General features: G+C 46.9%; 46 protein-coding genes, 5 tRNA genes and 3 other RNA genes (1 of these 54 running past the window's edge). 15 read left to right on the forward strand and 39 right to left on the reverse strand.

Annotated elements, in window-relative coordinates; genetic code table 11:
- Positions 1-112 precede the first annotated feature (112 nt).
- Complete coding sequence (locus tag SP90_RS06340; protein WP_066853743.1) at positions 113-838, forward strand: TIGR04283 family arsenosugar biosynthesis glycosyltransferase; 726 nt, start codon at positions 113-115, stop codon at positions 836-838.
- A 5-nt stretch (positions 839-843) separates the two neighbouring features.
- The gene (locus tag SP90_RS06345; RefSeq protein ID WP_066853745.1) at positions 844-1,572 is read left to right on the forward strand and encodes a TIGR04282 family arsenosugar biosynthesis glycosyltransferase; all 729 of its coding nucleotides are present in this window, start codon (positions 844-846) and stop codon (positions 1,570-1,572) included.
- 122 nt (positions 1,573-1,694) lie between these two features.
- On the opposite strand, the gene SP90_RS06350 is transcribed toward SP90_RS06345, so the two are convergent.
- Positions 1,695-1,868, reverse strand: a complete 174-nt coding sequence (locus SP90_RS06350; protein ID WP_066853747.1) for a MarR family transcriptional regulator — start codon at positions 1,866-1,868, stop codon at positions 1,695-1,697.
- 265 nt (positions 1,869-2,133) lie between these two features.
- Between SP90_RS06350 and SP90_RS06355 the strand changes: the two genes are divergently transcribed.
- The 3 genes from SP90_RS06355 (at position 2,134) to purT (ending at position 5,673) form a co-directional block, all read left to right on the forward strand.
- Positions 2,134-2,400 (forward strand): hypothetical protein, encoded by a 267-nt coding sequence (locus tag SP90_RS06355; protein WP_066853749.1) that lies wholly within the window; start codon positions 2,134-2,136, stop codon positions 2,398-2,400.
- Between the two features lie 256 nt (positions 2,401-2,656).
- Positions 2,657-4,270 (forward strand): diguanylate cyclase domain-containing protein, encoded by a 1,614-nt coding sequence (locus tag SP90_RS06360; RefSeq protein WP_066853751.1) that lies wholly within the window; start codon positions 2,657-2,659, stop codon positions 4,268-4,270.
- A 221-nt stretch (positions 4,271-4,491) separates the two neighbouring features.
- Positions 4,492-5,673 carry a formate-dependent phosphoribosylglycinamide formyltransferase gene (gene purT, locus SP90_RS06365; protein ID WP_066853753.1) on the forward strand — a complete coding sequence of 394 codons (1,182 nt, stop codon included), beginning with the start codon at positions 4,492-4,494 and terminating at the stop codon, positions 5,671-5,673.
- 128 nt (positions 5,674-5,801) lie between these two features.
- Here purT and SP90_RS06370 read toward each other — a convergent pair whose 3' ends face one another.
- The 6 genes from SP90_RS06370 to SP90_RS06395 form a co-directional block, all read right to left on the reverse strand.
- A complete protein-coding gene (locus SP90_RS06370; RefSeq protein WP_066853755.1) occupies positions 5,802-6,302 on the reverse strand; it encodes a universal stress protein in 501 nt (166 codons plus the stop codon).
- The gene (locus SP90_RS06375) at positions 6,299-7,294 is read right to left on the reverse strand and encodes a serine/threonine protein kinase (RefSeq protein WP_066853757.1); all 996 of its coding nucleotides are present in this window, start codon (positions 7,292-7,294) and stop codon (positions 6,299-6,301) included. Before SP90_RS06375 ends, SP90_RS06370 begins: the two co-directional genes overlap by 4 nt.
- Positions 7,295-7,326: 32 nt before the next feature.
- Entirely contained in the window at positions 7,327-7,776 is a 450-nt protein-coding gene (locus SP90_RS06380; protein ID WP_082936325.1) for a DUF1499 domain-containing protein, read from the reverse strand.
- 219 nt (positions 7,777-7,995) lie between these two features.
- On the reverse strand, positions 7,996-9,780 hold the full coding sequence (locus tag SP90_RS06385; RefSeq protein WP_066853761.1) for an amino acid ABC transporter permease: 1,785 nt from the start codon (positions 9,778-9,780) through the stop codon (positions 7,996-7,998).
- 121 nt (positions 9,781-9,901) lie between these two features.
- Positions 9,902-10,726, reverse strand: coding sequence for a transporter substrate-binding domain-containing protein (locus SP90_RS06390; RefSeq protein ID WP_066853763.1), 825 nt, complete (start codon positions 10,724-10,726; stop codon positions 9,902-9,904).
- Positions 10,727-10,819: 93 nt separating this feature from the next.
- Entirely contained in the window at positions 10,820-11,551 is a 732-nt protein-coding gene (locus SP90_RS06395) for an amino acid ABC transporter ATP-binding protein (RefSeq protein WP_066853766.1), read from the reverse strand.
- A gap of 413 nt (positions 11,552-11,964) precedes the next feature.
- Between SP90_RS06395 and SP90_RS06400 the strand changes: the two genes are divergently transcribed.
- Positions 11,965-12,705, forward strand: a complete 741-nt coding sequence (locus tag SP90_RS06400; protein ID WP_157471206.1) for a hypothetical protein — start codon at positions 11,965-11,967, stop codon at positions 12,703-12,705.
- A 58-nt stretch (positions 12,706-12,763) separates the two neighbouring features.
- Here the strand turns inward: SP90_RS06400 and SP90_RS06405 are convergent, their stop codons facing one another.
- The 14 genes from SP90_RS06405 to SP90_RS06470 form a co-directional block, all read right to left on the reverse strand.
- Positions 12,764-13,387: a TetR/AcrR family transcriptional regulator gene (locus SP90_RS06405; RefSeq protein WP_066853770.1), complete on the reverse strand. Its 624-nt coding sequence runs from the start codon at positions 13,385-13,387 to the stop codon at positions 12,764-12,766.
- A gap of 225 nt (positions 13,388-13,612) precedes the next feature.
- Positions 13,613-13,707 (reverse strand) — tRNA-Ser (locus SP90_RS06410).
- Between the two features lie 124 nt (positions 13,708-13,831).
- A complete protein-coding gene (locus SP90_RS06415) occupies positions 13,832-14,260 on the reverse strand; it encodes a cupin domain-containing protein (protein WP_066853772.1) in 429 nt (142 codons plus the stop codon).
- 182 nt (positions 14,261-14,442) lie between these two features.
- A tRNA-Ser gene (locus tag SP90_RS06420) sits at positions 14,443-14,537 on the reverse strand.
- Between the two features lie 36 nt (positions 14,538-14,573).
- An RNA gene (gene ffs, locus SP90_RS06425) (signal recognition particle sRNA small type) lies at positions 14,574-14,669 on the reverse strand.
- Between the two features lie 22 nt (positions 14,670-14,691).
- Positions 14,692-14,786: transfer RNA gene (locus SP90_RS06430), tRNA-Ser, on the reverse strand.
- A gap of 36 nt (positions 14,787-14,822) precedes the next feature.
- Positions 14,823-14,918: signal recognition particle sRNA small type (gene ffs, locus SP90_RS06435), an RNA gene on the reverse strand.
- Positions 14,919-14,940: 22 nt separating this feature from the next.
- Positions 14,941-15,035: transfer RNA gene (locus SP90_RS06440), tRNA-Ser, on the reverse strand.
- Positions 15,036-15,071: 36 nt separating this feature from the next.
- Positions 15,072-15,167, reverse strand: an RNA gene (ffs, locus tag SP90_RS06445) — signal recognition particle sRNA small type.
- Positions 15,168-15,189: 22 nt separating this feature from the next.
- A tRNA-Ser gene (locus SP90_RS06450) sits at positions 15,190-15,284 on the reverse strand.
- 625 nt (positions 15,285-15,909) lie between these two features.
- Positions 15,910-16,683, reverse strand: coding sequence for an enoyl-ACP reductase FabI (locus tag SP90_RS06455; RefSeq protein ID WP_066853774.1), 774 nt, complete (start codon positions 16,681-16,683; stop codon positions 15,910-15,912).
- 65 nt (positions 16,684-16,748) lie between these two features.
- Complete coding sequence (locus tag SP90_RS06460; protein ID WP_066853776.1) at positions 16,749-17,645, reverse strand: phosphoribosylaminoimidazolesuccinocarboxamide synthase; 897 nt, start codon at positions 17,643-17,645, stop codon at positions 16,749-16,751.
- A gap of 20 nt (positions 17,646-17,665) precedes the next feature.
- Positions 17,666-18,973 (reverse strand): histidinol dehydrogenase, encoded by a 1,308-nt coding sequence (gene hisD / locus SP90_RS06465; protein ID WP_066853778.1) that lies wholly within the window; start codon positions 18,971-18,973, stop codon positions 17,666-17,668.
- Positions 18,974-19,090: 117 nt separating this feature from the next.
- Complete coding sequence (locus tag SP90_RS06470) at positions 19,091-20,512, reverse strand: outer membrane homotrimeric porin (protein WP_157471207.1); 1,422 nt, start codon at positions 20,510-20,512, stop codon at positions 19,091-19,093.
- Between the two features lie 143 nt (positions 20,513-20,655).
- Here SP90_RS06470 and uvrC point away from each other — a divergent pair, with 143 nt between their 5' ends.
- Both uvrC and SP90_RS06480 read left to right on the forward strand, forming a co-directional pair.
- Entirely contained in the window at positions 20,656-22,506 is a 1,851-nt protein-coding gene (gene uvrC, locus SP90_RS06475) for an excinuclease ABC subunit UvrC (protein WP_066853782.1), read from the forward strand.
- Between the two features lie 526 nt (positions 22,507-23,032).
- Positions 23,033-23,320 (forward strand): phage regulatory CII family protein, encoded by a 288-nt coding sequence (locus tag SP90_RS06480; RefSeq protein ID WP_066853784.1) that lies wholly within the window; start codon positions 23,033-23,035, stop codon positions 23,318-23,320.
- Between the two features lie 277 nt (positions 23,321-23,597).
- On the opposite strand, the gene mnmA is transcribed toward SP90_RS06480, so the two are convergent.
- The 7 genes from mnmA to SP90_RS06515 form a co-directional block, all read right to left on the reverse strand.
- Entirely contained in the window at positions 23,598-24,632 is a 1,035-nt protein-coding gene (gene mnmA / locus SP90_RS06485) for a tRNA 2-thiouridine(34) synthase MnmA (protein ID WP_066853785.1), read from the reverse strand.
- A 447-nt stretch (positions 24,633-25,079) separates the two neighbouring features.
- Positions 25,080-26,543 (reverse strand): Asp-tRNA(Asn)/Glu-tRNA(Gln) amidotransferase subunit GatA, encoded by a 1,464-nt coding sequence (gatA, locus tag SP90_RS06490; RefSeq protein ID WP_066853787.1) that lies wholly within the window; start codon positions 26,541-26,543, stop codon positions 25,080-25,082.
- Between the two features lie 18 nt (positions 26,544-26,561).
- Positions 26,562-26,846, reverse strand: a complete 285-nt coding sequence (gatC, locus tag SP90_RS06495; protein ID WP_066853789.1) for an Asp-tRNA(Asn)/Glu-tRNA(Gln) amidotransferase subunit GatC — start codon at positions 26,844-26,846, stop codon at positions 26,562-26,564.
- Between the two features lie 15 nt (positions 26,847-26,861).
- Positions 26,862-29,069, reverse strand: coding sequence for a type 1 periplasmic-binding domain-containing protein (locus SP90_RS06500; protein WP_066853791.1), 2,208 nt, complete (start codon positions 29,067-29,069; stop codon positions 26,862-26,864).
- A 132-nt stretch (positions 29,070-29,201) separates the two neighbouring features.
- A complete protein-coding gene (gene dnaK, locus SP90_RS06505; protein WP_066853793.1) occupies positions 29,202-31,136 on the reverse strand; it encodes a molecular chaperone DnaK in 1,935 nt (644 codons plus the stop codon).
- Between the two features lie 556 nt (positions 31,137-31,692).
- Positions 31,693-32,250 carry a nucleotide exchange factor GrpE gene (locus tag SP90_RS06510; protein WP_066853795.1) on the reverse strand — a complete coding sequence of 186 codons (558 nt, stop codon included), beginning with the start codon at positions 32,248-32,250 and terminating at the stop codon, positions 31,693-31,695.
- A gap of 439 nt (positions 32,251-32,689) precedes the next feature.
- Complete coding sequence (locus tag SP90_RS06515) at positions 32,690-34,840, reverse strand: AsmA family protein (protein ID WP_066853797.1); 2,151 nt, start codon at positions 34,838-34,840, stop codon at positions 32,690-32,692.
- 204 nt (positions 34,841-35,044) lie between these two features.
- Between SP90_RS06515 and SP90_RS06520 the strand changes: the two genes are divergently transcribed.
- Positions 35,045-36,604 (forward strand): cobyric acid synthase, encoded by a 1,560-nt coding sequence (locus tag SP90_RS06520; RefSeq protein WP_066853799.1) that lies wholly within the window; start codon positions 35,045-35,047, stop codon positions 36,602-36,604.
- A 538-nt stretch (positions 36,605-37,142) separates the two neighbouring features.
- Entirely contained in the window at positions 37,143-38,204 is a 1,062-nt protein-coding gene (locus tag SP90_RS06525; RefSeq protein WP_066853800.1) for a hypothetical protein, read from the forward strand.
- 58 nt (positions 38,205-38,262) lie between these two features.
- Here the strand turns inward: SP90_RS06525 and SP90_RS06530 are convergent, their stop codons facing one another.
- Genes SP90_RS06530 through SP90_RS06540 form a run of 3 tightly spaced genes read right to left on the reverse strand, consistent with a single transcriptional unit; the run spans position 38,263 to position 40,497 of the window.
- A complete protein-coding gene (locus SP90_RS06530) occupies positions 38,263-39,207 on the reverse strand; it encodes a hypothetical protein (RefSeq protein ID WP_066853801.1) in 945 nt (314 codons plus the stop codon).
- The gene (locus tag SP90_RS06535; RefSeq protein WP_197498770.1) at positions 39,207-39,608 is read right to left on the reverse strand and encodes a PqqD family protein; all 402 of its coding nucleotides are present in this window, start codon (positions 39,606-39,608) and stop codon (positions 39,207-39,209) included. The genes SP90_RS06530 and SP90_RS06535 overlap by 1 nt, the downstream gene beginning before the upstream one ends.
- Positions 39,592-40,497: a hypothetical protein gene (locus SP90_RS06540; protein ID WP_066853804.1), complete on the reverse strand. Its 906-nt coding sequence runs from the start codon at positions 40,495-40,497 to the stop codon at positions 39,592-39,594. Before SP90_RS06540 ends, SP90_RS06535 begins: the two co-directional genes overlap by 17 nt.
- 594 nt (positions 40,498-41,091) lie before the next feature.
- Between SP90_RS06540 and SP90_RS06545 the strand changes: the two genes are divergently transcribed.
- Positions 41,092-42,645, forward strand: a complete 1,554-nt coding sequence (locus SP90_RS06545; RefSeq protein ID WP_082936327.1) for a SpoIIE family protein phosphatase — start codon at positions 41,092-41,094, stop codon at positions 42,643-42,645.
- An 85-nt stretch (positions 42,646-42,730) separates the two neighbouring features.
- On the opposite strand, the gene SP90_RS06550 is transcribed toward SP90_RS06545, so the two are convergent.
- Positions 42,731-43,582: a hypothetical protein gene (locus tag SP90_RS06550; protein ID WP_066853806.1), complete on the reverse strand. Its 852-nt coding sequence runs from the start codon at positions 43,580-43,582 to the stop codon at positions 42,731-42,733.
- A 327-nt stretch (positions 43,583-43,909) separates the two neighbouring features.
- Between SP90_RS06550 and lepA the strand changes: the two genes are divergently transcribed.
- Together lepA and lepB are read left to right on the forward strand one after the other, a co-directional pair.
- On the forward strand, positions 43,910-45,715 hold the full coding sequence (lepA, locus tag SP90_RS06555; protein ID WP_066853808.1) for a translation elongation factor 4: 1,806 nt from the start codon (positions 43,910-43,912) through the stop codon (positions 45,713-45,715).
- Positions 45,716-45,761: 46 nt separating this feature from the next.
- Positions 45,762-46,421 carry a signal peptidase I gene (gene lepB / locus SP90_RS06560; protein ID WP_066853810.1) on the forward strand — a complete coding sequence of 220 codons (660 nt, stop codon included), beginning with the start codon at positions 45,762-45,764 and terminating at the stop codon, positions 46,419-46,421.
- A 187-nt stretch (positions 46,422-46,608) separates the two neighbouring features.
- Here the strand turns inward: lepB and SP90_RS06565 are convergent, their stop codons facing one another.
- Complete coding sequence (locus tag SP90_RS06565) at positions 46,609-48,768, reverse strand: methyl-accepting chemotaxis protein (protein WP_066853812.1); 2,160 nt, start codon at positions 48,766-48,768, stop codon at positions 46,609-46,611.
- 165 nt (positions 48,769-48,933) lie between these two features.
- A complete protein-coding gene (locus SP90_RS06570; protein ID WP_066853814.1) occupies positions 48,934-50,667 on the reverse strand; it encodes a bacteriohemerythrin in 1,734 nt (577 codons plus the stop codon).
- 297 nt (positions 50,668-50,964) lie between these two features.
- Here SP90_RS06570 and SP90_RS06575 point away from each other — a divergent pair, with 297 nt between their 5' ends.
- A complete protein-coding gene (locus SP90_RS06575) occupies positions 50,965-52,485 on the forward strand; it encodes a YifB family Mg chelatase-like AAA ATPase (RefSeq protein WP_066853816.1) in 1,521 nt (506 codons plus the stop codon).
- 147 nt (positions 52,486-52,632) lie between these two features.
- On the opposite strand, the gene SP90_RS06580 is transcribed toward SP90_RS06575, so the two are convergent.
- From SP90_RS06580 to SP90_RS06600, 5 genes are all read right to left on the reverse strand, one after another.
- Entirely contained in the window at positions 52,633-53,271 is a 639-nt protein-coding gene (locus SP90_RS06580; RefSeq protein ID WP_066853818.1) for a LysE family translocator, read from the reverse strand.
- A gap of 161 nt (positions 53,272-53,432) precedes the next feature.
- Complete coding sequence (gene rsgA, locus SP90_RS06585; protein ID WP_157471208.1) at positions 53,433-54,542, reverse strand: ribosome small subunit-dependent GTPase A; 1,110 nt, start codon at positions 54,540-54,542, stop codon at positions 53,433-53,435.
- Between the two features lie 181 nt (positions 54,543-54,723).
- Positions 54,724-55,668, reverse strand: a complete 945-nt coding sequence (gene hemC, locus SP90_RS06590; RefSeq protein ID WP_066853822.1) for a hydroxymethylbilane synthase — start codon at positions 55,666-55,668, stop codon at positions 54,724-54,726.
- Positions 55,669-55,711: 43 nt separating this feature from the next.
- Positions 55,712-55,939, reverse strand: a complete 228-nt coding sequence (locus SP90_RS06595; RefSeq protein WP_066853823.1) for an FmdB family zinc ribbon protein — start codon at positions 55,937-55,939, stop codon at positions 55,712-55,714.
- 79 nt (positions 55,940-56,018) lie between these two features.
- Positions 56,019-56,639, reverse strand: coding sequence for a D-sedoheptulose 7-phosphate isomerase (locus SP90_RS06600; protein WP_066853825.1), 621 nt, complete (start codon positions 56,637-56,639; stop codon positions 56,019-56,021).
- Positions 56,640-56,939: 300 nt separating this feature from the next.
- Here SP90_RS06600 and SP90_RS06605 point away from each other — a divergent pair, with 300 nt between their 5' ends.
- Positions 56,940-57,671, forward strand: the 5' portion of a protein-coding gene (locus tag SP90_RS06605; protein WP_066853827.1) for an NAD(+)/NADH kinase. Its footprint extends 120 nt past the window's final position; only the first 732 of its 852 coding nucleotides appear in the window; it begins with the start codon at positions 56,940-56,942; its stop codon lies off the right edge, out of view.

A 57,671-nucleotide genomic window follows, 5' to 3' on the forward strand; every position in this document is an offset into this window, starting at 1 on the left:
CCTACAAGCAGAATAAAAAATAACGGCTGGTATAGTAGTATTACAGGGCACGGCTTGCGGGCATGATGCAGTCTATGTAGTATGTTGATACGCCTAGTTTTTTTGAGGGACTATGGAATCATTTTCTGTGAGCGTGATAATTCCGGTATGGTATGAAGCCGAAGGGATTAATGAACGAATCGAGCATGTTTTTCAGCGCGCTGCAGAAGCTGTCTGTTCACCGGCTGTTGAGATTATCGTGGCAGACGGTGAGCCCGATGCAAGCACTCTTTCTGCCATAAGTCGCACAGATGTTGTTCAGCTTGCTTGTCCTCAAGGTCGTGCTGCACAGATGAATGCCGGAGCTGCACAGGCAACAGGCGATGTTTTGCTTTTTTTGCATGCAGACACGTACCTTCCTGTCGGTGCATTTGATTTACTGCACCATGCATTGCAGCAAGAGGCTGGTCGTGATGGTGCCAAGGCAGGGGCATTTACCTTGTCCATTGCCAGTAACAACCGCTTTCTATACCTTGTAAGCGTGCTGGCAAACTGGCGCAACAGGCTGACCCGTACACCCTACGGAGATCAGGCTCAATTTTTTATTCGTTCATACTTTGAAGAGCTTTCAGGGTATGCGCCTATTCCGTTAATGGAAGACGTAGAAATTATGCGACGGATCCGGCAACGGAATGAATCCATCGTTATGATAGATTCTCCGGTTTCCACTTCTGCCAGAAGGTGGGAGGTGGAAGGCATGTATCGATGTACGTTACGCAACGTGCTGTTGCGTTTATTATACGGAGCAGGAGTTCCTGCCCAAACACTTTCGCACTGGTATCGCGCCATGAAGGGGTAGCTCTAATGACCGACACATGTATTCTTTTTTTCATTAAGTATCCGACTCCGGGCAATGTGAAAACACGGCTTGGTAAAGTTATTGGCGAAGAAGTTGCTACCTCACTGTACCGACATTTTGTACAGGATATGCTCAAGGGGTTTGAAAAAGTCGAATCGCAGTTGCGTATCTGTTACGCACCGTGCGGTACTGAGAATCCTGAAAAGGATTTTCGTGACTGGCTCGGACCACAGTATACATATCGTGAGCAGGTAGGAGATGATCTTGGCGAACGTATGAAACATGCCATGCAGGCTGCGTTTGATGAAGGTTTCCAGCGTGTGATCATTATCGGAAGCGATGTGCCTGACTTCCCGCCTGAGCTGTTAACAAAAGCATTTCTTGATCTTGATATGCAGGAAGCTGCTGTTGGCCCGTCTTATGATGGTGGCTACTACTTAATCGGTTTCAGAAAGGATACGTTCATTCCTGAAGTGTTTGATAACATTCCATGGTCAACCCGCGATGTATATCAGGCAACTTTAAAAAAGATTCACGCGGCTGACCTTGAACTTATTCGTCTTCCAGACTGGAATGATGTTGATACCATCTGGGATTTGAATTTGCTGTTCAGAACCAACCGTAACAGTTCTTTCAGGAAGTCATCCACGTATGCAATTCTTCGCGAGCATTCCAAGCTTATCCGTGAATACGATGTGGACTTACCATCCCATTGTCGACTCGATGAAGATTAACATTTGGTTCTAATATAAAAAAACAGCCTGTATCACAGAAGTGATACAGGCTGTTTTTTTGCTGTGCTACGCGCAGGAAGGAGACGAAGGAGGTTGGCTATACACGTAGCTTGGCAGATATATTATTCTGCAGGAGCGTAGTAGCAACGCTTAGGAGAATGAATCTCACCTGCTTCTTTAAGCTTTTTGATTGCCTTGGAGACTTCTTTGCTGTCTACACCAAGGACTTCTGCGATTTCACCGGGACGAACAGGCTTACCTGCGTTTTTCATTGCTTCAAGAACTTTAGCTTCCATTGGGAACTCCTGTTGGTTTTTCTTATCAAGATAGATTCCTATTATCGATAGGCTCGACTCCTGTCAACACTTTTCAAAATAAAATTCTGCAGTACAGAGTTCGCTTTGACAAAATGACCTTGTATACTGTGTATAACTATCTTTATTGCAAGGACGAACAACTTATTTTTGTTGCCCGAAAGATAGCCTGAGGGGTAGTATTGTAGCATTATCCTGTAATCAAGCTACTATCCTGTATGAATCAGCAGAAAGAAGGGAGCGGAATATGTTTGCAAACAGATGGCGGACAATAAGCGCGTTAGTATTTGCATTGCTCTGTATTATTTTCAACTGGCAGTGGGGCGTCGGGGTTATGTTTTTATTCTGGGCAATTCGAGATATCGCAGACGGGGAATCCCATTTTGTCGAAACTATTAAACGTTCAGAAGAGCTTATTCTGTATTGTCTCGTAATTGCAATGCAACTGTTCTTTGCACTGTTCTTCCTTGTTGCCGATTTCTCAAAAAATGATTTCCTACTTTGGTTTTTATAAGAAAAAATATCTATCACTCATAAAAGGCTGGGTTGCATTGCAACTCAGCCTTTTTGTCTTTTTTAGTTACAATTTTACTTTGATATTAATTTATGATTACCTGTAAGGGAATCTAATGGTACGCAAAAATTAGTAAAGTTTGTGACGATAATAAGTGACGAACAGCTTTGAATTGATTAACGACGAGTCACATTTTCTTATTACAAGTTGAATAGTAGTTATGACTGATTGGTAATCAGAGGGGGAAGTCTGCTGAATGTTAAGTGCTCGTTTCCTTAAACCGTATTTGGTAGTTGTTTGTACGTGTTGTTATGTTATCTTTTTAGCAATTACACTTGTTTATCAGGATAAAGTAGCCAGTAAAGAAGAACTGCTGATGGTAGATCAAAAACGGGCTGTAAGTATCAGAAAAAACAGCCTGATGGGGGACTTTGATATACCGTTTGCTGATGTACGCTTGTTGGCAGAAATTTTAACTAACAGATCGCAACAAACTGCTTTTGATGAAGATGAAGCAAGGAGTTTGTTATACTCCTTTGCGGATAATAAAAGGGATTATGGGCAAGTCCGTTTTCTGGATATCCATGGTAAGGAGATTATCCGCATCAATCGTGGTCAGGGTACGATGTATCAGGTTGCTCAAGATAAATTACAGGAGAAAGCGCACAGGGGATATATACAATCATCATCAAAGCTTGAACGGGGTGAGGTGTATGTTTCCCCATTGGATTTGAATATTGAAAACAAACAGGTAGAAGTTCCCTATGAGCCAGTTATTCGTTTTACCAGTCCTGTCTATGGAGTAGGTAATACTCGCATCGGGCTTGTTGCGCTCAATTTTTATGCTGCCAACATGCTGGATAATTTTCAAAGTGTTGTTTCTGAAAGCCTGAGCAACGTTATGTTGCTGAATGATCAGGGCTACTGGCTTGTGTCCGATGATCAGAAGCTCTGCTGGAGCTTTATGTTCCTGCAGGAAGAGCAGAGTCTGTACAAGACGTCATTCGCCTTCCATTATCCTGAAGTATGGAAACTTACGCAGGAGAATCCTTCCGGGCAAACCAGAAATGAAAAAGGATTGTTTACGTGGACAACGGTAAACCCCATTTTTTCAATTATCTTGAAAAATGTTCAGGGACAGCGGGCATATCCTGCGGTTTCTGTTAATCCGTACCATTGGGTTGTTGTCCAGCATGTGAGCGAGCAACAACTGGTAGCAATGGAAAATGAAATTTACAGAATATGTGCATGGGCATGGGGGATTTTGTGTATTGTCACTGCTGTTGCCTTGTGGTTTACCTTTCTTTCAGCCCAGCAAAGTCAGGAGCATAGAGAAGAGCTTGAGGTTCTCGCACATAATGACTGGCTGACCGGACTTTCAAACTTACCCCATGTTTTCAGTAAGCTGGAAGCGGCATGTATGCGTGCTGCACAAAGTGCCGTGCCGTTTTCTCTGATGTATATTGACCTTGATGATTTTAAATTTGTGAATGACAGGTTCGGGCATGAAGCCGGTAATATTGTGTTGCGTCATGTTGCCACTGTGTTGCGTAAACATGTCCGCATGACTGATACCGTGGCACGTATCGGTGGGGACGAGTATGTTATTTTACTCGAAAACTTGGCTGATACTAGTAAAGCTGAGGAAATAGCAGCGCAGTTACTAGTGGCTTTTGAAGAACCTGTTGCGCTTGAGTATGGCAACAGGGTGTATGTGAAGGCGAGTATTGGTATTGCAGCATGGAGTCAGGATGTCGTCAGTGCAGATGACTTGATGAAGCGTGCTGATGTTGCCATGTATAACGCCAAGCATGGCGGGAAGAATAGAATAGCTGTGTTTTCCCATGAAAAGGAACCCGTTGCTGTGTAAAAAAAGATCATGACTGGGTAAGGGGTAATGAGTGGCTCAGACCATCATTACTCCTTTTTTTTGTTCAAGTTGATGCCGCAGTGTGCGTAGGAGAGTATGTGAGACAAGTTCAGACACCCGCTTGCAGCAAGGGAAAAAGTATGACAAATCCCCGCAAAAAAGACGCGTTGTGTGTCTGATTTATAGTCACAGGTATCCTAAATAGTAACAGGAGCAACATCATGGCATCTATTGGAACCCCCTTAACTCATTCTGCAACTAAGATTTTGTTACTCGGCTCGGGCGAGCTTGGTAAAGAGGTAGCCATTGAGGCAATGCGACTCGGTGCGGAAGTTGTTGCAGTTGATCGTTACGAGAACGCTCCCGCCATGCAAATTGCTCATCGTTCATATGCTATTAATATGCTTGATGGCAGTGCCTTGCGGGAAATTGTTGCGAAAGAGCAGCCGGATTTGATTGTTCCGGAAATTGAAGCCATTGCAACAGATACGTTGCTTGAGCTTGAAAAAGAAGGTTGTACCGTAGTGCCGACAGCTAAGGCAACATGGTTGACCATGAACCGCGAAGGCATTCGCAGATTGGCTGCAGAAGAGCTTGGGGTACCAACTTCCCCTTACCGTTTTGCAGACACGGAAGAAGAGTATCGGGCTGCTGTGGAAGCCGTGGGAATGCCGTGTGTAGTGAAGCCGGTAATGAGCTCTTCCGGTAAAGGACAGAGCACGGTAAAAACAGAAGCCGACATCGCAGGTGCATGGAAATATTCTCAGGAAGGCGGACGCACAGGCGGAGGACGTATTATCGTTGAAGGCTTTGTGGAATTTGATTATGAAATCACGCTTCTTACAGTCCGCCATGCAGCAGGAACAAGCTTCTGTGATCCGATAGGACACTATCAGGAAGACGGTGACTACCGGATGTCCTGGCAGCCGCAACCTATGTCCGCCATTGCGCTGGAACGTGCACGGGATATTGCCCGCACTGTGACAGATGCATTAGGCGGATTTGGTATTTTTGGAGTGGAGCTGTTTATTAAAGGTGATGAGGTCATCTTCAGCGAAGTATCTCCACGTCCTCACGATACTGGTTTGGTGACAGTTATCTCCCAGAACCTCAGCGAGTTTGCGTTACATGCACGTGCTATTTTGGGGCTTCCGATTCCAGAGATTGCTCAGCGTGGTGCCGCTGCTTCCAGTGTTGTGCTGGTGGAAGGAAACGGAGTAGGGGCAACCTTCTCAGGATTGGATACAGCTTTGAGCGAGCCGGAAACACAGCTTCTCCTTTTTGGTAAGGCAGAAGTGCAGGGACGTCGTCGTTTAGGTGTGGCATTGGCTCTTGATGAAGATATTGAGAAGGCTAAGGAAAAAGCTAAGCGTGCTTCTTCCGCTGTGACTGTGACGTTTTAATTCCATAATTGCGAGAGTGCATTAGCGAAGTAGAGCCTGCAGCTTGAAAGCTTCCAGATTCGCATATTAAGAAATAACAGCCCCTGATACATGTGATGAGCACTGTGTCAGGGGCTTGTATTATTCGGTTACTGTTCTGCTGAATTAACTATCCATAGAGCGCAGCCAGTACACTGACGCAACAGGTCAACAGAAACACTTCCGAAGAGGAATTCCTCCTCTTTGCTTATGCCGCGGCGGCCGATAACAATTGTGCCGTGGTTTCCTTCTTTTTGTATGGTGATAATATCTTTTGCAATGGATTCACCGGTGGCGCAAACTTTTGCTCCTTCGAACGGTGAGCTGCAACTGACTATGTATTCCTGATTGACCGAATTTTCATGAATTTCGTTACGGGCAAACAGTTCGTGTGCTTTGTTCAAAGTACGTTTGTACTCTGTGGTCAAGTCCAGACATTCTGTGCGCCACAGTGCCTCAGTTTCGAAAAGGTCTTTATCCGGAAGACGTTCAATAAACAGCAGGGTAACAAGTACATCCGGAATGGAACGGATCATTCTGGCTGTATATTCCACGGCCTCAAAAGAAGGCTTGGAAGAATCAAAAGCCACAAGAATATTGTAGATGTTCATACTTCAGGATACCTCCCGCGGGCTGCCTTAAATACGGGGAGTTCGTTAAAACATGTAACCAATGCGCTTACAAACTCCGCAACAGATGAATAAAATACACTATTTTTTGCTGAAAAATGCATGCAGATGTTGTTTAGAGCGTCCGGTATGTACGGATATTTTTTTTGTATGTTGGCAAGCCGATAGGGCATAGCCAGCGCCATATCCTCTTTGGTAATTGCAGGTGAACCGACTGGGCTGTTTTTTACGACTGCAAGCTGCTGTGCTGTTATTTCGCGTTGTCCCACAAGCAGAAGCAGAATGCTGCCAAGCCCGAATAAATCCAGTGCAAACGGGTTTTCCCGTAGTCCGAACGTGTAGTCGAAATCAATCCAGCGCCAGTCCCGTGTGCTGGATTCAATAAGCAGGTGATCGCGCCGTATGTCACCATGCTGTTCGTGGTTATGATGCAGGTGCTCAATTGCGCGTACTGCACCGATAAATTGAGCAAAGTAATCTGGAAAAACGGTGTTGAAATACTCCTCATGCGACATGGTTAATCGATCGAGGACGATGTCGAGTTCAGTTCCATATATGATATCGAGTATCCTCACACAGTTTCCCATTTCATCCATAACTGTCCGTCCCTGCATGAATCGCTTGTCGCCTTCAGTCATTGCAAGAATTCTGGATTCTTTGCGAGGACTCCTGTAGCAGGTGGAGTTAAGTTTCCCGATGCTTACTTCAAAGCTTTCGTAAAACTCAAGTTTGATGATTCGCTGGATGCCGGTTTCAAGCTCCTTGCATCGTTTTACCCAGTATTTGGGATCCTCCAGTCCGAATCTGCGTTCTGACAGGTTCTTGGTAACCAGATAGTGTATGCCGTCCAGAAAGATAACGTCGCCGTAATCAATGGACATGAAATCGGTTGTGTCAGTTACAATGCGCCCCGCATGTCTGCGTGGAAAATCAGGAAGATACTCTGCAAGAATGTCATAGGCACGTGTGTCCATAGAGTGTCCTGTGGGTAAAAGGAGTGGAAGTGCTATCTGTCTAGTTCGTTTTCCATGTAGCGTCGTATTGATTCTACACGTCGCCTGTTGACGCCAAAGTCATACCAACCGGTTCGTGATGCTGAGCGTACGTGAATTTTATCTCCGGCAAAAAACAGTTCCAGATCATCAGTAAATCCAAGAAACATGGAGCGGATGCTCACTCTGACATAATGACTGGCTTTTTCTTCCAGTTCGGCCTTGGGCAGTTGTTGGACGTATTCTACAAGCTTGGGGAACACAGCAAGCGTGCTTGCTTTGGGTACTAATGGCTCAACATAATGACTGTCTTCTTGCGGCAATTTGCTGCATACGCAATTGGGGGAAACAGGGCAGGGAGAAAGAACACTGTCTGATGTGTCGACTTCCATAGTTTTATCCAGCGTTGTCGCGGTATAGTTGCTGTCCTTGCTGGTGATTCCGAAAAAAGAAAGAAATTTCATGAGTTACCTGCCTGTAAGAGACTGCGTTCTGAATGCGTATTGTGCCATGTGTACAGCGTAGGGCAAATGAAAGAAGAGGAAAAAGAGCATACTACGCAAACTAATCATCTGAAGTACGCAACTAAATATGGAAGGGTGGTTTTAGCGAGATGAAACAGCATAGAAAACGCCCCGCAATAGATATTGCGGGGCGTAGTATATTCAGCGGAGTTGATGTGATTACATCTTTAAGTTGATTTGCTCTGGAGAAAGCTTCCGTTCAAGTCGCTTGGCATACTTGGACATGAGCAGACATGGCAGGAAGTACAAGACAGCAGCTGTTGTCCATAGTTCCATTGAAGCAATCATGAGACGGTTATCCAGCGCTTTGGTTACGGAGGTAAGCTCCATAACGCCAAGGACGGTTACCAGTGAGGTATCTTTAAAGATTGCAATAAAGAGTCCCACGATTGGCGGAATCATCTGTTTGAGTGCCTGCGGAAGAATAATTTTGCGCATAGTCTGCCAGTATGAAAGACCGGAAGAGTACGCTGCTTCCACCTGTCCCGGAGGAATGTTCTGAATACCACCGCGTACAATCTCTGCAAGATAGGCAGCTGTAAAGAGTGTCAGCGCAATGGATGCAGACCATACGGTGTTGATAAAGCTGTCGAACAATACCGGAATAAGGAAGTATACCCAATAGATGACGATGATCAGCGGGTTTCCTCGGATGAGTTCGATGTAAAGCAAGCTCGGGATACGGAAAATACGGTTATCGGAACTTCTCCCGAGTCCGACTACGAGACCGATAAAGAAACTTGCAACAATGGCGACAATGGCGATGATAAATGAGAGAGAAAAGCCTCCCAGTCCCCAGAATAAGTCATCTCCGGTTGCATTCGGGAACTGCCAGACCAGCATTGTCGGAAATTCAGTAATGATGACAGACCAATCAAAGTTGTAGAGGCCTCGTACGAGTGAAAAAAGGAGTCCTGCAAGGATGGCAAGGAAAGCACCTTTACTGATGAGTACAAGAGTTACATACAGTTTTTTCAAAATAAGCTGGCTGGTGCTTACCTGTACACCTGAGTGCATGTTGGCTCTGCGGCGATGGCGCAGATAGCGGGCAGCAGGGTTAACCAGCACTTTATTAAATACGGAGATCGGGATTAACAACAGGTTGATGAACATAACCGGCAGACTGTTGTTTCCTTTACTGGAGGAACGGATGCGTCCGTCTACCCCGTTAATGATAAAGGCGATAACAAGAGAGAAGGAAAGGTACAGTACAGATGCAGCCGTGGTTGCTTCAAACCCTTTAAACGTTAGAGCTTCAACCTGTTGCGCCTGCCATGTAAGGTCGGCAACACCGACAATCATGGCAAGGGATGTGTTTTTCATGTTGTTGAGAAATTCACTGCCAAGGGGCGGAATAATTTCTCTGAATGCCAGCGGAAGAATGATTTTACGCAGAACCTGTACATAGGTCAGGCCGGATGAATACGCAGCTTCGAGCAGACCTTTAGGAATGGACTGGAGTCCTGCGCGGATTACTTCTGCCATAAAGGCGCTTGTATAGATACCTACGGCAACTGTTGCGGTCCAGAACTCAAACTGGGTTTCAAATAAAAATTCTCTTCCAGCTTCCGGCAATGCCTGCGGGAAAGCAAAATAGAAAAAGAACAGGATAACAAGCAGCGGAGTATTTCGGAAAAACTCTACAATACATGTGGCTGTCCAGTTCAGAGGTTTGAAGTCGGACAGGCGCGCAAGGCCGAGTGCAGTACCCAGCGAGATACCGATGAGGGAACTGATGATTGTGATTTTAACAGTCAGCCAGAGTCCCTTCAGGATTTCTACCCCGAAGTTCAGCTGATAGGTATCGTTAACAGTGAAGAGAATCGGCCACTGAAAGTCGTACCCGAAATCAAAGACCCAGCCCCAGTAATAAAGACTGAGAAGACCGAGTACAGCAAGAACAGTGTTCTGAACCCAAACTTTTTCCAACCAGTAGCGTAACATGAAATAACAAACCCTTTAGCAAATAAGTGCAGTGTGTTGTGGCACTGCTGCCGGATGGCAGTAATAAAACGTACGTCCGGCATACACCGGACGTACGAAAAGTGATCAATAGATCAGACGGTTACGGCCAAAGCTCGATGGAGCCGGTCATTGGCATAGCAAAAGGAGTGTCAGGACCGTACCATTTGTTGTAGATGTTCATGTAGGTACCGTCGCGCCACATATCCTGAAGTGCTGCGTTTACACCGTTGCGAAGTGCGGAGTCGTTCTGAGGAAGGCCGATACCGTATGGCTCGTCAGAGAGGAACTCGCCAACAAGTTCAAATTTACCCGGAGTTTTGGATGCATAGCCGAGGAGAATTGTAGCATCAGTAGACCAGCCTGCTACACGACCCATCTGGAGAGCCTGGAAGCACTCAGATTCTTTCTGGAAGGAAATAACGTGTGCGTCAGGGTTTGCAACGCCGAGAGCTTTAAGAGCACGCTTTACGTTGATTTCGGAAGTAGTACCCTGCATTGTAGCAATTTTTTTGTCTTTCATGTCAGCAAGAGATTTGTACTTGCCGGTTTTTGCGAGAATTTTCTGACCATCAAAGAAATATGTGATGGAGAAATCGATGGACTTTTCACGCTCGCGGGTGTGAGTCATGTTAGCTACAGACGCATCAATACGACCCTGCTGAATGAAAGCAATACGGGTTTTGTTGTTAACCTTAACTCGTTCGATATCAACACCGAGACGTTTTGCAAGCTCTGTGGCGACATCGTAGTCAAAACCTACCCACTCGCCCTTGCTGTTAAAGAACGCACCAGGAATGGAGTCAGTCATGATACCGATACGGATTTTCTTATCTTTCATGATACGGTCGTAAGAAGGACCCGCAAAAGCAACGGACGCCATCATCACGAGAGCCAAAGTTAAGGCAAGAACTCTACTAAGACGCATGTTTAAACTCCCAGTTTCATTAAGTTACATCTTACCGCAAAAGCGGTACACCTCAAGAATAACAAAAAAGCAAAATTACGAGCAGCACCTCATTTAGTGAGACAGAATTTTGCTTAAAAATTCTTTACTTCGTTCATGCTGCGGGTTGTTGAAGAATTCATGCGGTGTGTTTTCCTCAACTAATACACCATGATCCATAAAGATAACTCTGTCCGCAACTTCACGGGCAAAGCCCATTTCGTGTGTTACACACGCCATGGTCATACCTTCACGGGCAAGTGCTTTCATTACATCCAGAACCTCATTGATCATTTCAGGATCAAGCGCAGAGGTAGGTTCATCAAAAAGCATGATCTTCGGCTTCATTGCAAGCCCGCGTGCAATGGCAACACGCTGCTGCTGACCACCGGAAAGTTGTGTCGGATATGCTCCTGCCTTGTCTGGAATGTTAACTTTTTCAAGAAGTTCCATCCCAAGCTTGTCAGCTTCTGCGCGTGGCATATTACGCACCATTGTTGGTGCAAGAGTGATGTTTTCCAAAACTGTCATATGCGGATACAGATTGAACTGCTGGAAGACAAAACCGATCTCTGCACGGAGCGTTGTAAGATCAAGGCGAGGATTGTGCAGATCCATCTCATCAACAATTATTTTACCCTGCTGAATGGGTTCAAGTCTGTTTATGCAGCGAATGAGTGTTGACTTGCCGGAACCGGAAGGTCCACAGATTACAACAACTTCGCCCTGTTTTATTTCAAGATTAATATCTTTAAGCACATGGTGGTCACTGCCGTACCACTTATTCACTTGTTCAAAACGAATCACTGAGTACTCCACTTAATAGCACAATAAATATTCACATCCCGTCTTCGCTGCTATCAGAAAAAACCTTTCAAATGCAAACAAAAAGTAAATATTTACAAAATTGTAAAAAATATTTTGAAAGTTGGTTATTTGCTCAAACTCTTGAATAGCAACGTTTTTTGCGAGAACAAAAATGAAAGTTTTTTAGAAGAGAGCAATGTGAGTTGCAGTTACTTTCAATTTTCTTTGATTATTATTATTCTATATTGCATTTTTTACACTCTTGTAAAGCTTGAGACTATCGACACGTGTTTCTTGCAGATATTTTGCGCATGTCACTTGCGTGGCATAAAAGAGAAGGTGGCAGGTAGTAGTCTTCTGTGGTAGTTCCTCTCGGAATAAGGGAAATAAGAGGATTACGAATGAAACAGTCGATGCGAAAGAGGTGGAGCGACCTGTGCAGTGTTTTTACTGCACAATGCCGGTCGTTCTGGGTTATGTGGAGTGTCTGTCTGTTACTGCTCGTGAGTGCATTTTATGCTGCAGGCAGTGTGTTTGCTGCAATCGCATTTGGAGGGATTCTGGGATGCGTTTGTGCGATGCTGCTGGGGGAGATGGGTGCATTTGTCAGGAATGGGGAGTTTGACGCGGTAAGCGCGGCGATCGCTATTCTGGCGGCAGTTATGGCCAGTGCGGGATTTTTTGTACCGGTAAAATGGACTGTGGTAGCCGGCTGCCTGATCAGTTCCGGTCTCCTGCTTTGCTTTTTGCTGAAGCGGCTGGACAACGAGACAGGAATGAATATTCAGTCCGGCTTATGGCTCGGGTCCGTGCTCACAGCTATGTTATGTGTATTTTTGTATGCAGGGCCATATGCGTACCTCGTACACATTGCAGCCTACCTGCTTGCTGTGGGACTTTACGGCTTGTTTTTGCTCAATCTTGCAAACGGTGCTGAACACGGCTTGCAGGCTGCATGGTACGTAGCGTTGGTTATCGGTATCGCCTGTCTTGGTGGAACTGCCTTTAACCTGCTTGGGATTGAGCCTGATCCGTCAATTACCTTCAGCGGGCTTGCCACAGGTCTTGGTTGCACTATGCTGTATTCCCCGATCAAACAGTTACTTGCGACCATGGCTAAACGTCATGAAGAAGACTGGCGAGATTTTCTGTAATTGAAAAGTTTTTTGCCCATGAAAAAACCCGTTATGCATATAGCGGGTTTTTTTGTGCCTAGCCGGCAGGATGTTGGCGCATGTACTCACTGACTGTTGCAGTGATAGTGGCGACTGCTTGTTGTGTGAGGTACTCTTTATTCTCTTCCGGTTCCATGCTCACCATAAGAGCCAGATGCATGCCCAGTGCAAGCCAGAATCGAATTTGTCTGCGGTCTACTGCAAGGCCAAACCGTTCTTCTATTGTTTCGTACAGCACTGAGCGGATTCGCGAGTCATGTGTTTCGCTTAATTCCTTAATGTGCTGATTCATGACACCTGCTTTAGTCAGTTCAACCGCAAGAACATGGTCTTCGGGAGAATGGTCCGTAATAAAGTTTTTAAGCAGGCAGCCTATAAACTCGACAATATTACCCCAGGCAGCTTCGTATGAAATCTGGTCTATAAGAAAAGTGTGGGATTCATCCAGTCTGTCTGCATAAAGGCGAATAATAATATTTTCTTTGTCAGGGAAGTAGCGATAGATGGTTCCGATATTTAACCCTGATTCAGCGGCAACTTTGTTGGTAGTGAATTTCTCATACCCTTCTGTAAGAAGTACGCGTTTAGAGGCCGTGAGAATCTTGTTTATGGTTGCTATCGCACGTTCCTGTTGCGGTTTTGTGCGTAACGAGTTGTTCATGTAGTGCTCCTTAATGCTACTCTCATATCCCGACAATTGCGTTGGCTCAAGAGGGATTGGAAAACAAGCAAAAGGTTAACTCTGATTAATCTGTTGTAGCAAATTTGTGGGCAGCTGAGGAGTCCTTATATACGGGAGTATCGGAAGGATGGTGTGTTTTGGTGGGGTTCAAAAGGGCATAAAAAAACTCCGAAGCATAAAAATGCTTCGGAGTATGTTTGCATGTGGCGGAGAGGGAGAGATTCGAACTCTCGGTACCAGTTTTGCTAGTACACACGATTTCCAATCGTGCTCCTTCGGCCGGGCTCGGACACCTCTCCGCGTTGCGAATTGAGTAGCTATCAAAGGAGAGGGCGTCATGCAAGAAAAAAATATAAAAAGTCGTACACAGATAGTGTGTGCTGCATGTTTTAACGGCAGCATAGGATGTTCATCGTAATTTTATTACAGGATGTGGATTTTATATTTTTCAGCAAAGCGTTTTTTGTCTGCTTCTGAAATTGTTTTCAATGTGAGCACGTCGCGCAGGAAGTTTTCAGAAGGACCGCCCGGAGCATTGATAACGAGTATATGGCTTTGGACTAGTGCCTTGAAACTTCGGGGTACAAGCGTGCCTGCAATGACCATGTCTCTAGCATGGGCTACGAGTTTTTCTCCATTTACAACAAACTCTACCTTGCCGGAGATGACATAGAATATTTCGTCATCAATTTCATGATAGTGATACGGAGCGCCGTTGCCTGCAGAAAGAATGCTGTCAAAGATTGAAACTTTTCCTTCTGTGTCTTCTCCTGTTGCAAGAAAAGCAAGTTGTTCCCCGCCTGCAGGGCTGTATGTCTCAGCTTCGCCTTTGCGAATGAACTTATAGCGCATGGTTGGGTAACCTCCGTATGCCTTTGGGCAATCATGTGTTATTGCGGAAGGGGTATGGAAGTATAGCGCGGTGGAGAAAAAAATCCAATATTCTTAGAGGTTCTTTTGGGAATGGAGAGATGGTTGAGAGGTAATAAAAAAAGCCCTTTGATTCATTGAATCAAAGGGCTTTTGCGTACATGTGGCGGAGAGGGAGAGATTCGAACTCTCGGTACCAGTTTTGCTAGTACACACGATTTCCAATCGTGCTCCTTCGGCCGGGCTCGGACACCTCTCCGCGATGGAAAAAGAAGGCACAAACATTACTGCTTGCGCCTTCTGGGAGTCGGACACCCACCTACAACTGCTACGGCTGCTTTCTCTCGAACCTGACCGGGTTGACAGCGTAAATGCCATCCGACTCCCTACTCAATTAGGGTAAATTTGTTGACTGGCGGAGAGGGAGAGATTCGAACTCTCGGTACCAGTTTTGCTAGTACACACGATTTCCAATCGTGCTCCTTCGGCCGGGCTCGGACACCTCTCCGCGATGGAAAAAGAAGGCACAAACATTACTGCTTGCGCCTTCTGGGAGTCGGACACCCACCTACAACTGCTACGGCTGCTTTCTCTCGAACCTGACCGGGTTGACAGCGTAAATGCCATCCGACTCCCTACTCAATTAGGGTAAATTTGTTGACTGGCGGAGAGGGAGAGATTCGAACTCTCGGTACCAGTTTTGCTAGTACACACGATTTCCAATCGTGCTCCTTCGGCCGGGCTCGGACACCTCTCCGCGATGGAAAAAGAAGGCACAAACATTACTGCTTGCGCCTTCTGGGAGTCGGACACCCACCTACAACTGCTACGGCTGCTTTCTCTCGAACCTGACCGGGTTGACAGCGTAAATGCCATCCGACTCCCTACTCAATTAGGGTAAATTTGTTGACTGGCGGAGAGGGAGAGATTCGAACTCTCGGTACCAGTTTTGCTAGTACACACGATTTCCAATCGTGCTCCTTCGGCCGGGCTCGGACACCTCTCCGCGTCGAGGTGGATAACTAGCAAACAGGATAGTACTTGGCAAGTGAAAAAGCAAAAAAAATAAAAAAAGGGCGGCGAATATGCAGCCCTCTCATGGTTTATTCTTTATCTGTTTTTTTAGTATCGTCCAGAGAAACTCCCTGGTCAGAATCCGGGAATCAGTTTCCCCAGTTTCGAATAAATCGCACGATAAAAAACACAGCAACAATTGCTGCGAGATACGATGAAAAGTCTTTCATTAAAAAAGCTCCAGACCTGCATAGATGATAATAACCATGCGTAAGAATTATTGTGCAGTCAATTTTACAATAGCGAGTTCAGTTGTGCGGAAAAATCTGTGTATATTTTCCCTGAGGATCAAAAATATAACAGGCAGTTTCATATGGCAAATGAAAAGGGCGGCTTAATTGCCGCCCTTTTACAAGCTATTTGCAGTTGTACTTTTTCTTTTTAGCAGAACCGCATGAGCATCCTGACGAGGAGCCTCCCCGTCCGTCAAAGCTGATGCCTCAACCCGAAGGTTTATGGCCTTTAGGAACAACTTTGATGCAGACGAGTGCTATGATCACTAACCCTATAATGGGTATGAGGTACTCAAGCATACAAGCCTCCTTTCGGATTCTCCGCTACTTAACGCCAATGCCTACCACATGGTATCCGCAGTCAACGTGCAGGACTTCACCGGTAACGCCGGATGAAAGGTCAGAGGCAAGGTACAGTGCAGAACGTCCCACATCCTGTGTGGTAACGTTGCGCTGTTGCGGAGCATTTTCTTCAATGTAGTTAAGAATTTTACGGAAACCGGAAATGCCGGATGCAGCAAGAGTTTTAATCGGGCCTGCGCTGATGGCATTAATGCGGACATTTTTCTCGCCGAGATCAACGGCAAGGTAACGTACGCTGGCTTCAAGAGCTGCTTTGGCAACACCCATTACGTTGTAGTTAGTAATAACCTTTTCAGCGCCGTAATAGGAGAGGGTGATAACTGATGCGTTATCAGTGAGCAGATGCTCAAAAGCACCACAGACAGCTGTCAGCGAGTAAGCAGAAATGTCCATGGCAAGTTTGAAACCGTCACGGGAAGTTTCAATGAAACGACCCTGAAGGTCTTTACGGTCAGCAAATCCGATGGAGTGAACAATAATATCCACGCCACCCCATTTTTCTTCAACCAGTTTTGCAGCGGCAGCAATTTCTTCATCACTGCTGACATCACACTGGAAGATAAAATCACCCTCGAGTTCTTCACAGATAGGCTCAACGCGTTTTTTTAACGCATCGCCGAGGAAGTTGAACGCAAGTTGTGCGCCTTGTTCTTTGAATTCTTTGGCAATGCCGTATGCAATACTTTTATTGTTGGCAACACCCAGAATCAGGGCTCGTTTCCCTTCAAGAAGCATAGGAACTCCATTTCAGTTTGTCTGCATGTAAGCAGACTTCTACGGTATTATTGTGGTTGCACTCATTAGAATAGCAGTGTTTGCCCTGTAAGTATAGTGTAGGCCTCAGCGTACTTTTTGCCAGTTTCGGCAACAACTTCTTCAGGTAATGCAGGTGCAGGAGGAGTTTTATCCCAGTCCTGTGTGCTGAGCCAGTCACGCAGGTATTGCTTGTCAAAGCTAGGCTGTCCTTTACCCGGTGTGTAGCTGGACTTAGGCCAGAAGCGGGAAGAGTCCGGTGTGAGAACTTCATCAATAAGAGTCAGTTCACCGTCAACCATACCGAATTCAAACTTGGTATCAGCGATGATGATACCTTTATCTTCTGCGAAATCACGACCTTCAGAGAAAATGCGCAAACTTACATCTGCTACTTTTTCGGCAAGTTCTTTGCCAATCATTTCTGTAGCACGTTCAACAGAAATGTTTTCGTCATGGTCACCGAGTTCTGCTTTAGTGGAAGGAGTAAAGAGCGGAGTCGGGAATTTTTCAGACTCAACCATACCTTCCGGCAGTTCGTAACCGCATACGGAACCGGTTTTCTGGTAATCTTTCCAGCCGGAACCTGAAATGTGACCACGCACAATGCATTCGATAGGAAGCGGCTTTGCTTTTTTAACAAGCACAGAGCGACCTTCTAATTCATCTGCATACTTGTGCAGCGGCTCTGGAAAATCTTTTACGTCAGATGCGATGAGGTGGTTGGCAATGATGTGCTCAAACTTTTTCATCCAGAACAAGGTGATCTGGTTAAGGATAACACCTTTGTATGGAATCGGTTCTGCCATAATTACATCGAATGCTGACATGCGGTCGGTTGTAACAATAAGTAGACTGGAATCGTCAATTTCGTAGATATCGCGAACTTTACCGCGGGAAAGAAGCGGGTAATCAGTAATTGTTGTCTGCGTAACGACTTTCATGTGAGAACTCCTGCAAGGGGTTAATTTTTTAAGCGGGTTTCTGCGGAACGGGCGTGTGCTTCTAGTCCTTCAAGACGTGCAAGACGCGCAATTTTTGGCGCATTCTTTTGCGTAAAGGAAGCCGACGCAGCAATAATGCTGGATTTTTTTGTGAAGGTTTCAACGGACAGAGCCGATGAAAAACGTGCAGTTCCGTTTGTCGGCAGCACGTGGTTAGGGCCTGCAAAGTAATCACCGACAGGTTCCGGAGAGTTGGCGCCCATAAAAATGGCACCAGCGTTGCGGATTGTCGGTAACAACGCCCAAGGATCTTCAACAATAACTTCCAGATGCTCAGGTGCAACATTGTTGGAAAGCTCCACAGCAGTTGCCATGTCTGGAGTAACAACAATAGCACTCCAGTCTTTCAGGGCGGTTGCGGCAATTTCATTGCGCGGGAGCAGTGCGGTCTGCGTGCCAAGCTCTTCGCGAACAGCGCTTGCGAGCTGCTCGTCGTCTGTCACAAGAATGGCTGACGCAAGCGGATCGTGCTCTGCTTGTGAGAGCATGTCTGCGGCAATTTGCACAGGGTTTCCGGTTTTGTCTGCAAGGATAAGAATCTCGCTTGGACCGGCGACCATGTCGATGCCGACCGTACCGATAAACATACGTTTAGCGGTAGTCACAAAGATATTTCCCGGACCGGCAATAACATCTACAGCAGGAATGGTTTCTGTGCCGTAGGCAAGGGCGGCAATAGCCCATGCACTGCCACAGGCAAACACATCGGTGATGCCAAGATGATGCGCGGCTGCGAGAATATACTGATTGGGAACGCCGTCAGCACGTGGCGGTGAGACAACGCAGATGTTTTCTACGCCGGCAACCTGTGCTGGGATAACGTTCATAAGCATACTGGAGATAAGCGGGGTGTCACCGCCTTGTCCGCCCGGTACATAGAGCCCGGCACGGTCAACAGGGCGCACCACCTGTCCCAAAATGGTTCCGTCTTCGCTTGTGGTGAACCAGGATTTCTCTTTCTGGTTTTCGTGGAACGTACGGATATTGTGTGCAGCTTCTTTGATGATATCAAAGTCTTCTGCAGGAATGTCCTGAGCAGCTTTAGCCAGAGTTGCTTCAGAAACGCGCACCATATCCTCAGTAAACGAAGGGCAGTCAAACTTTTGCGTGTAATGAACAAGAGCCTTATCCCCTTCTGTATGCACATGATGCAGGATTTCACGCACCACAGGTTCAACAGAATTGTCAGGGTTATCCCGTCCAGCGAGAAGTTCCCTGATTCCCTTCCAGTCATCGTTGGACTGGTAGCTGATCATACGACAGGGCATACTGGCTCCTAATCAAATAAGGTTCATAAAACTAAATCCGACGCACCATCCTTATAAGAGGGCGTCGGAAAAGTCGAGTCGATCATGTTGAGACACTGGATACAATTAACATGTTCGTCAAAATTCATAATCTAAAAGAAATATAGCACGATACGCGTCGCGTGTGTCAGATGTTCCCCATACTTCCGGATCAACTTCTATGTGAATGTAGCCCAGCCTGATAATCAGGTTGAGGCGTTCATCCAGTTTCAGGGTAGATTCTGTATCGAGTTCAATAAGCCAGTCTTTTGTGGTGAGGTAGGTGCCCCAGTTATTTCGGTACCCGCCTTGAAGCAGTTCCGTGGAAAACCGATTGTTTTTAACTATGGAAGGGCTGTTTGTGCCGCGCATGTAGAGTAGTTTTATGGATGAAGTGAAAAAGTTGATGAGGCTTAAATCATCTACAAGCAAGCCCAGAGTCCAGCGCCCTGTGGCGTCCTGCAGGATAAGGGTGCTTTCTGTAGTAATTGCTGTGCGATAGTAACCGAAATCGGTAAGTCCCCATTGGTTGGAGACAAACGGCATTCTGCCTGCTCCATTTTCATAGGAGTTTGCATTATCTCCGCTACCCCACCAACCAAGAATACCTAACGTGTAATGGCGGAATCGCCAGTCGAGTTCGCCGAGTAATACAGCGCCTTCTCTGCTGGCAGGATCGTTACCACCATAGAGTGTTCCCCACATGAGATCACTCTTGAATACAAAGTCGCAGGGGAGATGGTATTTGCCGGAGAATCCTGTCCAGAATGCCCACGGGTCACCGGAAAAATCTGAAAAGCCGTTCCAGATGCCTATGTTACTACCATCAATCCAGGCAGAACCAAGCGGGTCACCTGAAACATTTTTTCCAAAATTAGAATATAAGACATATGGGGTTGAAATTTGGGAGCCAGCTGCGCATTTGACAGCCAGAGAGTATATATCCATTGTACGGTTCGATACAGTTTCATTTGGCCTGTCGTACGGTCTGCCCCATACGATGCTTCCGCTGAAAACATCTGTAAATTTATATGCCAAGGCAATAGCTGCGACAGTATCGTCTAAAATGATCGAGCCGCCAATCTGGTTGGGCATATGGACAGAAATGAGTCCGGCTCTTCCCCGAAATTCGCTGTCTTCCGGTTGGACATGTACGAAGAGTTGTGAGGTCTGTACGTTAACGCCCTGCGAGCCGATCTGCCCACCGGTAAACTCACCATAGCCGTACTCGTCACCATCATCGACTCCCCAATAGGTATCCACTTCAAAGAGTCCTGTGGCAGAAACTGCATCATCAGGGTTTACATCAAACTGGAGCTGGAAGTACTGAGCTCCGCGGAAGTTATTATTAACCTCTTGTTCAGAGTAGGGTGATTCAAACCCCAGAGTAGAGCCGGTTGACCATTGAGTAAAGACTTGCAATGTGCCGGAAGGGCGAACTTCGAAGGCTGCACATGGAATAGAGAAACTAAGAAAAGCAAGAATAAAAGCCATTGTCAGTGCATAGTACGTCTCTCTCATTCTCTATTTAAACCTCTGATAGTAAAGTGTATTTTTACGCTATGAAGTGTGGGTATAGATGGGGATGATATTTTAGACTGTGTATTTTTTCGACCAGATTGCAGCGGTATGAGAGATTGTAGAAAAATGGTATATGGATACGTATGGAACCGATTGATTTGAAAACGATTCCCGTTTCTCCGGGAGTCTATCTATATAAAGATGTACACGGGCGTGTGGTCTATGTGGGGAAAGCCAAACATCTCCGCAAACGTGTGGCGTCGTATTTTCGTCCGCCGGAGACACAGACACCTAAGACACGGGCAATGCTCCGGCAGGCTCAGTCCATTACAACGCTGATCACTACAACTGAAAAGGAAGCGTTGCTTCTTGAAGCAAGTCTCATCAAGAAGCACAAACCGCGGTATAATATTCTGCTGCGGGATGATAAGCAGTATGTTCTTTTCAAATTGAATAAAAAGCATCGCTGGCCTCGCCTTACGCTTACCCGAAAAGTTCTTAAGGATGGTTCAAAGTATTTTGGACCCTTTACCTCTTCCCATTCTGCTTGGCAGACGCTCAAGGCAGTCCACAAGGTATTCAAGCTTCGCAGGTGTTCAGACAGGGCTTTTTCCAACAGGGTTCGACCTTGTTTGTATCATCATATGGGCCAGTGCATGGCACCATGTTGTCTTGAGATTTCTCATGAAGAATACTCAGAACAGGTACAGCGCGTGGAATTGCTTCTTTCGGGTAAATCCAATGAACTAGTGGAAGTGCTGACTGCGAAAATGTACGCGGCTTCAGAAGCTATGGAGTTTGAAACAGCAGCGCAATTGCGGGATCAGATTAAAGCCGTAGAAGTGACAGTAGAAGCGCAAGCTGCCGTTATTCCAACAGCACATGATATGGATGTGATCGGACTGGGCGAAACTGACGCAGGGCTGGCGCTCGGCATTCTGTTTATCCGCGGTGGCATTCTTATCGACAAGAAGTACTACTTCTGGGCAGGGCTTGATCTCGAAGAAGCCCCTGAATTGCTGCTGACCTTCCTTTCTCAGTACTACAATGCGAACAGCTTTGTTCCTTCGCGTGTGGTTGTTCCGTGGGGCAACGATGTGCTGGGTGATGAAACTGAAGCTGAGCCGCTTGCGGCTCATGCAGAAGCATTAACAGAGCTCAGAGGCATGCAGGTGCGTGTTGCTCCGCCTCGAAATGATACTGAAAGCAAACTGGTCACCATGGCGACAGCCAACGCGATTGATGATTCTAAAAATAAACGGATTGTCAGCCCGCTTGCCATTCTCCAAAAACGTCTTGGTATGTCAGTAGAGGCATATCGCACTGAGATTGTGGATGTTTCACACACGTCTGGTAAGGATACGAGAGTTGGTATGGTCGTGTTTGAAGGGGAGCAGCCTGCAAAAGATCAGTACAGAACCTACGCCTTTACAGACGAAGAAGGCGGCGGGGATGATTACGGTGTCCTCGCATTATGGATGGAGCGCCGGTTGAATTCCGGTCCGCCGTGGCCAGATTTATTACTGATTGATGGTGGCCGCGGGCAATTGAATGCTGTGACAAGCGTTTTGGAAGCACACGGGAAGAGTGGGTTGTTCACCGTAATATCCATTGCCAAAGCAAGAAAAGATGAGACCGGTAGGGCAGACAGGCGCAAAGGGAATATTGAAGACCGGATTTTCCTTCCGGGGCGTTCAAATCCGCTCCAGTTAAAAGCCGGAGCACCGGAGTTGCTGTTGTTGCAGCATATGCGTGATCTTTGCCATGACTATTCCATTGGAAGGCACCGTAAAGCTCGTGCGGGCAGGGCATTATCTGGTGAGCTTCAGCGTATTTCAGGAATTGGTCCAACCATGGCGAAAAAGCTGTGGGCACAATATTCATCTGTTAAAGAGATGGCCGAGGCATCTGTTAAGGATTTAATGCAGATAGACGGAGTAGGTAAAAAAAAGGCAGAAGCCATTTATAAGGGGTTGTCAGTTTTTCGTGGGTAACAGAATGAGGTTGTGAGGTTGTACTCACACAATAGTATGTGCCACTCTTGCTTATCACTGCTTTGGTGTAGCTATACCATAAAAATATTTAAATTTGTTGCATAAATATACAAAAAGTGACTACAACTAGAATCGTTAAGTTTGCAGCAGTTAATAGACTAATAAATATTGATTGAAAGCAGAATAACGAAGGATAGTTAGAAAAGTGGTTGAGTACGTCGCGAAATGGCGTTATGTTAGCGTGTACTTACAATGTGAAAAAAAACACTACTTTTTCAGAAAATTACATCAAGGTCGTAGACGTAAGTATTTTATTGGTGTATCTGGGAAATATAGATATATATTTGGGAGTTTGTATAGGGTGTTGCTTTAACGAAAAACATGAGGGGGATATCTTCTACATTAGGCGTAGTGTGGAGATATATGAAGCATACTAGTGATCTACACAATAAAGTCCCATAATGGCGTATTGGGGTGTGATAGAGTCCGGTGTGTCTCCTCGTAGCAATGTGTAGGGAGAGTAATGATGCGTTCTGAGTTGACTAAAATTGTTCATGAACTGGTGTTAAACAGTCCAATTCCAGCTAAAGCACTCGCGAAAGAAATCGGTAAACCGTATTCTACCTTGCTCCGCGAAGTGAACCCGTATGATGCAGGAGCTAAGTTGGGTGTTGAAACATTGATGGACATTATGAAGAAAACTGGAAACATTGAACCATTAGAGTACATTGCTCAAGAAATGGGATTTGCAATTGTAGATCCAAAACTTATGACAGAGCCAAGTGACACTGCAAGTCTTGCTGAAATTGCGTAGCAAGTAGTTACTCATTAGTACGTTGAGACTTACAGTCTCTGTCGATTTTTAAGAGACCTGTTTTTACAGGTCTCTTTTTATTTGGCATAGATGGTGCGAAGCTGGCGAATAACTCTGGAGCCAGTAATTTCTTTTACCATCTCGTTCCATACAAAAAAAACAGCGTCTTACATGCGGTTTGCATGCAAGACGCTGGAGCTATTAAATGACTGGTCGGGCGGAGCAACTGTGCAGAGTAAACACTAGGTTCGTTTCTGCCGAGTCAGGCGCTGCGCGACTAGATTGATTTTTCGATGATTCCGCCGCCGAGAACTGTGAGCGACTCGTCGTAGACACAGCAAACCTGTCCGCTTGCAGGCGGTGATTGCGGGTCGTCATAGGTTACAAGCAGTATGTCGTCCTGTTCGGTAATGGTTACAGGGATAGGCTGCTGTCTATAACGGGTGCGTACCAGAAGTTTTTGTGCCCAATGGTCTTTGGCAACAAGATAATTCATGTTGCTGACAACACAGCCGGTGGAAAGCAGTTCAGCTTTAGGTCCGACAACAAGGACATTTTTTTCCATATCTTTGCGGATAACATATAAAGGCTCTTTCCACGCGATACCAAGTCCTTTGCGTTGCCCCTCTGTGTATTGCCACAACCCGTTGTGTTGTCCCACTACTGTGCCGTCCGCAAGTTCCATGTTGCCACCGGAACCAAGTTCTGTCCCTCGACTGAGTAAAAACGCACGGTAGTCATCATCAGGAACAAAACAGATTTCCTGACTTTCGCTCGGGTACGCAGGGGCGATACCGCGTTCAGCCAGTTCTGCCTTAATATCTTCCTTCTTCATTTTCCCCAGAGGAAAAATAGCTTTCTCCAGTTGCTTCTTGGGAACAAGTGAAAGGAAGTAGCTCTGGTCTTTTTTAGGATCATGCCCGCGAGACAATGTGCGTCCGTAAACAGGGTGGTCTTCCAAAACAGCATAGTGTCCGGTTGCAATGGTGTCCGCCCCAAGTTTTTCCGCCTCGCGAAGCAGGGCTCCGAATTTCATTGTGGCATTACATAATGCGCACGGATTCGGTGTACGCCCATGCACGTATTCGCTCATGAACGGCGAAACAACGCATTCTTCAAATTCATCGTGCAAATCCACAGCATGGAACGGAATATCCAGTGCCGCGCACATGGCACCAATAGCCTCCTCCCGTTCTTTACTCGGGGCGAGAAAATGTGCGTGGAGTGCAAAAATATTGTGGCCTTGCTCCTTCAAGGTGAGCAACGCATAGAGTGAATCTGTTCCGCCGCTTACTGCAACAGCAATAGTCATAGTTAGTCCTGAGCGTTATTTTTTAGATTGCCTTTGATGTGTTTCTGACGAGCAGGTGGCTTGCTCCTGCATTTATGTCTCCGACGGGCAGGCGGGCTCTGCCCCCTGCACCCCCGCAAGGGGACATTGTCCACTTAACCCTAAGTATACGCGAATCTGTCCGTTATCTACAACGCTGGAAGCCGCGTAGGAGCTACCTTTCTGTAACTGAGGTGGTGTTTTGTTTAATTCTTTCGACAGTACTTCTAGAGTGTGAATACCGTATAAGTAAAAAATACCCTTCCCCCCTAATCGGGGTCAAGGGGACAGTGTCCCCTTGCGGATGCAAGGCGGAGCCTGCCCGCCGGAGGCATCAGCTATTTCAGCTTATTACATAAACAAAGGGAAGTCTGCATGCAGACTTCCCTTCAGTTGTATCATACTTACAGGTCTGGTTCAGGCGGTTGCTTACAGCCCTGCCGGAGTACCAAGCTGTTCAGTTTTTTCTTCGAGCAGAGAGGCAACGCTGTAGAGGGTTGCTTCGTCAAACTCTTTACCGAGAAGCTGAAGACCTACTGGCATGTTGCTGTCTGCTCCTAATCCTACAGGCAGGGACAAGCCCGGAAGTCCTGCAAGGTTGAGGGAGATTGTGTAGATATCCATAAGGTACATTTTCAGCGGATCGCTGGTAAGCTCGCCAACATTCCATGCGGTTACAGGAGATGCAGGGCCTACGAGTACGTCACACTGTTCAAGCGCTTTCAGGTAGTCTTCGCGGATAAGGCGTCGAACCTGTGCTGCTTTTTTGTAGTATGCATCGTAGTAGCCTGAGGAGAGTACGTATGTGCCAAGCATAATACGGCGCTGTACTTCGTCTCCGAACCCTTTGGAACGAGATTTTACGTAGATATCGAGCAGGTTTTCTGCTTCATCGCTGCGGTAGCCGTAACGCACGCCGTCAAATCGGGCGAGGTTGGAACTGGCTTCAGCCATGGCGATGATGTAGTAGGTCGCGATTGCGTATGAAGAATGCGGGAGCTCGACTTCAACAAGTTCTGCACCGAGTTCTTCAAGTTTTGCAACTGCTGCGCGACATGCTGATTCCACTTCTCCGTCGAGGCCTTCTGCCCAGAATTCCTTAGGCAAACCGACGTTGAGACCTTTAAGGTCTGTACGGTTCAGTGCTGCAAGGTAGTCTGCTGCAGGAGCGTCTACGCTGGTAGAATCTTTTTCATCGTGCCCTGCGATAACCTGAAGCAGGCGTGCGTTGTCTTCTACGGAGCGGGTCATAGGCCCGATCTGATCCAGAGAAGAACCGTACGCAACCATGCCGCGACGGGAAACAAGGCCATATGTAGGCTTGAGGCCTACGCAGCCGCAGAGGCTCGCTGGCTGGCGGATGGAACCACCGGTATCGGTACCAAGGGAACCGAATGCCTGAGATGCAGTTACGCAAGCTGCGGAGCCACCGGAAGAACCGCCCGGAACTTTGTTAAGATCCCAAGGGTTTTTGGTTGCTTTGTATGCAGAGTTTTCAGTGGAAGAGCCCATGGCGAATTCGTCCATGTTTGCTTTACCAATGATGACTGCACCGGCTTCTTTAAGTTTTGCAACTGCAAAAGCATCATAGAACGGCTCGAAGTTTTCAAGAATCTTGGAACCGCAGGTTGTTTTAGTGCCTTTGGTACAAAGAAGGTCTTTAACGGTAAGCGGGATACCCCAGAGAGGTTTGCTTTCGTTTGGACCTGCTTCGTCCATTGCACGAGCCTGTTCAAGAGCTTCTTCAGCCTGAACAGAGATGAGTGCCTGTACGGAAGGTTCTGTTTCTTCAATGCGTTTAAGACATGCTTCAACTACTTCGGTAACGGTGAGCTCTTTAGCTAGCAGCAGTGAGCGGATTTCACTCAGGGATTTATCGTACAGAAATGACATGTGGAATAAACTCCGCCGTTAAACAATCTTAGGAACAATGAAGAACTGGCCGTCAGTTTCCGGTGCGTTGGAAACAATGTCGTCACGCTCGAAGCGTTTTTCCGCTTTGTCTTCACGCAAAGGAGTCGGCTGTTCAACAGGGCTGTACAGAGGTTCTGTACCTGCGGTGTCGAGTCCGTTCAGTGTATCCATGTATTTGAGAATATCTTCAAACTGGCCTGCAAAGAGGCGCTGTTTTTCATCGTCAAGTTCGAGTCGGGCCAGCTTGGCAATTTGTGCTACCCGTTCAGGAGTAATGCTCATCGAGGTTGTCTCCGGTTATTGAGAAGTGCCTGGCGTAGTTTCAAAAGAGAACAGGCCGGAATTGTCAGCATCTGCGGTTTCTACGTTCTGAGTACCGTTTGCAGCTTCGTTACGCTGCATGCGGTACTCTTCAATGGTAAGACCGAGTTCTTCTGCTTTTTTGGTGTCTACCTCGTCCTTCATCATCTGGATACGTTCGTCATGGCGTGCGCGCACGGTAGCAAGACGTTTTCCAAATGTTTCAGGATTTACCGGTACAAAGCCGTTTCTGGAAGGACGGAACAGGAACAGGTTTTCAGAAGCATTACCGTCTGCATCCCATGCGATAGGAGCAATACTCCAATCCATGTGCTGTGCGGAGGCAAGTTCTGCGTTGACTGTGTCGTCATCCCAATCTGACGGTATGGATCCCATACCGGCTGCGAGGCGGATAAAGTCGTATCCAAGTCCAACCCATGCATCCGGCTTGCCGAGCCCTGCATCGTCCATAGCCTGTACCAGTTGCTTGGAAGCATTGGTCGGTGTGAACGGATTCCAGATACCCGGGAATACAGCTAACTTGTAGTAGCGTGATTCCAGCTTTTTGCCAGCAGAGAGTCCCTGTTCCCATAATGTAGGGCCGAGGAATACTGCACGGTCTTCCTGATGGAAGAAGAAATGCGGAATGATGGATTCCATGTTCTTCCAGCTGTCAGGAAGGAATACAGCCTGAAATGCCGGATTGTAAGGCATGTCTTCATACTGCTCATTGAGTCGGGCTTGAGCGGAGGCGTTTTCTATTTCTCCGTTCATAGCTTGGATTTCTTTATTCTCCTGATCGCTTTGCGCGAGGAGATTTTTGACATCTTTTGACCAACCTTGCGGGTTGTTCGGTGTGTAGCTTGCAGTCAGCACAGGGTAGTCTGACTGGCTTTCAGCTTTTTCCACGAACAACTGCGCCATGTGCTGCCCGTAATTTTCATTCGGGTACAGGGCTGCAAAGTTGTTAATACCCAGATCGAACTGGGCAAAGTTCAGCAAGGTTTGAATCTGGTCTTTAGGACTGGAGAAGAATCTCCATGCGTCTTTACCTTCTGTTCCAACCGGAAGTGAAGAAAGGAAGGTGAAGAATGCATGTTTTTCTGTAAGGTCGCGGTCGTAAATTTTACGGAAAACGTCCTTACGTAACGGGCCACCGACAATGGTGAACCCTGCAGGCAGTGCTGCGAGTTCTTCCTGCCATGTTGCAGATTCTGTATTGATTACTTTAAGAGCGAAATTGTAGCCGTTGTTTGTCAGCTGCCAGTGGGCAATACCTGCCCCGCGCACAATCTTCCAACCGATGGAACCGTACGGGCCTGTGAGCGGTAATGCCAGAGCAATACCTTGAGTAGGTTCGCCGAATTCTTTTTGCAGCGGTGCCAGCACGGCATCGATAAGAGTCGGGTCTGCCAGTTTGCCAAGGGAACGAAGGCGCTCAATTGCTGCCCATGCGGATGGCCAGTTTTGTTCGTCTCCTGCGGCACGACGTGCCTTTTCGAGCAGGACAATTGAGTAAGGATAAGTGACTTCGTTCTCCGGTGTCAGGTATCCGGAAATTGTAGCGAGCAGCTGTTCATCAATGCTATTGAGTTCTGTAAACAGACGACGTTCCAAGGCAGCTTTGTACTTGGTGTTCGGGGCTCTTGAATACAGATCTTCCAATGAAGTAAGGGCAGCACCTGTGTTGCCTTTTTTCCATTCTACACCTGCAAGGAGAAGGGCAGCATTTGCACGTAATCCCCACGGGTTTGTTTTTTTGGAGTATGTTGCCTCCAAAATGGAAAGAGCTTTTGATGGAGGCAGCTGTTTAATGGCAAGAACCCATGCGTCCTGCCATTCGGGAGTACTGATGGCACCCGGCTGGGTGGACTCCCATTTATCCAGAGCCTGCAAACCAAGGAAGGCTCGTCCACTTTTAATTGTGCTAAGCGCAAAATAGCGCCATGCGCTGCGTTTTTCAGCTTTAGACAGGTTCGGCTGTTGCAGAATTCTGTCGTAAAGAGTGCTGGCTGCTGTGTAATCACCGCTGTCGTAGGCAGCACGGGCTTTGTAACTAAGAGTCTGCTCGGCGCCTCTGGAAGAAGATGCTTGCGGAGTTACGATGACTTTTTTCCCACAACCAGTAAGAGAAGCCACAGTAAGTGCCATAACCAGGAGTGTAAAAGTTACACCGCGAATTGATAAATAAGATGTATATTTCATAGCATAATACCGTATAAAAAATGGCCTGATCCGCATAAGCGCGAATCAGGCCAAGGTAATCATATCAACCGGCAATTGCAAGAGCATGATGCGGGTAAGCGGTGTTATTACCCAATGCCGGAAAATCTATGTTTATTTTACTTCTGTGTAGTCAGCGTCAACAACGTCTTCGTCGTCTTTCTGCTGCTGTGCGCCTGCTCCAGCGCTTGCACCAGCGCCGCAGTCGCCGCCTGCACAGCCACCCTCTGCACCCTGTGCCTGCTGAGCGTAAAGCTGTTCAGCGAGCTTGTGGGAAGCCTGAGAAAGCTCTTCGCTAGCTGCTTTTACAGCTTCAACGTCGATTTCTTCAGCTTCGAGAAGTTTTTTAAGTGCTTCGGTTTTAGTTTCAAGTTCAGTTTTCAGGCCAGCATCAAGTTTATCACCAAGCTCACCGATTGATTTCTCAGTGGTGTAGATAAGTGTATCTGCCTGGTTACGAACTTCGATAGCTTCCTGCTTTTTCTTATCTTCATCAGCATGTGCTTCAGCTTCTTTAACGAGCTTGTCGATTTCATCGTCAGAGAGACCGGAAGAAGCGGTGATGCGGATAGACTGTTCTTTACCGGTGCCAAGGTCTTTAGCGGATACGCTTACGATACCGTTAGCATCGATGTCGAAGGTAACTTCGATCTGTGGAACACCGCGTGGAGCTGCAGGAATACCTGTCAGTTCGAAACGGCCGAGAGTCATGTTATCGCTTGCCATTGGACGCTCACCCTGCAGTACGTGGATAGATACTGAAGGCTGGTTGTCAGCAGCGGTGGTAAATGTCTGAGACTTCTTGGTCGGGATAGTGGTGTTACGCTCGATGAGCTTAGTTGCCACGCCGCCAAGGGTTTCAATACCAAGGGAAAGCGGGGAAACGTCGAGGAGAAGAACGTCCTTAACGTCACCTGCAAGGATACCACCCTGAATTGCTGCACCCATGGATACAACTTCGTCCGGGTTCACGGAGCGGTTAGGCTCTTTACCGAAGAAGTCAGATACAACTTTCTGTACGAGAGGCATACGGGTCATACCACCAACGAGGATAACTTCGTCAATGTCGCCCGGCTTGAGACCTGCGTCAGAAAGAGCTTTCTGGCAAGGGCCTTCAGTGCGTTTTACGAGATCGCCAACGAGGCTTTCAAGTTTAGCACGGGAAAGCTTAAGCATAAGGTGCTTAGGACCAGTCTGGTCTGCTGTGATGAACGGCAGGTTGATTTCAGATTCCATGGATGTGGAAAGGTCTTTCTTTGCTTTCTCTGCAGCTTCTTTGAGACGCTGGAGAGCCATGCGGTCACCGGAAAGGTCAATGCCGCCGTTTTCGCTTTTAAATTCTTCAACAAGGTAGTTGATGATAGCGAGGTCAAAGTCTTCACCACCGAGGAATGTGTCACCGTTGGTTGCAAGAACTTCAACTACGTTGTCGCCAACTTCGAGGATAGAGATATCGAAAGTACCGCCACCGAGGTCGAATACAGCGATTTTTTCGTTTGCTTTTTTATCGAGACCGTATGCAAGGGAAGCTGCAGTTGGCTCGTTGATGATACGTTTTACTTCAAGACCGGCAATTTTACCTGCGTCTTTAGTAGCCTGACGCTGGGAGTCGTTGAAGTATGCAGGAACAGTAATAACTGCTTCTGTTACTTCTTCGCCGAGGTATGCTTCAGCATCAGATTTAAGTTTGCCAAGTACCATAGCGGATACTTCAGCAGGGGAGTAGCTGCGGCCTTCTACTTCAACGTAAGCTTCGCCGTTTTTACCCTCTACGATTTTGTAAGGAGAGTGGTCAGCCCAACGCTGTACTTCAGGGGAGTTAAACTGACGCCCAACAAGGCGTTTAACTGCGAAGATAGTGCGTTCCGGGTTGGTTACAGCCTGACGTTTAGCAATGTCGCCAACGAGACGTTCTTTATCGGTGAAACCTACGATAGAAGGAGTTGTGCGGCCACCTTCAGGGTTGGTTACGCACTTAGGGTCTTTACCTTCCATGATGTAGACACAAGAGTTAGTTGTGCCAAGGTCGATACCAATAATTTTACCCATGTTTAAACCTCCTCATGAGAAAACTCTCACGATATTATCTTAAATTATAAAGAACCAGAATGGTCTGGCTTTTAGTCTTTGATGTTCCAAAATTTAAGCACGTTTTTTTTACGGGCAAGGGGCACTTGTTATTTTTTTTGTTTCATTGTGGTGTAAGTGCTCATTTTTAGTGGCGTAATACGATAAAAAACTCTTTGTAATCAGTACGTTCTGCGTATGTGCACTTTTGGTAAAAAAAACTGAAAAAGTTCCCTAACCATTGCGGTGTCGGGGCTGAACAGTCTGGTTATAGCATGTTTTGCCCTTATAAAAAATGGCTCTCAAAGCAAATGAGCAATCAACGTTACAAAACACGATGTTGTTTGCTGTGCTGTCACATAAAAAAGCCAGATGCCTGCATAGCTATATCTATGCCGTGCATCTGACTTTTTTTAATGCATTCTTGTGCGCTGGGAATGGGTACTCCCGCACTCTTGAGCGTTGCAGACAATTGCAGCCTGCAGAATGTTATCATTACGATATCATCACCCGTGCAAATGGATGATGTGCGGTTCAATTACTTGCCGCCGGAAACAATAACTTTGGCAGGTCGAATCAGGCGGTCCTTAAGCTTGTAGCCGCGCTGCATTACGTGCTTAACATGCCCTTCAGGCACTTCGTCACAGTTTTCCTGACCTACAGCTTCGTGTACTTCAGGGTTGAACTCGTCATGCTTTTCACCAAGCTGGCAAAGGCCGTGGCGCTCGATAGCTTCGATAAGGAGCTTCTGTGTCATTTCGACACCGATGAGCATGTTCTCACAACCTTCGAGGTTGCGGCCGTAATCGATTGCGAGCTGGAGGTTGTCGAGAGTAGGGAGCAGATCACCCAGAACAGATTCTGTTGCGTATTTGAACTGCTCTTCGCGTTCACGCTGCAGGCGTTTTTTGAAGTTTTCCATCTCCGCAAGACAGCGGATGCGAACTTCTTCTGCATCCTGCATGGTGTTGCAGTCAGGACAAACACGTTCTTTTGCGAGTTTCTGTACTTCTTCATCAGAAAGTACAATCTCAGTGGTCTGTTCCTGTTCTGCAGCTTCTGCAGTTTCTTCTGGCTTTACTGTGTCTTCACCCATTCTGCTAGCTCCTTATATCCTTATGCTGCTTTATCCTATTAAGTAAAAGCAGCAGCGAATGTTTAGTGCAAATATATTTTTTCTGAATATCCGTTATTCAGGGTTCTGTACGACTGTATGTGTTTCCATTGAAAATTGTACAACCTGCATGTTGTTACAACTCCTGACACATCGTGTACAGACGGGTAACAACGCGGTACCCACCTGTCAAGATGCAGGGGGAGAATTGTAAGGGTGCCGTTGTGGTAACATGCTGAAAAAGTAGTGGTTCTTTAGTTTTGAATAATGACTAATATTTTCAGGTTGTAAGAGGCAACATACTAGGCAGTGATACTCTGGATGTGTGTAAAAATAAAAAAGGGTACCCCGCAATACGGGATACCCTGACTTTTGTGTACTGAATGGAAATTGCGGATAGAATTTTTTCCAGCAGGCTTATTTACTTGAAGAGGTCACGGATTCCTTTTTCAAGCCGTTTGAGCGGGTTCTTTTCTTCACTGTCTTTACCAAGCAGTGATTTCGTGACGTCTTCTATAGAGGAGCCAAGAAAGCGCTTCATATCCACAGCGTACTTTGGCTTGGAAAGCTTGCCGCTGACAACAACAGGGATTGGCGGAACATTGTCGAACTTGAATTCAGCTTTGTAGTGAACAGAGTCTGACGCAAGGTTGGCAAAGCCGCTGCCTTTGGCATTCATTTCTGCTGCCTGCATGATGAAATCGTTGTTGGAGATTCTGCCGTTTTTCGCGAGCAGGGTTCCACGGATAACATCATACGGCTGTGCTGTAAGGGAGCTTTCAATTGTTTTGCGTGCACCACCTGTAAAGAGCTCAAGTGAACCTTTTGGCAGGAGGTTAAGTCCCTGTAAGGTTCCTTTGGTCGCATTGAATGTGGCTTTACCATTAAGGGTTCTGCTTACCGTCTCTTTGGACATACCATAGGCAGAAAAGGAGCCGTCAATAAACAGTGTGCCTGTTGCATATTCGGTTCCGGTAAGTGTGGTGGTGATGTTTGCCAGATTCATCTTATCGGTGGTGAGCTTCAAAGATGAAATCGGAAGTGTACCACGCAAGTCTGTTTTAAGGGTGCTGTTTACATCACCTTCAAAGACACGGAAGCGCAGAGGAGAAACAGTCACAACGCCACTTTTTCCTTCGCCGACCATTTTAATGTCTGTAATCGGAATATTTTTCACGATCATTTTTTTGATGGCAATATCAACCGTTGCGTTCAGCTTGGACAGTGTCTCCGGCGCAAACGCTTTAGCAAGGTTCTGCTCTGCATTACGTTCAACATTTGTGGTTCGCCCCTTAATAGGGGAAGATGCAGGCTGCTTTTGTTTTTTCTTTTTGGATGGCTTTTTCTTGCCTGTTTGCTTGTCGTTCTTGGTCACCAGTTCTGCAAGGGCAAGGTATGGATCAAGGTTTATGTGTTCGGCTGCAAGGCGCAGGCGCAGTTGCGGTGTGTTCCCAAAGTTGTAGAGGAAGTCACCATCAAGAGGGTGTCCACTGAGGCTGCCTTGGATATCACTAAGGGCAATTGTGTCAGGAACGAGCTTGAGTTGCATGGAAAGCTGTAACTCAGAGTTGTCATTCTCAGGCTGTGGTGCGGAAAAGCCCAGCGCTTTGGCGACTTCGCGGTAGTCGGTGCGTAGCTTCATGTTCCCTTTTACATCCAGCTCGGATGCGTAGGCAACTTCACCTGTGAGATTCAGCGTTGTGTTGTATGTTGCAAGCTCGCTGCCATGCACAACAACGAAGCGGTCATTGAGGTGCGCTGTCAGAGCAGAGCGCAGGTGAATGCTGGCCTGTTTCCCGGGGATTTCTTCACCCTTCGGCTCCAGAACTACATGGAGATTGGTAACATCGATAACTTGCAGGTCTTCGGACGGTGTGGCTTCGATGGTAATCTGGAACGGGGATTCCACTGCAGGCTTTTGCGATGTAGCCAGTCCGCTTACATTTAATGAAAATGGCTTTCCTGCGCGGAATGCAGAGGTATTAAGTGTAAGGTCTGCTACGGAATATTTTTTCCCTTCGCGCAGGTTTTCATACGTAATGTTTGTGTCACTGATGGAAAGTGATTCAACAAGCAAGGCTGCCAATGCAATAGATTCAGTCTGTGTGGCTTTAGGCTCTGGAGATTCGATAATGGAGCCGCGACGTTTTGGCTTATGCTCAGCCTCTTTTGGTGGCTTGAATGTCCAGTTGTTCTTTCCTGCTTTGTTTTCAATAAGGTTGAGGGTTACTCCTTTTAGGATAACGTCGGAAAATTCAAGCTTGCGATAAAACAGAGGCAGTACCTTCACGCTTGCTTTTGCTTGTGCCACAGACGCAAAGGGTTCTGTCGGAAACCCTTCCGGGTTTGTCATGCTGACTTCGCCAAGACTGATGCCGAACCACGGGAAGAAGGTGAGAGAAATGTCTCCCTTGAAGGAAATATCTCTTCCGGTGGCTTCATATACTGCGGATGTGATTTCTTGCTTATAGTCGTTAGGGTCGACGAGTGTGGTAAGGGAAACAGCTGCGATAACCAGTAAGGCTACGAGTGCTCCTGCGACCGCCAGAACAATTTTAGCTATCGAATTCATAGTTGACTCTCTTGTTGTAGGAGAAGATAGCAAAGGGTAGTATTTGTTAATATTTCAAATATATTACAATGATATTCATATAGGCGTAATGATGCTAGTATATGATATGTATTCTAGGTGCCTGTCAAATTTGTGCAACCACTTGAGTATTAAGTGCTTTTTTCAAGGTGGAAGCCGCAGCAAAAAATAGGTACAAACTTCTCCATGAATTACACAGTCACCGAATCCGCTACTCCATCCATTATGCTTCAGGGAACCTGCTCCAACGCAGGCAAAAGTGTTCTTACCGCGGCGCTTTGCCGTATTCTGTTGCAGGATGGTCTGTCCGTTGCTCCTTTTAAAGCCCAGAATATGGCACTCAATTCGTTTGTTACCCCAGATGGCAAAGAAATAGGACGTGCTCAGGCAGTGCAGGCTGCGGCATGCCGTCTGGAGCCTGACGTGCGTATGAATCCGGTGCTGTTGAAACCGTCTTCTGATACCGGCTCGCAGGTGATTGTGCTGGGCAAGCCTGTGGCGAATATGCGGGTGAAGGAATACGTACAATACAAACCTACCGCGTTTGCACATGTGCAGACAGCCTATGACTCTTTAGCAGCAGAACATGATGTGCTGGTGCTGGAGGGTGCGGGAAGCCCCGCTGAAATCAATCTGAAAGCACACGATATCGTGAACATGCAGATGGCGCGGTATGCACAGTCAAAAGTACTCCTTGTCGGGGATATTGACCGCGGTGGCGTGTTCGCCTCCCTTGTCGGGACAATGGAACTACTCGATTCATGGGAAAAAGATTTGGTGGCAGGGTTTATCCTGAATCGTTTCCGAGGTGATGAAAGTCTCCTCGACCCTGCATTGGAGTATACAACAGGCCGCACAGGAAAGCCGTTTCTTGGTGTTGTGCCGTATGTCATGCAGCTTGGATTGCCTGAAGAAGATTCCGTGACATTCAAGGAATCCATCGGACGACAAATGCCGGTTCGAGATGATGCGCTGGATATAGTGCTTGTCGATCTGCCGCATATTGCAAATTTTACGGATGTGGATGCCTTTGGCATTGAACCGGATGCAGTGCTGCGTGTGGTGAATTCTGTAGAAAATTTAGGCAGACCGGATTGCATTATTATCCCCGGCTCAAAGAATACTCCCGGTGACTTGCACTGGCTGCACGAAAGTGGATTGAGTGCTGCCATCACACAGTTTGTGGAAGCTGGCGGCGTAGTCGTTGGTATCTGCGGCGGTTTTCAGATGCTCGGAAAAACAGTTTCTGACCCTTCTTCCATTGAATATGTAGCGCAGGCTTCTTCTGATTCGCATGCACAGTTGCATGCAACCCAGCAGGGACTGGGCTTGCTTCCGCTACGCACAGTAATGGGCGAAGACAAGGTGCTGACCCGAGTAACAGGAATGCATGTACCTTCCGGAGCCACTGTAACCGGCTATGAGATTCATCATGGCGTGACCGAGATAGCTGGTTCCGCTAATGCGTTACAGCAGGCAGTTACCAGAGAAGACGGAAGCGTTATCGGATACGGCACTGCCTGTGATCATTCTTTCCAGACTGTGTGGGGAACATACCTGCATGGAGTGTTTGATGATGATGTGTTCCGTAGGGCATTCATCAATGATTTGCGCTCCCGCAAGGGACTTATGCCGTTAGATGGTGTTCAAGCATCGTTCTCCATAGATCCTGCTCTGGACAGACTTGCAGACACAGTACGCGATGCGCTGGATATGCAACAAGTCTATTCAGTGCTTGGATTATAAGGAGCTGGCAGCGGTTCAGTTTGAAAATAATTTTTCTCTGATGTGCTTATTCGTGGAGATGCCTCCGGCGGGTCTCCGACGGGCAAGGGCTCTGCCCTGCACCCGCAAGGGGCTTGCCCCTTGACCCGATTATACGCGTCCCCGTTTGTTATTTATGGAGCTGGAAGCCGCGAACACGTTACCTTTCTATAGCGAAAGAAAAAAGCTGGTGGTAACACCTTTATTTGATAGAGGTTGTACTAATATTATAGCAGCGTTAGGCTGTCCTTCAGATGAAGGGCAGCCTTTTTTTGTTACAGAAAGGTAGTCTCCTACGCGGCTTCCAACATTGTAGATAACGGACAGCTTCGCGCATACATGGGGTCAAGGGGACAGTGTCCCCTTGCGGGGGTGCAGGGGGCAGAGCCCTTGCCCGTCGGAGACGACTCTTACTGTGCGTCGCAAACATGTACATATCGCGCGTTGCACCCCCCTGATCGAGCCTTTTGTAGTGTATGGTGGCTGGTGAGATAACGATATGAGATTACATGGAGGATTGATGACCATATCAAGTCAGCTGACAGTGCACAGATACGAGGGAGACGGGATACAGAATGTGTGGCCGGTATTGTTCAGATTTTTGAAACCGGAGCATGTGAAAGCAATAAAAACGAGGGCTGTGGGAGGCGATACGCCGCTTGAGTATGGCTCTGAATATACTGTGGAGGTCTTGGAAGGTGGTTCTGGACGTTGCACTGCGACAGTTGAACAGGGTGAACAACTCACGCTGTATCTGGATGTGCCTTTGACGCAGGAGACGGACTTACGTAATGCGGGAAAGTTAAGTGCTGAAGCGATTGAGCGTATGGTGGATAAGGTGACTTTGGCGTTGCAACAGCAGCATGGAGCCATTGCGCGATGTGTTCAGGTGGCTCCCACATCGTCTTCAACTCCGCAGCAGGTGATGCAGGAGCTCAAAGAATCCGCTGAAGTTGCCAGAAACGCCAAAGGTGAGCTGCTGACCATTAAGCAGGAAACACTGCAGATAAAGCAAGATGGCTCTGCTGAGGTGGACAAGGCAAAAACTACTGTGCGCGATGCCGGAATAGCAGTGGCAGAAGCAAGACAGCTTATCAGGAATGCACAGGCGTTGATAGATCAAGCGTCCAGCGGTTCCGGTCAGGAAGCTGTGGATGAATTGTTGAGTGGTATGGTGGTGCCGTTCAAGGGCAGTGTGCATAGTAACGGGCATCCGGTAAACAGGCTGACTGGAAATCCCGATGGCAAGTATGGCTTGTGTGACGGGCGAACATACTCAGCTCCTGACGGCAGTAAGGTAACAACACCTGATTTACGTGACAGATTTATTGCGGGTGCTGGAAACAACTATGCGCAGGGGGATACCGGAGGATCGGATACTGTAGCATTAACGTTGGAGCAGATGCCTGCCCACTCCCATACGCTTCGGGCATATAATAGGGATGGATCGTATACATTTAATGATTTGATGACATCCAGCCGCACTACAACGGCAGATCGCAGCACTGGTGTGACGGGTGGCGCGCAGGCGCACGAGAACCGTCCACCGTATTATGCTCTTGCATATATGATGAAGTTGTAACGATTAGGCTGGAATGCTGGGAGTGGATTCGGCAGGCAGTGGGATGCCTGCCGCTATATTATTTATGAAAAATTGAATGAGTGCCGTGCTTGCGCCATGTTTTCCACGGGCTGTTCAAGGTCCCGTTTGAGTAGACTGTGTAGGCATCGTTTCTGTGCAGAATGTAGTTAAATACCGCCATGTCATTCAGTTTGTCTGTAATGTTCAAGCGTTCCATTTCAGCACAGGCTGCTTGGAGAAGGGTAAGGACATCGTATTGTCTGCCACCGATGATGCCGCAGTTTCGGATTGGTTTTGCAGCAAACTCCGGAAAGTCGTTTCCATAGATAGTCTTTAACTGATCGACCATCCACGGGTTTTCGCCAATGGTATTTACTTCCCCGCCGATGAATATGGAGTATGACTCCCTGTCTTTCCATGTGTTGCGCTGCGCAGTGAGAGCCGTGCGCCATGCGGTTGCATTGCGTGAAGCTGTGAGCAGACGTGAAACGTCAAAGTAGTCCCATACGTTGCGGCGGAGCACCAGTTTCGCGGGATTTCTGTTGAACCACGCGTCTGAAATATCAACAATGAAAGCGGTGCGGCAGTCCGGCAGGGACGCAAGCAGATCACGTGCAGCAAAAAAACGTTCATCAGCGATGGTGAAGTTGCCCGGAGAGTACGGGACAAAATGCAGGCTGCCTTTATGGTTTGCTGTGGTGATAAGGGAGAATGTTTGACGGCACTTATCCATGAATTTTTCCGGTAGGCCGTCATGCAGGATAATCATGTTAAGCTGAAGACGGATTGCGCTGTGGAACCAGTCAGCAATGTAGTCAAAGGACGCTGGCTGAACAGAGACTCCGTGCTGAGGATGCACTTTTTGAGTGAAGTATGCCCCGATGACAATATCTTTGTCCGTGAGTACCTGATTGAGTGTGGTAGCCTGTTCCGGTGTACATTGGAGATGGCCGGAGTTGGGATTGGGCGGGGAATCGACATCGGTAATGCGGGGAGCCTGCATCAGATTTCTCCTTCTTTCAAACCTATTACCCCACGTTTACCCAGTTGACGGATGAATTGGCTGACCGCAACGCGGGCTTCTTCCGGATGCAGTTGATAGGCTTTGGAAAGCTCTGTTGCAATGTCCTGTACTGTCCGTTGGCTGTTAATGCGTGTCCAGCAGAACGTCCCGAGCTCATCAAGCTCGAGGCGTTTTTTTTGTACAGGCGGTTCATGACCGAAGGCCGAGGTGAATTTACTGAACCACGGGCGCATTCGGAGCGGAAAGGACAGCGTAACACTGTTTGAAGTGCGGTTTATTTCTTCGACAAGCAAATTTCGGACAGGCACACAAGCCATTGCCTGTTGCATGGACAATGACTGTGTGACCTGTTGATTTTTTGTGCTAGTCGACTTCCACATGATTGCAAATAGATTCCAAAAACGAACTGGATATTGGGGCATTCGACCGTATTTCTACGGTGACGAGCTTGTTCTGCTCCTCAACAATCCACGCTGCTCCTTTTATCTGCTGTGGCTTACCCAGTGCAGAACGGAACAGGCGCTTCATGAAGGAAGGTGCCTCTACCTGCTCCCAATGATAACGTTTTTTTGCTCCCGTGGGGAGTATGGATTTGTCTTTGCGGAAGTTTTCTAATGGTAAGTGGTACTTTGCATGTAGCCATCTGCGGAACGGTTTGCCTTCCAGTACAACGTTGGCGGGGCCCAGACGTGTAATACAGATGTTTGATGCACCGGACTGCAGCTCGAGAACGAACTCGCCGGGTTTGAAAGAATGACGGACGAGAGTGGAGCCGGCAGGAAGCGCGCAACGCAACCCGAACATACTGAATGTTACAGGCTCGTCAGTCTTGGTGATGCTTAGTGAGGCAAGGATTTGCCGGATAACATCGTCATACTGATCGATAGGTGCGTGAACCTGAAGAACCAGAATCGTTTTAGAAGGAGAATGGATACAAATAGCGCCGCTGCCATCCGCATGAGAGAACGGTTGAACTTCCAGCAAGGGTTGCAGTGTGTTTGTAATTGAACACCACTGGTCGGTAACAGCACTTTCGTCTGTGCTGAATCCTTTCATCCGTTTTAACTGGCGAATGATAGACTGTTCTTTTTTGGGCAGGGAATCAGAGTCGGAAACTCTGTGCCATTTGATTTCCAGTGCAGGATGTGAATTGCGGGAAAAAAGAAGATAACGCTGCTCAATAGCAGCAGGGATCCAGCTGTCAGGCATGGTCAGCGTAATGCCGTTCCATGCGGTGGGACTACCGGATATCTCCGATTGGGGGTCCATGCAGTATTCCTTAGTTATAGTTGCACAACGATGCGTACAGAGAGTGGCTAGTATCTAGCCACAGTGTGCCGGTACGTCATCTTCCCGCAGTGCGGGTACCGTGAAATCTAAAAAATGCCGTTCATAAAACTCGTTCGCACATATTTTTGCAGTATGAGTTTTTGAGGGGCTATTCATATGCTTGTACTACTTTTTGATCGTGGTCAAGCATATTTGTGAAGGCGGTGCTGCTTTGCTGCATATAATGGAATTACCGGTAGTTATCATGTCGAACATATTCTTTTTATGCAGCAGCTGTGCATTGTGTGGTAATAATGGTGCGTTAAGCCGGATAGCTAGTAGTATCAACAGGTGGAACGTTCGATATTCCTGATGTATCATAGTGCGTTATCAGATGTATTGTGTGAAAATAATGAAAGGCTGACGCGTGCACCGCGCGTTGCTGTGCCATGAGAAAACAAGATCACTTATTTCGTTGCATATACTTAGATACTGGCCTCGTTGGATTTTCTGCGTTTGCATGGGACTCAACAGGCAGATTTGAAAGGGTCTAGAAGCGTTGTAACAGTAAGATGTTGCAGGAATGGAGACGATATGCGTGCTTTTTTATTATATTTTATCGCTTTTCTGATTCTCTATACCTATAATGCCAGAATTTGCCCGTATGTCTCCCTTCTTCCGGCATGGCAAAGTGGATTTATAGCATTTGTGCCCATTGCGTTTGCCTACCTGCTGCGAACCCTGCTGTATGCACCGCTGGTGTTAAAACAGACATTAGATGTGCAGGCACGAGTGATTGGCTGGGTGGATTTTTCCCTGTTTGTTGTGGCGGGTGCAGCGATGGTGGCATTTAACCGCATCGTTTTTGATTTTCCGTGGATAGAAAGCGGATTAAAAGTGTTTGTAGGCACATTCACTATTGGTTTTTTTGTCGCAATAGATCTTGCGCTGGAACATAACCGAAAGGTGATGCAGGTGGCACGTAGTATGAAATGGACGTACTCGTTGCCGCAGGTGTACTATCCGATTACCACCAAATTCTTCTTTTTCGGTACCATTACCATATTCTTGTTCGCCTTCCTTGTTTTTGCGGTCATTACACGTGATCTCTACATACTCAGTTCTCTTGCCGGAAAAATACGTGATGTGGACATCGCGCTTACGCGAAAGTCCATTATGATAGATATTGTTTTTATTTTGATTATGATGCTCGGCTTCACAATTAACCTGCTCTATTCCTATTCACTCAATTTACGCATGTTGTTCCAGAGTCAGACTGGTATTCTGGAGCGGGTGAGCAGAGGAGATATGGATGAGTTCGTTCCAGTCATGACCTCTGATGAGTTTGGTGTGATTGCAGGGCATACGAATACGATGATCTCGGGATTGCGGGATCGTATACGCATGATGGAAGGGCTTAAAGTCGCTGGAGAGATGCAGCAGGCGTTATTTCCCAAAACGCATGCAACCTTTGAAGGGCTGGACATTGCTGCCACATCAATTTTTAGTGATGAGACCGGAGGCGATTTTTTTGATTTTCTGGAAGAGCTTGGTGAAGGCAAAGATGAATTAATTATAATTCTTGGTGATGTCACAGGGCACGGAATCGGTGCGGCATTACTGATGGCTTCCACCAGAGCATACTTGCGGATGCAGGCAGAGTACCAGCATTCTCCGGCACTGCTTCTCACTAACACCAACAAATTGCTTGTTCACGACTGCTATGGCTCTGGGCGGTTTGTGACATTGTTCTGTCTGCAGATTTCAGGGGATAAGCGATATTTAAAATGGGCAAGTGCAGGACATGATCCGGCGATTGTTTTTGATGCGGGAACCTCTGAATTCAGGGAGTTGAAAGCCCGTGGTTTGCCGTTAGGAGTCATGCCTGATTCAGATTATGAAGAGATTTGTTGCGATGCGCTCAAGCCCGGCGATGTGTTGCTTATAGGCACAGATGGTATCTGGGAAGCTACTGATCGGGAAGATAATATGTTCGGAAAAGACAGAATACGGGAAGTAATGCGTGAGAATCACTACAAGCCGGCAGCAGAAATTCTGCATGCGGTAGCGCATGCTGTAAAAGATTTTCGGGGTGGGAAGCCGCAACTTGATGATGTTACGATTGTTGTAATCAAAGCAGAGTCGTAATGTGCAGGCATGAAGTCCGTGCATAAAAAAATCCCCTGCTACCGGTTTTGATCCGATTGCAGAGGATTTTTATAGAGCTTCACGATTATTGATAGTTATGACCGTTGTATGCTTCACGCATAGGGGCATTCATAAGGTATTGCTGATTGTAGTTCGGGTTCATGCTCTGAGGAGAACGATCCCCGCCATGTGTGTGAGTCACCGGTGTCATTTGTGTCTGTGACATCTGAGCGTATCCTGCATTCTGCATGTTCATTTCATGCACTCTGTGCAGGAGCATGTCACGTCCGGTCACGTTAATACCATACTGGTTCTTAAGAACTTTCGTTTGTCTCTTATGGTTGCTCATAAGCTGTTTGCGCAGCTGTTCACGCTGGACTTCAACGTTGGCTTTTTCTGCAGGAGATTTAAGAGCAGAGCGTTCCATCATCAGTTTTTCCTGTTTAAGAGCGAGCAATTCATTGTAAAGTGGTTCGTTTTCGGCGGAAAATTCAGTGAGTGTACGTGAAAGGTCAGCGCGTTGTTCTGGTGTTAAGTTAGCCGCGCGGATTTTAGCGCACATCGGGCAGTTGCCGTGGTTCATATACATGCTTTGCTGTTGCATCATCATGTGCTGATTAACTGAGCTGCGTGGCATTTGCTGCATCTGCTGTCTTTGCATGACATTTGGATGTGTTCTGTGTTTTGTAATGCCGTTTGGTGAGGTGTAGTGTTTCGGGTCTGAGCTCATCTGAGGGTAGTGACGAACTTCGTGATTCATCATACCGTGTTGCGGCTGTTGCTGCATCTGATGTTGCTGCATCATCGGCTGCTGGTTCATATCTTGATGTTTGATTACAGCGCCTTGCTGCATTGACATTTCTTCAGACTTGGCTGCATGTGGTGCAAAAAGCACGACTGCGCAGAGTATAAGCATGCAAATCTTTACCATTCTCATGGTAGAAACTCCTCATGGTTGTGTGTGTTTCAAATCGTAGGCCCTAGAGAGAGTAAAGCGCATGTGCGGCTTGTATTAACAGTATTATCGGCTCACTCATCTACTGTTGCTTTATTAAATACTGTGGCTCAGCAGAGTAACGAATGCAGGTGTCCATGCCGGTTTTTCATGCTTGTCAGAGTTAGACTTTACAGACAGAATGGCGTATGTAAGCACGTTCAACAAGTTACGAGAATAATGAAGCTGCGTGCATCGCTGTAAGTGCGGCTTCTTACATGTATTATATTTTTTACAGGAGGAGCGCCGGAAACGGCCGTCCGAGACTATATGGCGAAACTGGATCATATTCGAAATTTCAGCATTATTGCGCACATTGACCACGGCAAATCTACCCTCGCTGACCGTATTCTTGAAATTACCGGTCTGGTAGGGGAACGAGACCAGCGTGAGCAGTACCTTGACCGCATGGAGCTGGAGCGCGAACGCGGCATTACCATTAAGGCACAGGCGGTACGTATTCCGTACAAGGCAAAAGACGGTGAGGAATACGTCTTGAACCTGATTGACACTCCGGGCCACGTTGACTTCGGGTACGAAGTTTCCCGCTCCCTTGCTGCCTGTGAAGGCGCATTGCTTGTTGTGGACTCCACACAGGGTGTTGAAGCACAGACGCTTGCTAACGTGTATCTTGCACTTGATCATGATCATGAAATTGTTCCAGTGCTGAACAAGATTGATCTGCCGAGTGCCGACGTTGACCGTGTTTCTTCAGAAATTGAAGAGAGTATCGGCCTTGATGCAGAGGAAGCTGTAGGCGTGAGCGCTAAAACCGGTCTTAACGTAGATCAGGTTCTGGAAGCTATTGTAGAGCGCCTTCCTGCTCCGCAAGGTGATAAAGATGCACCTCTCAAAGCCCTGATCTTTGACTCATGGTATGATTCATATCAGGGTGTTATTGTTATGTTCCGAATAATTGATGGTACCGTCAAAAAAGGCGATAAAATTCGTCTGATGGCTACTGGAAAGGAATATGACATTACCCGTCTTGGCGTATTCAGTCCTGAAATGGTGGAAATGAAAGAGCTGGCTGCCGGTGAAGTAGGCTTCCTCTGTGCAACCATTAAAGAACTGGGTGACGCAAAAGTTGGTGATACCATTACACTCGCCAGCAATCCTTCATCAGAAGCTATTCCTGGATTCAAAGAAGTACAGCCTATGGTTTTCTGTGGCCTGTATCCTTCTGATTCTCAGGATTATGAAAACCTCAAATATGCGCTTGAAAAATTGCAGCTGAACGATGCTGCGTTCCAGTATGAAGCAGAAACCTCTCAGGCTCTTGGCTTTGGTTTCCGCTGTGGCTTCCTTGGGTTGCTGCACATGGAAATTATTCAGGAACGTATTGAGCGTGAATTTAATATTGATCTTATCGCTACTGCGCCTTCCGTAATTTACAAGGTTATGACAGCAGACGGTGTTACCCACGAAGTGGATAACCCTGCAAAGCTGCCTGACCCGAGTAAGACCGAAGCGCTGTACGAACCGTTTGTCCGCTGTGAAATCCACGTGCCGGATGAATATGTAGGTAACGTATTAAAACTTTGCGAAGAAAAACGCGGCATTCAGAAAGATATGAAGTATCTGACCACAAACCGTGTTATTATTACCTACGAATTGCCGTTTGCAGAAATTGTGTACGATTTCTTTGATAAGCTGAAGTCATACACAAAAGGATATGCTTCCATGGACTACGAGATTGTAGACTACCGTGAAGCAAACCTTGTTAAGCTTGATATGCTGATTAATGGTGACCCTGTAGATGCTCTTGCAACCATTGTTCATAAGGACAAGGCATACTACCACGGTCGCGCTGTTGCACTTAAATTGAAGCGCAGTATCCCGCGTCAGTTGTACGAAGTAGTTGTTCAGGCTGCTATCGGGCAGAAGATTATTGCGCGTGAACGAAATGCGCCGCTGCGTAAAAACGTTACTGCCAAGTGTTACGGTGGTGATATTTCACGTAAGCGTAAGCTGCTCGAAAAGCAGAAAGAGGGTAAAAAACGTATGAAACGCATGGGTAACATTGAGTTACCTCAGGAAGCGTTCCTTGCTGCTTTGAAAATTGGTGACGATTAGATCTGACTGCCCGTATGCGGGCTAACTAAGCAGGTAATGAAGAAAAATGGGTAATACATCAAGTAAAAGTGGATTGCGTGAATATCTGGAAGCCCTCGGGGTTGCTCTTATTCTGGCTCTGATTATCCGCTCCTTTGTTGTTCAGGCTTTTACTATTCCGTCCGGTTCCATGCTGCAAACATTGCAGATTGGCGATTATTTGCTGGTTAACAAGTTTGCGTATGGTGTCCGGTTTCCATTTACATTAGAAGAAACCAATCCTGATGCGCCATCCATGTGGGCACGGTACTCTGTAGTGCAGGGTGGTGAGATCATCTCTGTGGGAGATCCGCAGAGAGAGGATATAGTGGTTTTTGAGTACCCTAAAGATCCTTCTGTGCATTACATTAAGCGAGTCATCGGTATCCCGGGCGATACCATTGAGATTCGCAATAAGGTTCTCTACCGTAACGGCAGAAAGATTGATGAACCGTATGTACAGCATACCAAAATGATGCCCGGCCCCGGCGACAATTACGGTCCTGTGATTGTACCGAAAGGCAAGTATCTGATGCTTGGCGATAACCGTGACGAATCTTACGATTCCCGTTTCTGGGGATTTGTAGACCGCGATGCGATTGTCGGTAACGCATTGATTATTTACTGGTCCATGAACGGTATGCGTTCTATCCGCTGGGATAGAATCGGTATGCTGGTTCAACAGTAAACGATATATCAACGCAAAAGCCCCTGACAGAATAATTCTGTCAGGGGCTTTTTTATTGTCTCGCTGCTCCTTTTTCTGGAGGAGGAACGCTATGTCCGGCTGGAGTAGTGTTGGCGGATATAGCTCCAATGCGATTAGTTCGTTAAGGGTAAATCAGGTCGTACCTGTTGATGCGATACTTTTGCTGTTAGCTGTTCTGCAGATCACTAATAATGTTCTGCAACTCATTAGCCTGCTGTGCCAGAGTATTGAGCGTGTTACCTGCAAATTGCATTGCTTCAACAATCTCCTGAGAAACTCTTGATACATCAGACACAGCGCGGTTGATTTCTTCACTGGCTGCAGACTGTTCTTCAGCAGCGGCAGCAATGGATGCAACCTGTTCACTGGAAGTTTGCACGACTGACACAATTTCATTCAGGTTTTTACCTGCTTCATCTGCAAGTACGGTTACTTCTTCGACAGCGGTTGTGGTGTTATTCATTCCCTGTACTGTGTTATGAGTACCGGACTGGATAGCATTAACTGCGTTGCCCACTTCGTCTGTAGCCTGCATGGTTTTTTCTGCAAGTTTGCGTACTTCATCCGCAACAACGGCGAATCCTCGACCTGCTTCACCGGCGCGTGCTGCTTCGATTGCTGCGTTAAGCGCCAGCAGGTTTGTCTGGTCTGCGATATCTGTAATCACACCCATAATTTCGCCGATGCCGTCTGCATGCGTGTTAAGCTCATTAAGGCCTTGCTGCATCATATTGAAGTTACTCTGAACCGTGGTAACGCCGTCAGTAACTTTGTGTACTGTGCCAGCGCCATGAGTTGCCATGTCTTTCGCACTTTGTGTGTTCTGTGATGTGCTGGCAGCGTTTTGCGAAACATCAAAAACGGTTGCGTGCATCTGTTCCATGGATACTGCTGTTTCAGTAAGGCGCGAGTTCTGTATACCAAGTTGACTAGAAGTATCCTCAACGATTTTCTGCAGTTCGTTTGCAGAACTTGTAACGTGCGTAACAACCGCTGCAAGACGAGAAGCTGCTTCGGCAATACCTTCGCGCTTAGCTTTTTCAGCCTGCTCGTTTGCCTGTTTTGCCTGCTCAAGTGCCTGCTCTGCAAGTTCAGTTTTTTCATCAGCCTGCTGCTTCATGGCATCTGCTTCAGCAATAAGTTTTTTCAGCATGGCCACCATATTCTGGATGGAAGAGACCAGCTTGCCTACTTCATCCTGCTGACCGTACGTGATGACTGCATCAAGATTACCGTCAGCAATTGCATCAGCGTACCGAATAGTACGTGCAAGTGGAGAGGTGATTCCTTTAATAACAGCTGTACCTAATCCGAGAAGTAAAATGGCGGTAATACCAAAGGTGATGCCGGAAGCCCAAAGGCCACTATTGAAGGCATCGTTTGATTCATTGGTGAGCTTGGTTGCATGAGCTGTTGCATCGTCAATCTGTTGCTGAATGACGTTCATGACAGCTTCGCCGTTTTCATCAAGCGTGTCATCAATGGCAGAGAAGTCATTTTCAAGCTCTTTGAGTGTGGTTGTCCACTCGTTAACAACAGATGGCAACTGCTTGATGCCGTCTGTTTCAAGTTCCATGACGGTGTTATGCATGGCGGCGCAAATTTTTCGTTCACTTGAACGGACACTAAGTTCTTTAATGGCGTCAATATTACTTCTGATGGTTTGGATCTGTGCTTTCAGGATAGCAAGGTCGTCTGTGGATACGCCCTTGTCTTTTTTAAGGATCATCTCCATTGCAACGAGAGAGAATTTGTTGGCGGCGTATTTGATGCTGGAAATTTTCTTTTGCACGCTAGGCAGTGCATTACGAGCAGTAAATGTTTGTGCAACAGAGTCAGTGAGCCTGCCGAGGAACAATCCGCGTTTGTTGATTCTGTCCTGAATTCCGGAAAGTTCGTAATTAAGTGAATTTTGAGTTGTTGTGAGCTTGATGATGAGTTGGCGCAAGTCTGTCTTTGTGGCTATGAGCAGGTTGGCTACTGACTGCTTGGCGTTAGGCAGCCACTCTGCATCACCCACGTAAGGAAGCAGAAACTGGTAGGTGGCTTCGTTGGAAGCTTCGAGCTGGTCAATGAGCGCGAGACGTTCTTTTGAAATGTCCCCTTCCTTTTGATCAACAATGCAATCCATTGCAAGAAGTACGGATTCATTGGCAATGGATTTGTAGTCTGCAAGACCTTTAGTTACATCTTGGTAAGCATTTACTGATTCTAAGGAGGAGAATATCTGGAACGCAGTTTTTGCGCCAATTCCACCAATGACAGTAATTGCTATTATGCCTGCGACAATAAGAAGGTACAATTTTTGTTTAATGGTTAATGACATATGTCTGTACTCCTGTGTGCTTGATAGTCATCAAGCTGGGGTTGGGATTTACGGTTGAGGGGGACAACCGCTGAAGGGAGCGCAAAAAAAAGCCTTACCGCTAGTAAACGGTGTTTATAGTCGGTGTACTAGTGGTAAGGCGGTTTGTTTAATATGTGTTACCAGTTAGTTGACACCTTTTTGGGAAAGGAACCCGCTATATTGTTTGTCTGTTCCTTTAATGTGGTGGGTAAGCCAGTCTTTGAGGAACTTCATAACATCCATTGTTACGGTCAATTTGCCTGACCGCACACCAGCTTCAAACTCCACAACTTCTGACACGAACTTGCGATGCTGTTCGATATGTGCAGGAGTGTCGGGATATCCATGTTCGGCAAAGAGGTCTTCTTCGTAGCCGAAGTGTGTCACTGTGTAATTTTTAAGATTATCGATAACGTTCAATAAATCTTCGTTACTGCGTCTTGCTTTCATCGCAGCGTGTAATTCGTTGATAAGCGAGATGAGTACCTTGTGCTGTTCATCAATGGAGTCGAGGCCGACAGAAAGGTCGTCACTCCAGATAAACAAAGGCCCGTCGCTAGCAGCGGCATTCTCAATATTGCCTTGAGCAAGGCTGGAGATCATGGAGTCCAGTTCTTCCACAAGGCCGGATAATTCAACAATTGCGTTGGCAGCGCTGCTCATGCCGGTGGCTGTTTCAGATGCTACGCGTGTCACGTCGGAGACAGCACGGTTAATTTCTTCAGATGCTGCAGACTGTTCTTCAGACGCTGTTGCAATGGATGCAACCTGAATGGCTGTTTCATCCACAATGGTTACGATATGTTCCATGAACTGACCGGATTCTGTTGCAGCCTCAGTTGAAAGGGAAATGTCATGTGCTGCAAGATCAACTGCTTCAACGTTTTGCTGAGCGTGGGTTTGAATAAGACTTACAGCGCTACCTACTTCCTGAGTGGCTTGCATGGTTTTTTCAGCAAGCTTACGTACTTCATCTGCAACAACAGCAAAACCTCTTCCTGCTTCACCAGCTCTTGCCGCTTCAATGGCAGCATTTAATGCCAGCAGGTTGGTTTGATCTGCAATATCGGAGATTGTGACCATGATCTGGCTAATGGCGTTAGCTTGTGCACCTAGTTGCCCCATAGTTTCTTTGAGTCCGAAAATTCGTTGTTCCATTTGCTGGATGGATTCGACTGCTCTGCGAACGCCGTCAGCGCCTGTTTCTGCATTGTTTTTTGATTCAGAAGCGGAATTTGCAGCGTTGGAAGCGTTCTGTGCAACTTCAATAACAGTGCAGTTCATTTCTTCCATGGCTGTGGCTGTTTCCGTCATGCGTTCATGTTGCACATCGACACCGGCATTAACCTGTTCAATTTGAGCAGAAAGTTCATGTACTGCGTTAAAAGCTTTATTTGAAAGGCTGTGTGCTCTGTTTGCTACATCCTGCATTGAGCTTAGCATTTCCTGTACTTTTTCTTCTTGAGCCTGTGCTGTGCTTACAGCACGTTTAGACTGCTCTTCTGTTATGTTGATAAGATCATTTTTTTTCTGTGTTTCAGAGATAAGAAACGAAAATTTATCTACAACTCCAGTGATTGAGTCGTGCAGTTCTTTTAATTCATAATTAAAAGTACCGTTTAATTTAGCATTAAAATCACCGTTGTGAATCTTAGCAGCATATTCATGAATGCTTCTAAGAGGCGTAATAAGATACATATGTACATTGCGGATGGTAATAATCATCGCAACTAGTGCGGATACAATTAACCCACCCTGTATTGGTATATACCAATAAGATTGTTGAAATACTGTAAATGCATTGTTAATAAGAAAAAGTAATAATGTAGTACTGAAAAGAAATACTACGGATACAGTGATTCTATTTTGCAAGGTCATATGAGCTTCCTTTTCGAGAGTAGAATAAAATTCACCATGTAATTTTTTATGTTTAGAGTAAAGCAGATAATACTATGCTTTTTTTACATAAAATTGTGTGGCGGATTGGTTATGCTCTCTCTCCCCCTGAAACGGTATAATGTCATAATGAATAATAGTAAGATGCTATATTCGCATACGGTACGTGAACTTCTATGAATAAATCGGCATGATTGCTTTGCTCTTTAAAAATATATACGATTTTATTTTACTACGTACAGGACAATACAGAATATTTTAGGAACTGCGAGGTCGATTGTGATTACTGTTGTTTCGTGTGCTGCCCTTGCGGGGATAGATGCCTTTACTGTGGAAATGGAAGTAGACATGACGCGTGCCGGCTTACCGGCATTTACTATGGTCGGTCTTGCTGAAGGTGCTGTGCGCGAAGCAAAAGAGCGCGTAATGGCTGCCCTTAAAAATACGGGGCATAAGCTGCCTCCGGCACGCATTACAGTAAACCTTGCCCCTGCGGATAAACGTAAGGCAGGAAGCGGCTATGACCTTGCTTTAGCGCTAGGGCTGCTGGGGGCAGCAGGAACATTGCCGCCGGAAGCTCTGCAGGGCTGGTTTTTCATAGGTGAACTTTCTCTTACGGGCGAACTGAAGCCTGTGCCAGGCGTACTCCCTATAGCAATTCATGCACGGGAAGCCGGAGCAAAAGGGCTTATTGTTGCACCGGAAAATGCTAATGAGGCAGCTGTGGTTAGCGGACTCTCGGTTTATTCAATGAACACCTTGGGTGAGGTCATTGAGTTTTTAACCGGAACAACAGAGTATGAGCCAGTTGTTGCTGAAGAATTCTCTGCTGATACGTCTTCAGAGTGGATGTATGATTTTTCAGAAGTAAAAGGGCAGGAGCATGCAAAGCGTGCTATTGAGATTGCCGCCGCTGGAAACCACAACTTGTTGTTTGTTGGCCCTCCTGGAAGCGGTAAAACAATGCTTGCAAAACGAATCCCTACTGTTCTCCCCCGTCTGACATTTGATGAAACACTCGAAGTGACAAAAATTTATTCTGTTTCCGGTTTGTTGAATAAGAAACGCTCACTCATAACAGAACGACCATATAGGTCGCCCCATCATACAATTTCAGATGTAGGCTTGGTAGGAGGCGGTACCTATCCGAAGCCGGGCGAGGTTTCCCTTGCACATCGGGGCGTGCTTTTTTTGGATGAATTGCCGGAGTTCAAAAAAACAGTTCTGGAAGTTATGCGTCAGCCGCTAGAAGACGGAGCTGTTACAATCACCCGCTCCAGCATTTCGTTGTCATTTCCGTCAGACTTTATGCTGGTAGCAGCCATGAATCCATGCCCCTGCGGATTTCTGACAGATGATAAACATCCATGTACCTGCAATAACAGACAGGTGGTTAATTATCGGTCAAAACTATCCGGCCCGTTGCTGGATAGAATAGATTTACATGTGGAAGTACCGGCCGTGAAATATGATGACTTGCAGGCAACTGACGGAATCAGTTCTCAAGCGATGCGCAGTCGCATCGAAGCAGCGAGGGCAATTCAGGAAGCCCGGTATGAGGGTACCCCTTTGAAAACTAATGCCGATCTTTCAGGGCGCTGGCTTGAGACGTTTGCAACAATTTCTGATGCTGAACATACGTTTTTGCGCAGTGCTGTGGAAACGCTCGGATTGTCAGCCCGTGCATACACTCGTGTTTTGCGTATTGCTCGAACGATTGCAGATTTGGCAGGTGTGCCGGATATTGGCGTTGCCCATATTGCAGAAGCAATTAATTGCCGTACGTTGGACAGGGAGTAACATCGCGAATTGTGCGGCGTTCTCGTTTTGATGGTGCAACCCAATAATTCAAAAAAAGCCAAGCTCATATTTTTGAGCTTGGCTTTTATCTTTTTCATCTGTTGCACTCTAAGATGGCAGAATGCCACTAGTGACGGAGGTGCTGCGCTATTCTGAAGCAGCCAGTCTGATGCCGAGGCCGATAAGTATGGAACCGGCAGTAGCTTCAATGAAAGAACGGCTTTTGGGAGCAGTCATAACTTGTTTTGCTTTTTCAATAATGCTCGCAAGTAAACATTGCCAGATGAATGAAATGGCAAAGTGAATGCTGGTCAGGAAAAAAATCTGTGTAAGCGGGTCAGCGCCTGCACGCATAAACTGTGGCATGAACGTAATATAGAAAATTGCGGTCTTAGGATTCAGCACATTGGAAAGAATACCTTCCCTAAATGATCTGCTGATAATTACAGGCTCTGATTGGGCTACAATATTTTCGTCCTGCAATGCTGTCGTATACCGCTTTTTTGCATCCCAGAGATTCTGTGCACCGAGCCATACAATATAAAAGGCACCGATAATTTTGATAAAATGATATAACTGGGCTGAATTATAAAGAATCAAAGCCAGGCCGCACCCTGATATAGCTGCATGGAAAAAGAGGCCGGTACAGATACCGGCGCTGGTAATTGCACCGTCGACAATCCCGCCACGTATGCTGTTTCGGATAACCATCATGGTATCCGCACCGGGGATCATTGAGAGAATGGTGATAGCGATAAGAAATTCACCGAAATTATCTGGAAGCATATCGGCTCCGTCACAGTTCACCCTATCGGGCACAGGTAAAGGTTACTACGTACAAACTGTGTCAGAAACTGTTTGTCTGCGCAACGAAAAGCCTGCTTCTTTTTTCCGTTAAATTGCATAGTCTTGGGCACAGTGGTTAATCGAAGAAGGAAGAGATGAAGCTATTTTTTCTTCTTCTTTTTTCCGCCTTTTTTCCCGCCGCCTGTCCGGCGTCTGGGTTTTCCGCCCGTTTTGGGGCGTGGCGCCATTTGGCGTTCCTGCCGTTTGGTATAGGTGCGTTCTGTGCCGGTACGAGCCTGTTCTTCAAGGAGCTTGTGATAGTTGTCCAGCCTGCGCTGAGTCAACGTTCCAGCAGCAATGGCTTGCTGCACTGCGCAGTCAGGTTCCTGATCGTGCTGGCAGTCGACAAATGCACAGTTGTCGATGAGCTCCTGAATGTCATGAAAAATTTCTTTTACGGCTTCTTCGCAGGCGGGCAATTGCAGCTCTCGGAAACCGGGAACGTCCATAATTGTCCCCCCGTACGGCATGACGTACAGAGTTCGGCTGGATGTAGTGTGTCTTCCTTTGCTGTCGATATCGCGGATGGCTCCGGTAGGAGTTACCTCTTCCCCCACCATTGTGTTAATGAGGGTCGATTTTCCGACACCGGATGATCCTACAAGTGCAATGGAGTGACCATGTCCGCACCAGTCGCTGAGCATCTCTGCTGTTCTGTCCTGTCTGCCGTCCACAGCCAGAACCGGAATGTCCTGATACAGCTCTTTGGTTTCAGCAACACATTGCTCGACAAATGACGGATCAGCCTCGTCTGCCTTGGTAAGAATAATGACAGGTGAAGCCCCGCATTGCACAGCAAGAGCCAGATAGCGCTCCAGGCGGGAAAGATTAAAATCGTGGTTTAGAGAGGAAACAATAAAGACAGTATCAAGGTTGGCTGCAACAAGTTGTACAGTCTTTTCGTTTTGTGGAGAGCGACGAACAAACACTGTTTTGCGTTCCAACATGCGCACGGGGTATTGCTTGTTTTTATCAAGTACAAGCCAGTCACCCACAGTGGGTTTTGCTTCAGCTTTGCCACCAAGCCAGTTGCCCGGCAGAGACATTTGAACTTTACCGAATGTGCCCCACACATTCATAAGTACAGCATGGATGCTGCATACGCGGGCAACGATTTCGGTATTCTCGTCCTCGGCAAGCTGCTGGCTGAAATGTTCAGACCAGCCGAGTGTAGTAAGAATATTGTCTTTTTGCATGTCGTCCAATTGCAAGTGTGTCGTCTCCTTCGGTCACAAAAAAGAAACCGATGTGTAAAATTGCTGCTGTTCTCAGTGCAGTATAGCAGAGCGTGCGTCAAGTCCCAAATGCCCGCTACGAGACAGCACAAAAATAGCGGACGAGCCTTATGGTTCATCCGCTATTTGTATTTATATTTGTAAGACGGTCGGCTGATTAATTCTTTACTGCGTTCTCAGAAGCGTAGACTTCTTCAAGGATGGCATCCGCGCCTTTGCCTTTGACAACATCAGCAAGATCAAGACCTACCTGACGGGCATTCTCTTCTGTACCTGTTGCTGTTTCGCGGATTTTGCGGACACCTTCAAGATCAGCAACAAAGCCTACCATCTCAAAGTTGTCATCATCAGTCATGGTTGCAAAGCCTGCGATTGGTACCTGACAGCCACCCTGCAATCCGAAAAGGAAGCCGCGTTCTGCTTCAACGCAGATACGGGTAGGGCGATGTTCGAGGAATGCAAGCATTTCATGCAGGTCTTCGCGATCCTGATGGAATTCAATGCCGAGCGCACCCTGACCTACAGCTGGCAGGAAGCGAGGTGCACCAAGGATTTCATTTTTCGGTGCGGAAAGACCAAGTCGTTTAAGACCGGAAGTTGCCATGATGATAGCGTCGAATTCGCCGTCCATGAGCTTGCGAAGACGGGTGTCTACGTTGCCGCGTAATGATACGACATTAAGGTCAGGACGAAGAGCCAGAAGCTGGGACTGACGACGCAGTGAACTTGTGCCCACAGTGGCACCTTCTGGAAGATCATCAAGAGAATCGTACTGTACGGAAAGGAATGTGTCCGATGGATTTTCACGCTCAGGGATGCAGCCAAGGATCAGACCTTCAGGAAGTTCCATAGGAACATCTTTCATGGAGTGAACTGCGATGTCGGCGCGTCCGTCGAGCAGAGCCTCTTCAATTTCCTTAACAAAAAGACCTTTGCCGCCAACCTTGGCAAGCGGAACATCAAGGATGATGTCGCCTTTTGTTTTCAGAATCAAAAGCTCTACAGTCGTGCCTTCATGTTCTTTTTCAATACAGTCCTTAATATGGTTAGCCTGCCATAAGGCGAGCTTGGAACCGCGGGTAGCAATAACGATTTTCTTCATGTCGTGTCCGAAAGTGCTTGGTAGTTCGAGGTAAGTCTACGGATTAGCCGCAGGTAGAACAATTGCCGCCAGAGCAGCCGGAACAGCTTGAGCCGCCGGAAGAGCCGGTCGGGGCGGAGATGCTGCCTCCGGACATCTTAAATTTGGTAGCAGAAAGTAATTTTTGTGTGTTGGAAGAGTTGCAGGCAGGGCACTCTGGAGTTTCGTCACCAAAAACAAGTTCTTCAAACTCGTTGCCGCAATCTTCGCATACGTATTCATACAAAGGCATAGCCGTTGCTCCTTATCTATCTGTTCAGGCGAATAGATAGTGCGAAATTGAAAAAGGTCAATATATTCGGGTGAAATTTTTATTCAGCGGCTTCCAGATCTGCCTGTAATGCTGCTGCGTCTTCAAACAGATAGTAGTCGGTAAGCTGGCAGAGAAGGTGCCCGATGGTGAGCTGTACTTCCTGAATAAGCGGTGTATGCGCATGTGGAACATCAAGAAGGATATCGCATAGGTCTTTCATTTTGCCGCCACCGTTTCCGGTGAAGCCGACAGTCAGGAGTCCGCGTTCGTGGGCTGCATTGAATGCATTGATAATGTTGGCAGAGTTACCGGATGTGGAAATGCCTACAAGAATATCGTTTTTATTCCCCAGAGCCTGAACCTGTTTGGAAAATACAAAGTCATAGCCGTAGTCGTTACCGATGGCTGTGAGAATGGAAGTGTCGGTTGTCAGGGCAATGGACGGAAGCGGAGGGCGTTCGATAAGAAAGCGGTTCACGAACTCTGCAGCAAGGTGCTGTGCATCAGCTGCACTGCCGCCGTTTCCGCAAAATAAAATTTTACCGCCTTTTGCAAGACAAACAGCGAACTTGCGCGCAACTGCGTCTACTTCTTCGGCATGTTGAGAAAAATATTCTTCGCGCAGGCGGGCGCCTTCGCGTGCATGTTCTAAGATAGTGTCTATTGCTTGTTGGGTCATCAATTCTCCAAACGCATTTACATGCGTACGATATTGTATACAGGTCAGTATCACCTGACGAAAAGGAAGTACACTATATAGGCGGGTGTGACAATGTGTGAAAGCAAGCTGAAAAAGTTCTATTATTTGAGTATGCTGAATGTTTCATGTTCATATGTTTTTACTGCCTGTTAAGAAAATACAGGTAACTGCCGAGATTTACTGTTGTACGGAAAAAAGCTGGTGGTACAATTGGAATTATGCGATGCATTTTATCATACATTTCTTGAAGTCATAGCCGGTTTTTACTAGAGAACTGCGATGCACCATAAAATTTCTACTATTTGTATTGTAACCAAAGCTTCACACGAAGAAGCAGCTGCTCTGGGGAAGAAATTGCTCGGCTGGTTTGCTGCGCGCAATGTACAGGGGATTATTTGCGAAAACGGTACCGAACAGTGGGCTGATACTCGCAAATCCATACAGTGTGACCTCGTATTGGTACTTGGTGGTGACGGAACGTTATTGAGTGTTGCGCGTCACCTTGTGGGACGAGAGGTTCCGCTGGTGGGAATTAATATGGGCAAAGTCGGGTTTCTTGCAGAAATACCGAGTGATGCCTGGGAAGAGCGTTTGCAAGCTGTTCTTGACGGGAATATACAATTCCGCAGACGGTTGGCGCTTGCCTGTACGGTAACCCGTGGTGACGAGATAGTGTGCAGCGGTGTTGCTGCGAATGATTTTGTCCTTAACAGAGGGGCACTTGCCCGTGTTGTGAGGCTGGATCTTTCTGTGAATGGCAGTCCAATGGGTGAGGTGCGGGCAGACGGGATTATTGTCGCGACTCCTTCCGGTTCTACAGGATACGCCATTTCTGCAGGTGGTCCGCTGGTACATCCTGACATGGATGCGTATTCAGTGACTCCTGTCTGTGCATTTTTACGCAGTCTGTACCCGATGGTGCTTCCCGGTGAACATATTTTCTCTGCTGCGGTACGCTCTGCAGATGCTGACTTGTTCCTCACGCAGGATGGACAGGAAGGTGTCCTGTTA

The sequence above is a fragment of the Halodesulfovibrio spirochaetisodalis genome, assembly GCF_001672295.1.
In the GTDB taxonomy this organism is placed as follows: Bacteria; Desulfobacterota; Desulfovibrionia; order Desulfovibrionales; family Desulfovibrionaceae; genus Halodesulfovibrio; species Halodesulfovibrio spirochaetisodalis.

What these genes read in the sequence shown, in the direction of transcription:
- SP90_RS06340 (WP_066853743.1), top strand. Translation starts at nt 113, where the DNA reads ATGGAATCATTTTCTGTGAGCGTGATAATTCCGGTATGGTATGAAGCC.
- SP90_RS06345 (WP_066853745.1), top strand. Translation starts at nt 844, where the DNA reads ATGACCGACACATGTATTCTTTTTTTCATTAAGTATCCGACTCCGGGC.
- SP90_RS06350 (WP_066853747.1), bottom strand. Translation starts at nt 1,868, where the DNA reads ATGGAAGCTAAAGTTCTTGAAGCAATGAAAAACGCAGGTAAGCCTGTT.
- SP90_RS06355 (WP_066853749.1), top strand. Translation starts at nt 2,134, where the DNA reads ATGTTTGCAAACAGATGGCGGACAATAAGCGCGTTAGTATTTGCATTG.
- SP90_RS06360 (WP_066853751.1), top strand. Translation starts at nt 2,657, where the DNA reads ATGTTAAGTGCTCGTTTCCTTAAACCGTATTTGGTAGTTGTTTGTACG.
- purT (WP_066853753.1), top strand. Translation starts at nt 4,492, where the DNA reads ATGGCATCTATTGGAACCCCCTTAACTCATTCTGCAACTAAGATTTTG.
- SP90_RS06370 (WP_066853755.1), bottom strand. Translation starts at nt 6,302, where the DNA reads ATGAACATCTACAATATTCTTGTGGCTTTTGATTCTTCCAAGCCTTCT.
- SP90_RS06375 (WP_066853757.1), bottom strand. Translation starts at nt 7,294, where the DNA reads ATGGACACACGTGCCTATGACATTCTTGCAGAGTATCTTCCTGATTTT.
- SP90_RS06380 (WP_082936325.1), bottom strand. Translation starts at nt 7,776, where the DNA reads ATGAAATTTCTTTCTTTTTTCGGAATCACCAGCAAGGACAGCAACTAT.
- SP90_RS06385 (WP_066853761.1), bottom strand. Translation starts at nt 9,780, where the DNA reads ATGTTACGCTACTGGTTGGAAAAAGTTTGGGTTCAGAACACTGTTCTT.
- SP90_RS06390 (WP_066853763.1), bottom strand. Translation starts at nt 10,726, where the DNA reads ATGCGTCTTAGTAGAGTTCTTGCCTTAACTTTGGCTCTCGTGATGATG.
- SP90_RS06400 (WP_157471206.1), top strand. Translation starts at nt 11,965, where the DNA reads ATGCGAAAGAGGTGGAGCGACCTGTGCAGTGTTTTTACTGCACAATGC.
- SP90_RS06405 (WP_066853770.1), bottom strand. Translation starts at nt 13,387, where the DNA reads ATGAACAACTCGTTACGCACAAAACCGCAACAGGAACGTGCGATAGCA.
- SP90_RS06415 (WP_066853772.1), bottom strand. Translation starts at nt 14,260, where the DNA reads ATGCGCTATAAGTTCATTCGCAAAGGCGAAGCTGAGACATACAGCCCT.
- SP90_RS06455 (WP_066853774.1), bottom strand. Translation starts at nt 16,683, where the DNA reads ATGCTTCTTGAAGGGAAACGAGCCCTGATTCTGGGTGTTGCCAACAAT.
- SP90_RS06460 (WP_066853776.1), bottom strand. Translation starts at nt 17,645, where the DNA reads ATGAAAGTCGTTACGCAGACAACAATTACTGATTACCCGCTTCTTTCC.
- hisD (WP_066853778.1), bottom strand. Translation starts at nt 18,973, where the DNA reads ATGCCCTGTCGTATGATCAGCTACCAGTCCAACGATGACTGGAAGGGA.
- SP90_RS06470 (WP_157471207.1), bottom strand. Translation starts at nt 20,512, where the DNA reads ATGAGAGAGACGTACTATGCACTGACAATGGCTTTTATTCTTGCTTTT.
- uvrC (WP_066853782.1), top strand. Translation starts at nt 20,656, where the DNA reads ATGGAACCGATTGATTTGAAAACGATTCCCGTTTCTCCGGGAGTCTAT.
- SP90_RS06480 (WP_066853784.1), top strand. Translation starts at nt 23,033, where the DNA reads ATGCGTTCTGAGTTGACTAAAATTGTTCATGAACTGGTGTTAAACAGT.
- mnmA (WP_066853785.1), bottom strand. Translation starts at nt 24,632, where the DNA reads ATGACTATTGCTGTTGCAGTAAGCGGCGGAACAGATTCACTCTATGCG.
- gatA (WP_066853787.1), bottom strand. Translation starts at nt 26,543, where the DNA reads ATGTCATTTCTGTACGATAAATCCCTGAGTGAAATCCGCTCACTGCTG.
- gatC (WP_066853789.1), bottom strand. Translation starts at nt 26,846, where the DNA reads ATGAGCATTACTCCTGAACGGGTAGCACAAATTGCCAAGCTGGCCCGA.
- SP90_RS06500 (WP_066853791.1), bottom strand. Translation starts at nt 29,069, where the DNA reads ATGAAATATACATCTTATTTATCAATTCGCGGTGTAACTTTTACACTC.
- dnaK (WP_066853793.1), bottom strand. Translation starts at nt 31,136, where the DNA reads ATGGGTAAAATTATTGGTATCGACCTTGGCACAACTAACTCTTGTGTC.
- SP90_RS06510 (WP_066853795.1), bottom strand. Translation starts at nt 32,250, where the DNA reads ATGGGTGAAGACACAGTAAAGCCAGAAGAAACTGCAGAAGCTGCAGAA.
- SP90_RS06515 (WP_066853797.1), bottom strand. Translation starts at nt 34,840, where the DNA reads ATGAATTCGATAGCTAAAATTGTTCTGGCGGTCGCAGGAGCACTCGTA.
- SP90_RS06520 (WP_066853799.1), top strand. Translation starts at nt 35,045, where the DNA reads ATGAATTACACAGTCACCGAATCCGCTACTCCATCCATTATGCTTCAG.
- SP90_RS06525 (WP_066853800.1), top strand. Translation starts at nt 37,143, where the DNA reads ATGACCATATCAAGTCAGCTGACAGTGCACAGATACGAGGGAGACGGG.
- SP90_RS06530 (WP_066853801.1), bottom strand. Translation starts at nt 39,207, where the DNA reads ATGCAGGCTCCCCGCATTACCGATGTCGATTCCCCGCCCAATCCCAAC.
- SP90_RS06535 (WP_197498770.1), bottom strand. Translation starts at nt 39,608, where the DNA reads ATGTGGAAGTCGACTAGCACAAAAAATCAACAGGTCACACAGTCATTG.
- SP90_RS06540 (WP_066853804.1), bottom strand. Translation starts at nt 40,497, where the DNA reads ATGGACCCCCAATCGGAGATATCCGGTAGTCCCACCGCATGGAACGGC.
- SP90_RS06545 (WP_082936327.1), top strand. Translation starts at nt 41,092, where the DNA reads ATGCGTGCTTTTTTATTATATTTTATCGCTTTTCTGATTCTCTATACC.
- SP90_RS06550 (WP_066853806.1), bottom strand. Translation starts at nt 43,582, where the DNA reads ATGAGAATGGTAAAGATTTGCATGCTTATACTCTGCGCAGTCGTGCTT.
- lepA (WP_066853808.1), top strand. Translation starts at nt 43,910, where the DNA reads ATGGCGAAACTGGATCATATTCGAAATTTCAGCATTATTGCGCACATT.
- lepB (WP_066853810.1), top strand. Translation starts at nt 45,762, where the DNA reads ATGGGTAATACATCAAGTAAAAGTGGATTGCGTGAATATCTGGAAGCC.
- SP90_RS06565 (WP_066853812.1), bottom strand. Translation starts at nt 48,768, where the DNA reads ATGTCATTAACCATTAAACAAAAATTGTACCTTCTTATTGTCGCAGGC.
- SP90_RS06570 (WP_066853814.1), bottom strand. Translation starts at nt 50,667, where the DNA reads ATGACCTTGCAAAATAGAATCACTGTATCCGTAGTATTTCTTTTCAGT.
- SP90_RS06580 (WP_066853818.1), bottom strand. Translation starts at nt 53,271, where the DNA reads ATGCTTCCAGATAATTTCGGTGAATTTCTTATCGCTATCACCATTCTC.
- hemC (WP_066853822.1), bottom strand. Translation starts at nt 55,668, where the DNA reads ATGAAGAAAATCGTTATTGCTACCCGCGGTTCCAAGCTCGCCTTATGG.
- SP90_RS06595 (WP_066853823.1), bottom strand. Translation starts at nt 55,939, where the DNA reads ATGCCTTTGTATGAATACGTATGCGAAGATTGCGGCAACGAGTTTGAA.
- SP90_RS06600 (WP_066853825.1), bottom strand. Translation starts at nt 56,639, where the DNA reads ATGACCCAACAAGCAATAGACACTATCTTAGAACATGCACGCGAAGGC.